Below are 55,539 nucleotides of genomic sequence, written 5' to 3' on the forward strand. Positions count from 1 at the left end.
TCGGCCAGCAGGTCGGCCAGCGCCGGGGTGTGGACGCCGTCCCGGCCGCCGCCTAGCCTGCCTTCGAGGGGCGGGCGGGGGACGTCGCTCACCGTCAGCACCTGGTCGAGCACGGCGTCCACGTCGGCGCGCAGCGCGTCGGCCTCGACGGCGGCGCCCGAACGGGCGAGCGCGCGCTCGACGGGGTGCGCGGTGACCAGCTCGGCCAGCAGCGGCCACAGCTCGCCGAGCGCGGCGTCGAGCCGGCGGCGCGACTCCTCGGTGCCCTGGGCCAGGGTGAGGAACCAGCGGCCGGCCCAGTCGCGGTGGTAGGCGACCTCCTTGACGCCCTTGGCGGCGACGGCGGCCAGCACCGTGTCCGCGCTCGCCGACAGCCGCTCCAGCAGCGCCAGCCGGGCCGTGGAGAACAGCAGCAGGCGCACGACGACGTGCGCGAAGTCGCCGTTCGCGACCTCGGCCAGCCACACGTTCCTGAACTGCCCGGCGTCGCGGAAGAACGCCAGCGCGTCCTCCGGCGGCACCGGCGAGCCCTCGGGCAGCGCGGGCACCACGCCGGGATCGGCCGCCGCCGCCCGCGCCAGCAGCAGGCGGGCCTGCCCGAGCAGGTCGAGGGCCACGTTGGCGAGCGCGATGTCCTCCTCCAGGTCGGGGGCGCGGCTGCACCACTCCGTGAGCCGCTGCGACATGACCAGCGCGTCGTCGCCGAGCATGAGGCAGTACGCGGCCAGCTCGGCGTGGCCGACCCCGTCGGGCACGGTGGTGTCCACGCCCGCCAGCGGGTCCTCGAAGTCCGTGCCGAACGCCCACTGCGCGGAGTCCCCGCCGGTCAGGCCGTCGAAGATGCTCTCGTGGTCATCGCTCACGCTGGACCCCCTCTCACATGTGCGGGACGTCGCCCGGGATGTCGTAGAACGTCGGGTGCCGGTAGACCTTGTCGCCGCTCGGCGCGAACAGCGGGTCCTTCTCGTCCGGGCTGGAGGCCGTGATGGCGTCGGAGCGCACGACCCAGATGCTCACGCCCTCGTTGCGCCGGGTGTAGACGTCGCGGGCGTGCCGCAGGGCCATCGCGTCGTCGGGGGCGTGCAGCGAGCCGACGTGCACGTGGTTGAGCCCGCGCTTGACCCGGACGAACACCTCGTACAGCGGCCACTCCCGCCGGTCGGCGCTCATCGGGCGCCCGCCCCGGCCGCGGTACGGCTCGCGAACGCCGACGCGGCCTCGCGCACCCAGGCGCCGTCCTCGTGGGCGGCGCGGCGGTGGCGCATCCGCTGGGCGTTGCACGGCCCGTCGCCGCGGATGACCGCGGCCAGCTCCGACCAGTCCGGCTGCCCGAAGTCGTGGTGCCCGCGCTCCTCGTTCCAGCGCAGGTCGGGGTCGGGCAGCGTGACGCCGAGCGCCTTGGCCTGCGGGACCGTCATGTCGACGAACTTCTGGCGCAGCTCGTCGTTGGAGTTGCGCTTGATGCCCCAGGCCATCGAGCGCTCGCTGTTGGGGGAGCGGTCGTCGGGCGGGCCGAACATCATGAGGGAGGGCCACCAGAACCGGTTGACCGAGTCCTGGACCATCTCCCGCTGGGCCTGCGTGCCGCGCATCATCGTCATCAGCAGCTCGTAGCCCTGCCGCTGGTGGAAGGACTCCTCCTTGCAGATGCGGATCATGGCGCGGCCGTACGGGCCGTAGGAGGTGCGGCACAGCGGCACCTGGTTGCAGATCGCGGCGCCGTCCACGAGCCAGCCGATGGTGCCGACGTCGGCGTAGGACAGCGTCGGGTAGTTGAAGATCGAGGAGTATTTCTGCTTCCCGGCCAGAAGGAGTTCGGTCAGCTCGGCGCGGGAGACGCCCAACGTCTCGCACGCGGAGTACAAATAGAGGCCGTGCCCGGCTTCGTCCTGCACCTTGGCCAGCAGGATCGCCTTGCGGCGCAGCGACGGGGCACGCCCGATCCACTCGCCCTCCGGCTGCATGCCGATGATCTCGGAGTGCGCGTGCTGGGCGATCTGGCGGACGAGCGTCCTGCGGTACGCCTCCGGCATCCAGTCGCGGGGCTCGATCCGGTCGTGACCCGCGATGGTCGCGTCGAAGGCGGACTGCAGCCGCTCCTCCAGGTCCGGCTCCGCCGGCGTGGTGGTCATCGTCCCTCCGAGACATCGGTCTTATTTACTTATCGCTCGGTCAGTAATACGGTTGCATGAGTCGGGGCTTCCGCGCAAGAGAGGAGACAGCGTGAGCGCGCTGCTGGAGAGCTACGCCGCCGGACGATGGTTCCGCGCGTCGGACGACGGGGAACCCTTGCTCGACGCCGCGACCGGCGAGGAGGTCGCGCGGATCTCCAGCCGGGGGCTGGACGTCGCCGCCATGGTCAGGCACGCCAGGGACACCGGCGGCCCGGCGCTGCGGGCCCTGACCTTCCACGAGCGGGCCGCCCTGCTCAAGGCGCTGGCCAAGCACCTGATCGAACGCAAGGACGCGCTGTACGCCCTGTCCACGCGCACCGGCGCCACCGCCCGCGACACCATGGTCGACGTCGACGGCGGCATCGGCACCCTGTTCAGCTACGCGAGCAAGGGCGTGCGCGAGCTGCCCAACGACACCGTCTTCCTCGACGGCGGCCTGGAGCGCCTGGGCAAGGGCGGCACCTTCGCCGGTCAGCACCTCTACACCTCGCGGCCGGGCGTCGCGGTGCAGATCAACGCCTTCAACTTCCCCGTCTGGGGCATGCTGGAGAAGCTGGCCCCGGCCTTCCTCGCCGGGCTGCCCTCGATCGTCAAGCCCGCCGCCCAGACCGCCTACCTCACCGAGCTGGCCGTCCGGCAGATCATCGAGTCCGGCATCCTGCCGGAGGGGACGCTCCAGCTCCTGGCCGGCAGCCCCGCCGGGCTGCTCGACGAGCTGACCGTCCAGGACTCCGTCGCCTTCACCGGCTCGGCCCACACCGCGGGCATCCTGCGCCGCCACCCGAACGTGCTCGACGGCGGCGTCGTCCTCGGCGTCGAGGCCGACTCGCTCAACTGCTCGATCCTCGGCCCCGACGTGCGCCCGGACGATCCGGAGTTCGACCTGTTCGTCAAGGGCGTCGTCACCGAGATGACGGTCAAGGCGGGCCAGAAGTGCACGGCCATCCGCCGCGTGCTCGTGCCGGCGAACCTGGCGGACCAGGTGACCGAGGCGCTGGCCGCGCGCCTGTCGTCGATCACCGTCGGCGACCCGCGCAACCCCGACGTGCGCATGGGCCCGCTGGCCAGCCTGGGCCAGCGGGACGAGGTGCGCAAGGCGGTCGAGGCGCTGCTGGCCGGCGCGGAGATCGTCCACGGCGACCCGCGCGGCGCGTCCCTGCTGGAGGGCGACCCCGAGCTCGGCGCGTTCATGACCCCGCTGCTGCTGCGCGCCCGCCCCGGCGCCGCCGAGCCGCACGACGTGGAGCCGTTCGGGCCGGTCGCGACCGTGCTCGCCTACGACGGCGTCGAGGAGGCGGTCGCCCTGGCCGCGCGCGGCAAGGGCAGCCTGGTCGCCTCCGTCGCCACCCACGACCCGCAGGTCGCGCGGTCCGTCGTGCTCGGGCTCGCGCCCTGGCACGGCCGGGTCCTGGTCCTCGACCGCGACGACGCCAAGGAGTCCACCGGGCACGGCTCGCCGCTGCCGGTCCTCGTCCACGGCGGCCCCGGGCGGGCCGGCGGCGGCGAGGAGCTGGGCGGCGTGCGCGGCGTCCTGCACCACATGCAGCGCACCGCCGTCCAGGGCTCGCCGGACCAGCTCACCGCGATCACCGGCCGCTGGACGACCGGCTCGGCGCGCGCCGAGTCCGGCGTCCACCCCTTCCGCAAGTCGCTGGCCGAGCTGCGGGTGGGCGACACGATCGCCTCCGCGCCGCGCACGGTCTCGCTCGCCGACATCGAGCACTTCGCCGAGTTCACCGGCGACACCTTCTACGCCCACACCGACCCCGCGGCCGCCGCCCGCAACCCGCTGTTCGGCGGCATCGTCGCGCACGGCTACCTGGTGGTCTCCCTGGCCGCCGGGCTGTTCGTGGACCCGGCGCCCGGCCCGGTGCTGGCCAACTTCGGCGTCGACGGGCTGCGCTTCCTCACCCCGGTCAAGGCCGGCGACGCCATCGCCGTCGCGCTGACCGTCAAGCAGATCACGCCGCGCAGCGGCGCCGACTACGGCGAGGTGCGCTGGGACGCCACCGTGACCAACCAGGACGGCGTCCCGGTCGCCACGTACGACGTGCTGACCCTCGTGGCCAAGACCTGGCCGGAGGGCTGACGTGGACGACACTCCCGTTCTGCTCGAACGCGACGGCGCCGTGGCCGTCGTGACGCTCAACCGTCCCGACCACCGCAACGCGCTGAACGACGGGCTCAAGCAGGCGCTGCGCCGGGCGCTGGAGGAGGCCGCCGCCGACGACTCGGTCAGGGCCGTGCTGCTGACCGGCGCGGGCCGCGCGTTCTGCGTCGGCCAGGACCTCGCCGAGCACGCCGAGGCCCTGCGCGCCGACCCCGGCCACGCCTTCGACACGGTCGAGGCGGACTACGCGCCGGTCGTCCGGCTCCTGGCCACGATGCCCAAGCCGGTCGTGGCCGCCGTCAACGGCGCCTGCGTCGGCGCGGGGCTGGCTTTCGCGCTCGCCTGCGACCTGCGCGTCCTGGCCGAGGACGCCAAGCTGGCCACGGCGTTCACGGGGATCGGGCTCACCTGCGACTCCGGCCTGTCGGCGACCCTGACGCGGGCGGTCGGCGAGGCCAGGGCCAAGGAGCTGGTGCTGCTCGGCGAGCCGTTCGGCGCCGCGCAGGCGGTCGCGTGGGGCGTGTCGGGACGGGTGGTGCCCGGGGCCGAGGTGTGCATGGCCGGACGCGAGCTGGCCGCCCGGCTGGCGGCCGGGCCGACCGCGGCCTACGCCGAGTCCAAGCGGCTCATCGCGCAGGGGTGGGAGCAGGGCCTCGGTGCGGTGCTCGCCGAGGAGGCCCGTGCGCAGGCCCGCCTCGGCCTGACCGCCGACCACGCGGGCGCGGTGGAGGCGTTCCTCGCCAAGCGCAGACCGACCTTCGGAGGGCGCTGAACGAAGACCTGAGGGGGCTCAGCTCTCGTGGGCCCCCCAGTCCGCGCCCCGGCCGCGGGCCTCCTCGAACACCAGCCAGGTCCGGGTGGCCCGCACCCCGGGGATGTCCTGGATGCGTTCCAGCACGACGTGCCGCAGCGCGGCGTTGTCCGGCGTCCTGACCAGCACCAGGACGTCGTAGTCGCCGCCGACCATGGCGAAGTGCTCGACGTACGGCGTCTCGCGCAGCCGTGCCGTGACCTGGCGCCAGGAGTTCTGCTCGATCGTCACCGACACGTACGCGCTGGTGCCCAGGCCCGCCCGGTGCGGCGCCAGCTCGGCGGTGAAGCCGGTGATCACGCCGTCGTCCATCAGCCGGGTGAGCCGGGCGTAGACGTTGGCGCGTGAGACGTGCACGCGTTCGGCCAGGGTGCGCATCGACATGCGGCCGTCGCGCAGCAGCTCGGCGATGATCGCCCGGTCCACTCCGTCCAGGTTTGCGGCCGAACGTCCCGGCCAGCCGCCTTCGACGCCCTCGTTGGCTGACAATTGGCCCTCCATTAGTCCCATATGAAGCCGTTTGTCGCTCATCATGCCTGATGTCTTGAACGGATGGCCCCGGAAGCGGACGCTTTCCCTCACAAACGTCCAGAGAAAGTGAGCGTCCGCCATGTCCGTGAGGAGGAGTCCCCAGACGGTCGACGGCCTGCTGCCCTCACCAGAGCCGGTGCGCTTCGTCGCCGAGGACGGCACCGCCGTCGAGCCGCCCGCCGGGTACGCAGAGCCCGCAGGGGAGCACCTGGTGGAGGCGTACCGGCGGATGGTCCTGGGCCGCCGCTTCGACCGCCAGGCGACCGCGCTGACCAAGCAGGGCCGGCTGGCCGTCTACCCCTCCAGCCGCGGCCAGGAGGCCTGCCAGATCGCCGGCGTGCTCGCGCTGCGCGAGGACGACTGGCTGTTCCCCACCTACCGCGACTCGGTCGCGCTCGTCTCCCGCGGCCTCGACCCGGTCGAGGTGCTCACCCTGCTGCGCGGCGGCTGGCACTGCGGTTACGACCCCGCCGCCACGCGCGTCGCCCCCCAGTGCACGCCGCTGGCCACCCAGACGATCCACGCCGTCGGCATGGCCGAGGCCATGCGCCGCAAGGGCGAGGACGGCGTCGTCATGGCCTTCATCGGCGACGGCGGCACCAGCGAGGGCGACTTCCACGAGGCGCTCAACTACGCCGCGGTGCTGCGCGCACCCGTCGTGTTCCTCGTCCAGAACAACAAGTACGCCATCTCCGTGCCGCTGGCCAAGCAGAGCGCGGCCCCGGCGCTGGCCTACAAGGGCATCGGCTACGGCATCCCCTCCGAGCAGGTGGACGGCAACGACCTCGTCGCCGTCCTGTCGGTCCTGACCGCCGCCGTGACGCACGCCAGGACCGGCGGCGGCCCGTTCCTCGTCGAGGCGCACACCTACCGCATGGACCCCCACACCAACGCCGACGACCCCACCCGCTACCGGGAGAGCCAGGAGGTCGAGCAGTGGGAGTCGGCCGACCCGCTGGCCCGGCTGGAGGCCTACCTGCGCGGGCGCGGCCTGCTCGGCGACGAGGACGCCGCCGCCGCACACCAGGCCGCCGAGGAGTACGCCGCGCGCCTGCGCGAGGCGATGAACGCCGACCCCGAGGCCGACCCCTTCGAGCTGTTCGACCACGTCTTCGCCGAGCCGACGCCCCAGCTGCACGAGCAGCGGGCCCTGCTGGCGTCCGAGCTGACCGCGCGGGAGGACTGACATGACCGCGAAGATGACCATGGCCCAGGCGTTGAACGCGGCGCTGCGGGACGCGCTGCGCGAGGACGAGCGCGTCCTCGTCTTCGGCGAGGACGTCGGCCCGCTCGGCGGCGTCTTCCGCGTCACCGACGGGCTCACCAAGGAGTTCGGCGAGGAGCGCTGCTTCGACACGCCGCTGGCCGAGGCGGGGATCGTGGGCCTGGCCGTGGGCCTGGCCATGGGCGGCTTCCGCCCGGTGATCGAGATGCAGTTCGACGCCTTCGCCTACCCGGCCTTCGAGCAGATCGCCTCACACGTGGCCAAGCTGCGCAACCGCACCCGCGGGCGGCTGTCGCTGCCGATCGTGATCCGGATCCCGTACGCGGGCGGCATCGGCGGCGTCGAGCACCACTGCGACTCCAGCGAGGCGTACTACGCCCACACGCCGGGGCTCAAGGTCGTGACGCCCGCGACGGCCGACGACGCCTACTGGCTGCTGCGCGACGCCGTCGCCGACCCCGACCCGGTGATCTTCATGGAGCCCAAGCGGCTGTACTGGTCGAAGGAGGAGACCTCCGTCGCCGACCGCGGCGCCGCCGGGTTCGGCCGGGCCGCCGTCCGCCGGGAGGGCCGCGACGCCACGCTCGTCGCCTACGGGCCCAGCGTGCCCGTCGCGCTCCAGGCCGCCGAGGCCGCCGCCCGCGACGGGCTCTCGCTGGAGGTGGTCGACCTGCGGACGATCGTCCCGTTCGACGACGAGACCGTGGTGGCGTCGGTGCGCAAAACGGGGCGCTGCGTGGTGATCCAGGAGGCCCAGGGGTTCGCCGGGGTGGGGGCCGAGATCGCCGCCCGCGTGCAGGAGCGGTGCTTCCACTCGCTGGCCGCGCCGGTGCTGCGCGTCACCGGGTTCGACATCCCGTACCCGCCGCCCATACTCGAGCACTCCCACCTCCCGGACGTCGACCGCGTCCTCGACGCCGTGGACCGCCTCCAGTTCGACGACCGGCCCGACGTGCTGCACCTCACCCGGGAGGCGTCATGACGGCGACCGCCGCGCGGCAGGTGTTCCGGCTGCCGGACCTCGGCGAGGGCCTGACCGAGGCCGAGATCGTCGAGTGGAAGGTGGCCGTGGGGGACACGGTGGAGATCGACCAGATCGTGGTGGAGGTGGAGACCGCGAAGGCGGCGGTGGAGGTGCCCGTGCCGTACGCGGGGACCGTGCTGCGGCTGCACGCCGAGGCGGGCGCGGTCGTGGCGGTGGGGGAGCCGCTCATCGAGGTCGGGGGCTCGCAGGAGGACCCGGCGGCGGCGCGGTACCGGGAGGAGGAACGCGCGGGCTCGGGCAACGTCCTGATCGGCTACGGCACCACCGGCGTCCCCCACAAGAGCCGCCGCCGCCCCCGCACCCCCAAGCCCACCGTTTCCCCCGCGACCCCCGCTGCGGGACCGGGACCTGCGCCGGCACCGGGTTCTGTTCCGGCATCTGCTTCGGGACCTGCGCCGGCACCCGGTTCCGTTCCGGCACCTGCTTCGGGGGTGGCAGCGGGACCTGGGCCGGCACCCGCGCGGGGATCGGCGTCGGGGGCCGCGATCGCGCCTGGGCGCGCGTCCGGGTCTGAGCCTGCTCCTTCGTCCCCCGGCGGGCCGGAGCGCGCGCCTCGCGTGATCTCGCCGCTGGTGCGGCGGATGGCGCGCGAGCACGGCGTCGACCTCGCCGCCGTCCTCCCCAGCGGACCGCACGGGGTCATCCTCCGCCGGGACGTCGAACACGCCATCGCCAACGCCGGCGCGAGCCTTGACGCCCCCTCCGCGGACAAGGCCGCGGCCCCGGCGGCCCCCGAGCCTCTGGCGGCCCCCGAGCCTCTGGCGGCCCCGGTGTCTCCGGTGACCCTGGTGGCGGAGCGCATCCCCCTGCGCGGTCTGCGCCGCACGGTGGCCGACAAGCTGACCCGCAGCCGCACCGAGATCCCCGACGCCACCACCTGGGTGGACGTGGACGCCACCGACCTGCTCGCCGTCCGCGACACCCTCCGGCGGACCAGCCCGGACCTGGGCATCGGCCTGCTGGCGCTCCTGGCCCGCGCCTGCGTGGCCGGCCTGCTCCGTTTCCCCGAGCTGAACTCCTCGGTCGACACCGACCGGGCCGAGATCGTCCGCCACGGCCACATCAACCTGGGCTTCGCCGCCCAGACCGAACGCGGCCTCGTCGTGCCGGTGGTCCGCGACGCGCACCTCATGACCACCGCCGGCCTGGCCGCCGAGCTGACCCGCCTGACCGCGCTGGCCCGCTCGGGCAGCCTGCCCCCGTCCGCGCTGACGGGCGGCACGTTCACCCTCAACAACTACGGCGTCTTCGGCGTGGACGGCTCCACCCCCATCATCAACCACCCGGAGGCGGCGCTCCTGGGGGTCGGCCGCGTCATCGACCGTCCTTGGGTGCACGACGGCGCGGTGGTGCCCCGCAAGATCACCCAGCTGTCCTTCAGCTTCGACCATCGCGTCTGCGACGGCGGCGCCGCGGGCGGCTTCCTCCGCTTCGTCGCCGACTGCGTGGAGAACCCCGCCGTGCTGCTCGCCCACGTCTAGCAGCACGCTCCCCACGCCGGCGAACGTCACCCGGTGAGCCCGAGGGCCGCGCCCCTCGGGCTCACCCTCGTTGCCCGCGACGGGCCTGTCGGTCATTGCGCTGGACGGCCTGAGCGCAACACCCTGAATCCATCGAACGCTGCCCGTCCGTGAGGCGGACACCCGGCGTCGACGCCCGACACCGGCATGGAGGAGGACCCCGATGCCCGATCCCACCTCGACAGACGTGTGGTCCACGATCAGCGAGCTGGTGGCGTGGCTGGACCGCAACAACGGCCGGGACCCGCACGAACTCACCCTGCGCGTCATGAAGATCGGCGAGGAGTTCGGCGAGGCGGTCGAGGCCCGCATCGGCGAACTCGGCCAGAACCCCCGCAAGCCCGCCTCCCACACCCGCCAGGACCTCGCCGACGAGTTGTGCGACGTGATCGTGACGGCAATGGTGGCGCTCGCCTCCGTCGCCGACGACCCGCGGGCTGTGTTCGAGGCCAAGCTGAGGAAGATCGCCGACCGCGTCTCAGCGCTGGAGGCCAAGGGCGCCTGACCTTTCCGGGCAATCCGTACGAGCCGCCGCTGCGGCGCTCGCCGCGCACTGCGCAGCGGATCGCTCCTCACCTCCGTACCCGACGGAGCGGAGTCCGGCCGCCTTCGCCGAGATCCCGCGAGCCGAGGCGTCGGGCCTGCGTCCGCGCCTGGTCGTCACGCGCCAGGAGCCCGGTAGGCCACCTCCATCCGCGTGGCTTCGTCGACCTCCTCCGCCGTCAGCAGGGCGACCGTCGTCGTCCGCACCGCCCCGGACGCCGACACCGCCATCCCCAGCGCAGCCGACGCCGCATTGCTCGGCAGGTCGACGACCACGAACGTGTCCGTCTCGCCGAACGCGAAGTACATCTGCTCGACCCGCCCGCCCAGGCTCTCCACCAGGCGATCCACCGCTTGCCGGCGTCCGGTGCCGCCGTCTCGGAGCACCCCGCGGATGCCGTCTGCGGTGTACGTGGACTGAATCAGATACTTGGGCATCGTCGAGTTCCTCTCCTCGTGCCGCCACCCGGATGCGAGGCGGCTGTCGCGGGTCACGAGGTCGGAATTCTCGGCGTCCGATGAAGGTAATCCCACCGGTGGTGCTGGGTTTCCCCTGCGGCTCTCGACGCCCGCCGTCTAGGTCGAGACCGTCAGCACCACGATCGCCACCCCGAGCGTCAGGTCCAGCGCGGCGCAGAACTCGGCCATCGACCGGGCCACCACCTTGTTCCTGAGCCAGAGGACCACGTCCAGAACGGCATGCCCGACCAGGCCCGCGGCGACCAGCCAGCCCCCGGCCGCAGGCGACAGGGACAGCGCGGCCACCGACGCCGCCCCGAAGACCAGCATCGCGGGAACCTGCGCCGCGACGAGCGCCGGCTTCTTAGCCAGCCCGGCCGCCAGGCCGACGACGGCGACGCACACCGCACCCCCGACCAGCCCCGGCCACGGCGCCAGCCCGAGCACCCGCAGCACCGCCACCGCCACCACGGACGCCCCGAACAACGGCCAGACCACCTCCGGCCTGCCGGTCACCGCCGTGGCGAGGTAGATGAGCGCGGCGAGGAACACCACAAGGGCGGCGTCCCGCCCGTCCTCCAGCCCCAGGACATTGAAGACCATGAAAGCCAGGCCCAGCCCCGTGGGCCAGCGACGTGCGACGGCCATGAGCACCCGGCCGGTGGGGGAGCGCCTCTGCGAGCCGCCTTGCGCGGACGACATCTCAACCATGCCCCGACTCTCCCGCGCCACCTCCGCCCACCTTGCGACCGAACACCCCGGACGTCCGAAATCCTGCGATTCCTGTCCAGCTATCACACATTCACCCCGCCGGCCGCCCACGAAGAGGAGCTGTCCGACGTCAAGCCGGGCGGACCGTCTGTGTGGGGGAGGCGGTCCGACGTCAGGCCGGGCCGACCGCCTGTGTGGGGCAGGCTGTCCGACGTCAGGCCGGGCCGACCGACCGCAGCCAGACCGCCGCCGAGTACGGGCTGGTGAAGCGGAGCACCCGCAGGGGAGCGAAACGCGGATCACGGGTGCGCCGCCGGATCTCCGCCCGTCGCGCCGCGTGCTGCGACCAGGCCCACCACGCCGGATGATCACTCTGGAACCACCCGGCGACCGTCTCCCGATTGCCGTTGAAGACGGATTCGCGCAGAACCGTCCTGCGCAGCGAACGCCGCAGCACCCGCGGCATGACGACCCTGCGCGGATAGTCCAGCCAGACGATGGTGTCGGCGCGTTCCCACAGCAGGTCGCGCACCTCCGGGTAGCCGAAGGAGTCGAAGATCCACGCCGGGGTCCCGGCGATCTCGGCGACCCGCTCCTGGAACGACTCGTCCACGGCCCAACCGGGCCCGGCGAAGTACAGGCCGTCCATCTCGTGACAGGGCACGGCGATCCGGCTGCTCAATGCGTGCGCCAGCGTCGACTTGCCCGCCCCGCTGATGCCCGCCACCAGAATCCGCCGCATCCCGGCAGGCTAGCGCAGCCGTACCCACCGAGCCCGCGGTGCTGCCGGCCCATGCGAACGCGTACGACGCCTTCCCCACGCCCCTGCCGAGCGACCAACCCGGAGCCCTCCGAGCAGGACCGGTCTCTTCTGGGGCCGGGCGACGGCCGCGCGCGCACAGCCCCGACTCGCCCCTCACCGAGCGCCCTGACCGAACCAACCCCTCGGCGGAGAGGCGACGAGACAGCCCTCACGAGCCGCGAACGGGCTTCAGATCGTGCAGTGACACGGGCTTCAGATCGTGCAGTGACACGGGCTCCAGCTCGTGCAGTGGCATGGGCTTCAGATCGTGCGGGACACCCGTCAGACCACGGTCTGACAACCCGTGGTAGGACTTCCCCGCTCCAAGACCAGCCCCTGGTCCGACGCGCTCCCGACCCCCGCGCCGCAATCATGACCGCATGCTGAAACCTCTCGCCACGATCCTGGCCGCCCTGCTGGCGATCACGGGCCAACCCGCCATAGCCACCGCCACCGCCACCCCCAGCGCCGAGACCCGACCCGGCAGCGAGAGCACAGTCCGTCCCTCCTCGGTCACTCCGTCCGTCGTGACAGCCGGATCCTCACTGACCTGGCAGCCCTGCCCCAACGACAAGATCGGCATGGAGTGCGCCGACCTCCAGGTCCCGGTCGACTGGCACAAGCCCGACGACCGCAAGATCACACTGAAGCTGGGCAGGCTGAAAGCGACCGGCGCCTCCGAAGGGTCGGTCCTGGTCGCCTACGGTGGCCCAGGAGGCCCCGGCATCGCCACCACCGCAGCCGTCCCCGACTGGTGGGCCCGGCTGCGCGAGCGCATGGACATCGTCACCTGGGACACCCGCGGCTACGGCGAGCAGTTCGGCGGCCTGAGCACCGGCCTCGCGTGCGTCTGGACCCGCATCCCCATCCCGGAAGCCCCGCGTGACGACGCCGGCTTCGGCCGCCTGTCCGACACCAACCGCGGCTTCGCCGAGGCATGCCGCCACCAAGACCCCCAGCTGTTCGCCAACATGAGCTCGGCCGACCAGGCCAAAGACATGGAGGCGATCAGAAAGGCCCTGGGCGGCGCGAAGCTCAACTACTACGGCGCCTCCTACGCGGGCTTCTACGGCCAAGACTATGCCCGCCTCTTTCCCGACCAGATCCGCACGATGGTCCTCGACGGCACCTGGAACCACAGCCCCGCCGACTGGTCGCGCGAACTGGAGGAGATGGCGAAGTCCAACGAGCAGTCCATGCGGCGCTTCTTCACCTGGTGTGCCACCCACGACTGCCAAGACGTACCCGGCCTCTGGCACAAGCTGACCGAACGAGCCCGCCGCAAGCCCATCCCCACCACGACGGCCAACATGGCCTACAACGCCCGCGACCTGCAGTCCCTCGCCCTCTTCATGGCCCGCCAAGGAGCCCCCGCCTGGCCCGCCCTGGCACGCGCGATCCGCAAGGCGGCCGGCCAGGGCGACGCCTCCGACTTCGTCCCGGCGCGTGGAGCCCGCTACCCCGACCAGACCACCCCCGTCACCGAATGCCTCGACTGGCCGCGTCCCACGACCATCAAGGAACTGGCCAGCACCGACGCCCGCCTCCGCAAGATCGCCCCTCTCACCGGCACCGCCAACACGCTGGCCTCGGCGACCCTCACCTGCATCGGCTGGCCCGCCCCGGTCACCAACCCACCCGCTCCCCTCCCGAAGGGCGTGCCTCCCGTCCTGGGAGCAGGCGCCTGGGGCGAGTCGGACGCGGTCGAACGTGCCCTGGCCGCCGTCCCCGGCAGCGTCACCATCCGCCACGACGGCCCCGGTCACACCCTCTACGGCTTCAACCCTTGTGCCCGCGACCTGATGAACCGCTACTTCACCGACCTGACCCTGCCGCCGCCGAACACCCAGTGCTGACCACCCCGACCCGGCCGACGGGCAGCCATCCGGGCGGACGAGAACGTCTTCGTCCCACGCTTCAATCGACCCGATTTCGGCTTCCGAGCACGAAGAGCCCGAGCACGAGAAGCCAGAGCACGAGAAGCCAGAGCACGAGAAGCCAGAGCACGAGAAGTCAGAGCGCGAGAAGTCAGAGCGCGAGAAGCCCGCGGGCGTAAGGAAGGACCGGGCCTTGCTGGGCCAGTACGTCAGCCGCAGTCGGCGATCCTCAACTCGGCCGGATGGGGCTCTGCGGCGCCCGGTGGAACTCGACACTCACGAACCGACCGTCGGCGAAGCCCAGGCGCGCACCGTCGCAGTGCGCGAACGGCGTCCCCCAGGAGTCGTGCGAAGCGTCCGGAAAGCACGCCGCCAACGCCAGCTCGATCGCCCCTCCGTGCCCGACCAGGAGCGCCGAGCAGCCCTCCGCGACGTCGCGGACCGTGTCCACCCAGATCGCTCGGTGGGTTGCGGCCACGGTCGCCGTGTCCTGGCCCTCCCGGATGATCTCCGCGAGCCGCCGGTAGGGCTCGGTCCAGCCCCACTGCGCGTGCCGAGCGATTTCTCCCGGCACATAACCCGACGGCATCTCCACGGTGTAGTCGACGGCGAAACCCATCGCAACAGCGGTCTCGACGGCCCGGGGAGACGAACTGGTGACCACGCGCTCGTAGGGGCCGACCCCGGAGCCGATGAAGCGGGCGAGGGCGATGCCGTCGGCCGACAGGTGTGACCCGCGGCCACGTGCCGCGCCCTTCTTGGTCAGGCTGTGTCGGCGCACGTCGAGCCAGCGCACTTGGCGTCCTCCTGCAACGGTGTTCCGGTGGGCAAGGGCAGAGACGCGTACGGCCACCGGATCACGCTAGCGGTGTGGTGACGATCAACGATCATGTGGCGGCCGCAGGCCACAGCGTAGCCGTGCCCGTCCGAGCAACGACGGCGAAGGGGCGGTGAGGGGGAGCTGTCACGCCGGCCTCGGCACTGCCCTCCACGCGCCGACCAGGGGTGGACCTCGGCTGCCGCGGACGTCGCGCAAGAGGGCGCCGACCACGTGCGGCCACGGTCTTGACTGGGCGGGTCAGATCGACTAGACCACAGGAAGCCCGGCGATCATCACGCAGTGGAGGACACGATGTCCGGCAGAGCGTTGGTACGACTCGCGGCCCGCGCCGCGTTATCCGCAGTCACGACGGGCGCGCTGGTCGCGGCCGCCGCGATGCCGGCCTCCGCGACGGTCCTGGACCGGCCGCCGCGGACGACCAAGGGGCCGTGCGCGTACACCGAGACCCCCGACGACCCGGCCGTGCGCAAGGTGCCGCTGCCGCCGGACCCGCGGCACACCCCCACCCGCCCGGTCTCGGCGGTGCTCAGGACCAACCACGGCGACATCGGGCTCACCCTCGACCCGGCCAAGGCGCCGTGCACCGTGCAGAGCTTCGTGCACCTGATCCGTCATCGTTTCTACGACGTCACCTCCTGCCACCGGCTCACCGCGTACGACCGGCTGAAGGTGCTGCAGTGCGGCGACCCCAGCTTCACCGGCGAGGGCGGCCCCGGCTACCGGTACAAGGACGAACTGCCCACCGACCTGCCGCCGTGGCCCGGCGACCCGACCGGAGTGCGCAAGACGTACGCGCGGGGCGTGCTGGCCATGGCCAACGCCGGGCCCGCCACCAACGGCAGCCAGTTCTTCCTGGTCTACGGCGACTCTGGCCTGGCGCCCAACTACACGGTCTTCGGCACGGTCGACGCCGCCGGGCTCGCCGCGCTCGACCGTATCGCCGCCGGCGGCATCCAGCCGGAGCCCGACGGTCCCACGCCGCCCGTGGACGGCAAGCCCGTCCTGCCGGTCGACATCCGCGACGCCCGGGTCTGCCGGAAGTAGGCGTCACTCCCGCTCCAGCGCCGCCCCCGTCCTCGATGCCGGTGGAAGGGCTCCCGTCCCGCCTGCCGGTGGAACGGGGGCGGAACGGTCTGGAACGCCCTCAGGGCGAGGGCTCCGACCGAGGAGCCGGGAGCAGGGAGAGACGCATGAACCTGAGACGCGCGTTCGGCACGGTGGCGGGGCTGGCGCTGGCCGCCGCGGGGATGGTGGGGCTGAGCGGGCCTGCGTGGGCGGCGCTGCCCTTCGTCACCCCGACCACCTGTACGTTCCAGACGTTCAACACCGGGAACTACCTGACGGCGGTGGGCGGCGGGGGCCGTACGACCGATGTGATCCACAGCGACGCGACCGTGCCCCGCTCGTGGGAACGCTTCACCCTCGTGGACGCCGGCGACGGCGTGCACGTCGGCATCAGGACGCTGACCGGCAACTACCTCACCGCCGTGAACGGCGGCGGCCTGCAGACGGACGTCATCCACTCCAACGCCACGCTCCTGCAGGCGTGGGAGAAGTTCGCGCTGGTCCGCCAGGGCGGCGACGGCTTCGCCATCCAGACGGTCGACGGCCACTTCCTGACCGCCGTGGGCGGCGGCAACCGCACCACCGACGTGGTGCACAGCGACGCGACCCAGGTGCGGTCGTGGGAGCTGTTCCGGGTGCAGTGCAACCTCACCACCGTGCCCAACGTGCAGGGCTTCGACGACGGCAGCGCGCGGAACTCCATCACCGGGGCGGGCCTCACGGTCGGCGGGGTCACGTTCGACAACACCTGCGTCGACGTTCGCGGGACCGTGTTGTTCAGCAGCCCGGGTGCGGGGGCGACCGTGCCGCGCGGTTCGGCGGTGAACCTCACCGAGTCCAGCGGGGTGGACCGCAACGGGCGGCCCTGCATCTTCAGATGACAGCGGCGGTCCGGCCGCCCGGGGCGATCTCGCCTCCTCGGGCGGCCGGACGCCTTTGCAGCGGACGGCCGCTTCGCTCCGGATCGGGCGTTCTTCCGAGGCTGGCGACTTCGAGCGAGGCGGCCGACTTCGTAGGACTTGTCGCGTTCAGGCGGGTCGGGGGTCGGCCGGCTGGGCGGGTCCGGCGGGTCCGGCGGGTCCGGCGGGTCGGGCGGGTCGGGGGGGCGGGCCGGTCGGGCGGGTTCAGCCGGGGGTGTCGGTGCTGCGCCGTGGCTGCCAGGGCAGGCGGTTCTCCAGCTCGACCTCCAGCGAGAAGCTGAGGAAGGTCCGTACGAGCACGATGAGCGCGAGCACGCCGACGCTCACGAACGTCGGCGCCACCGCGACCGTACGGATGATGTCTCCCGCGACCAGGAATTCCAGGCCGAGCAGGATGGCCCGTCCGAGGCCCTGGCGGTAGGCGCGGTAGACGTCGTGCGGGGCCTGTCGCTCGCGTAGCCGCAGCACGAAGGACACGGTGGCCGTCAGGGCGCCCAGCACGATGATCGCCACGCCTGCGAGGTCGACAGCCTGGCCGATCGCCTCCACGATCCGCGCGAAGTCCATGACCACCCTCTTTGTCCCGCCTTCAGCAAGGATCGGCGCCCCGCGCCCCGCAAACCGCCCCGACATGCCGCCCCAGCCCCCCTCTTTGCCAGGCCACCGCATGGGGCCTCGTGTGGGGAGGGGGTGGGGGCTTTGAGTGGGGGGCGGTCCCGCGTCTCGCAGGCCGTCCCGACATGCCGCTCCAGCCCGCCTCTTTGCCGGGCCACCGCATGGGGCCTCGTGTGGGGAGGGGGGCTTTGAGCGGGGGCGGTCCCAGCCCCCGCAGACCGCCCCGACACGTCGCCCCAGCCCGCCTCTTTGCCAGGCCACCACACAGGGACTCGAGCGGGGAGGGGAGCGGGCTTTGCGTTAGAGCCACGCGACCAGACGGGGAGCGGGAGGCCGTGTGTCGTTGGACGGGCGCGTATGTCGGGCGGGAGGCCGTGCGCGATTGGAAGGGTAAGGGGCGGGGCTTCGGAGGAGGGGGTGGGCCTTAGGGCAGGGCTTTGTGCGCGATCGGAGGGCAGAGGTCGGCCGGGGATGGGGGTGTGCGCGACTCGACGCATCGATGGTGCAGCTTCCCGCGCCGGGGCGGGGCTTTGGGAGGAGGTTGGGCCGTCCAGATGGGGGCTGGACGGCGGGGGGCTTCGTGGACGGCGGAGGGTGAGGTCAGGTCGTGGGGGGAGGGGGGTTGGGTGGGAGGGAGTCGAGCCAGTCGGTCAGGCGGGTGCCCTGGCGGGTCATGATCTCGGGGTCGCGCAAGGCGTTGGCCAGCAGCGACATCCCCTGGTACGCGCCGACGAAGGTGAGCGCGAGATCGTCGGCGTCCGGCCGGCCGAGGTCGCGGAACTGGCGTTCCGACCAGTCGAGGAGCAGCCGTATGACCCGGCCCGCCTCGACGTCGAGCCCGCCCTCCGCACGTTTGTCCAGCTCGACGGCGAGCGTGCCGGTGGGGCAGCCGTAGCGGGCGGCGCTGTCCCGCTGGCTCATCCAGGCGTCCACCATGGCCTTGAGGCGGGCGCGCGGGTCGGGGAGCCGGTCGAGTTCGGCGGTGAGCTCGGCCAGGTGTCCGGCGTGCTCGGACAGCGCGGCCAGGACGAGTTCGTCCTTGGTCTTGAAGTAGTAGTACACGTTTCCCACGGGCACGTCGGCGGCCTCGGCGATGTCGGCGATGGTCGTCCGCTCGACGCCCTGCTCGTGCAGGACGCGGGCGGCGGCGGCCATCAGCCTGCGCCGCTTGTCGGCCCCCCGGGCCCGTGTCCTCGTTGAGTCAGTCACCCAACTGACTATACGTCGGAGACAGCGCTTCCACGCACCGATCGCCGCCGCGCGGCGCGGGCGGGTGGTGTGAGGACGCGGCGAAGGCGCACGACCTGAGGCGGCATGCTGGAAGGCGGCCACCCGGATGGTGGCGGGTGAGCCACATCGTGCTTACCCGGGGCGCGGGGAAGAGCAAGCCTGCCGCTGAGGGGTAGGGGCGGGCGATGTCCGATGTCGCCGCCGATGTGCCGGATGTGGACAGGGGTGGCGCTGAGCTCGGGATCCCTTCATGACAGAGTTAGCGATCAACGTCCAGCGTCTGCCGGGCTGCCATGTGGTGCACCTCGACGGCGAGCTCGACCGCCTGACCCGCATGCCGCTGGCCCGTACGCTCGCGGAGCTTCTGGAGGCCGAGCGTCCGAAGATCGTGATCGATGTCACCGACCTGACCTTCTGCGACTCGTGCGGCCTCTGGGCCCTCATCGTCGGCCAGCGGCAGGCCGAGCAGCGCGGCGGCACCGTCCGGCTGGTCGGGGTGCACGGGCCGCTGGCCCGTCTGCTGGACATCACCCGTCTGTCGCGCCTGTTCCCCTCGGACGACGGTCCGGCCGAGGCCGCGAGCTGGGCCAGGCCGCGCGGCTGGCCGTCCTGACCCCGGACGGACGGTGAGGGCGGCGGCGCCGCCCCTCAGGGCCAGGGGGTCAGGTCAGGACGGTGGGGAGGGGGCCGGGTCCGGGCCGTGCGGATGGGACGCGTTGATCACCCGGTACAGCTGATCCTCCGGCCCCAGCCGCCAGCCGAGCAGTTCCAGCAGCTCGCGTACCGTCGGCGAGGCGTTCTGGAGCACCAGCCTGCGGGGCGGCGGCAGGTCGGCGGCCGTGCTGATGATCAGCCGCAGCCCGCCGGCGTCGATGAAGGTAAGCTCGGACAGGTCCAGATGGACGTCGGTCTCGCCGATGCGTAACGCCCACGCCAGCGCTCGGGCCAGCGCGGGCCGTCCATGGTGGTCGATCTCGCCGCGTACGCGCAGGCCGAAGGGGTGCACCATGGGCAGCACATCGGCAGGGTCGCCGGTCTGGTCGGTCATTTGAAATCACACCAATGCGGTCGTCCAGGGCAGAGCCGAGCCGCGCCACGTTCCCTAGCGAGGGAAGGTGCGGGCGCCCCTGACAGATCGCCGAAAACAAGAGGGCCCGGCGCGCCGCGCGTCCATACAGCGTCGGCACATCGGGCAGAGGGAGAGGCAGATGTCGGGCGATCAACCCTTTCCGCCAGGCATTGCCCAGGTCACCACGGCTTCGGCCGCCGGTGAACTGGACAGGTGCGCCCGTGGCGCGCCCGGCTCGGCTCGTTTACTCGGTCGCCTTTCTCCCTGCCCTCGATCGAGCGCTTTACGCCGCCGTAACCCCCGTACCCGGTAGGGGCAAGCCATGCAAGCACCCTTCCACCTGCGGTGCACCATCACCAACAATCTCGCGCTCACCCGCGATCTGGTGCGCGTCTACGCCACCCACGCGGGGCTGTCCGGCGCGCGGCTCGACCACCTGGTGCTCGCCGTCAACGAGGCCGCCGCGAACGTCCTGGAGCACGGTGGCGGTCGCGGCACGGTGACGGCCTACACCGACGCCGCCGTCCTCACGGTCGACGTCTGCGACACGGCCGGACGCCTGCGGGCCGAGCATCTGGCCGACGCCCGGCTCACGCGTCCCTCGCCGTCGGGGCGGCGCCTCGGCCTGTGGCTGATCCACCGTCTGTGCGACGAGGTCGGCATCGACCATCCGCAAGGAGGCAGCAGGCTGCGGCTGCGCATGCGTCTGCCCCTCGCCACCCACCTGCGTCCCTGGCAGGGCGGCGACTCCTCGCCCGCGGCCAGCTAGCCACGGTGCTCCGCCCGCCCGTCTCTGCTCTCAGGAGGTTGGTGAGCCGTCCTGATGAGCGGTGAGCCGCCGGTGAGGGCGCGGTGAGCCGCCCCCGCCACTGTTGACCTGTCTCCGCGACCGCGGAGCAGAGGCCACACACGTGGGGAGCGGACAATGGGCATGCTGACCGGCAAGACGGCGCTGGTGACGGGCGGTTCCCGGGGCATCGGCCGGGCGGTGTCGCTGCGGCTGGCCGCCGAGGGCGCGCTGGTGGCCGTGCACTACGGCGGCGACGACGAGGCGGCCAAGCAGACCGTCACCCTGATCGAGGAGGCCGGCGGCCGGGCGTTCGCCGTGCGGGCCCGCTTCGGCGCGAAGTCCCAGAAAAGCGCTGAGGGCGCTGAGGGCGCGGAGGGCGCCAAGGTGGCGGTGGGCGTCAAGGGGGCGGAGGGAGACGACGGGGGCGTCGAGGGGGCGGTGGAGCGGTTGTTCGAGGGGCTGGCCGACGGGTTGGCCGGGCGTGGCCTGGACATTCTGGTCAACAACGCCGGCATCGCCTCGACCGCCCCGATCGCGCACCTGACCCCGGCGGAGTTCGAGCGGGTGATGACGATCAACGTCACCACCCCGTTCTTCGTGATCCGGCGCGCGCTGCCGCTGCTGAACGACGGCGGTCGCATCATCAACATGGGCTCGACGGCCAGCCGGTTCGCCGTCACCACGCAGATCGGCTACACGATCAGCAAGGCGGCGCTGGCGGCGATGGCCCCGACGCTCGCCAACGAGCTGGGACGGCGCGGCATCACCGTGAACACGGTCGCGCCCGGAGCCGTACGGACCGACATGACCGCGGGTTACACCTCGATCCCCGAGGTGGTGGCCGCGCTGGAGTCGATCACCGCGCTCGGCCGGCTCGGCGAGCCCGAGGACGTCGCCGACGTGGTCGGTTTCCTGGCTGGTCCGGCGGGTCGGTGGGTGACCGGCCAGACCATCGACGTCTCCGGTGGCACGTACCTCGGGCCGCTCGCCTGACGGAGCCTTGGAACACTTTGCCCATCCATTACGGACAGTGCATATTCCCGTACAAGGAGCTTGCATAGCCTGATTTCATGGGTGATATCCCCCACGCGCCACCACCACCTCCCGGCCCGGCCGACGGCGACGACGGCCGGGCCCACGACGGCGGCCCGACGAGCGACGGCGGCCCGACGAGCGACGGCGGCCCGACGAGCGACGGCGGCTCGGCGGGCGACGCGCACGTCGACAGGCTGCTGCTCGGCGCGGCCACCAGCACGCGGGCGCACGTGTGCGTGCTCTTCGTCCTGGCCGAGGACGGGCGCGTGCTGATGATGGACGCCGAGTCAGGGCTTCCCGAGCCCTTCTCGCGCTCATGGGTCCTGATCAGGTCCACCGACCAGTCGCCGGTCGCGGTGGCGGTGCGGCAGCGGCGGCTGGTGTGGGTGCCCGACCGGGAGGCCATGGCCCGCGAGTTCCCGCTCGTGGCGCTCGCCTTCCCGTACGGGTTCGCGCTGGCCGTCGCGCCCCTGGTCGACCGCGACGGCGAGGTGCGCGGGGCCATGATGCTGCTCTGGCCGCCCGCCCCGGCCCGCCGTCCGACCCGGCACCAGCTCGACGTTCTGACCGCCACCTGCGCCGACCTGGCGGAGATCGTGCCGAAGGGGAACCGGCCGGTGCCGCCGGGGCACCAGCCGCGGGTGCTGACCAGGCAGCCGCCCGGCGACGACGACCTCCTGCTGACCTGCCTCAACCGGCTGCCCGAGGGCTACTGCATGCTCGACGTCGAGGGGCGGCTCACCCTGGTCACCGCGCCCGCCGAGGAACTGCTGCACGCCGAGGCGGACGAGCTGACCGGCAAGCGTCCCTGGGACGCCCTGCCCTGGCTGGGCGAGCCCGCCTACGAGGACCGCTACCGCGCCGCGGTCGTCAGCCAGGAGGTCACCTACTTCACCACCCGCAACCCGGGCGGCCAGTGGCTGGCCTTCCACCTCTATCCGGGCCTGGCCGGCGTCACCATGCGGGTCACGCCGAGCACGATGGCCCGCGACCCGCGTCCGGTCATGCCCGACCAGCTCGTCGCCGCCGACCGGCCGCCGCGCCTGGTCGCGTTGCACGAGATGCTGCACCTGGCCACCACCCTGGCGCGGGCCGTCACGGCCCAGGAAGTGATCAACCTGGTCGCCGACCACGTGATGCCCGCCTACCACGTGCAGGCCCTGGCCATCCTCACCTCCAGGGGCGGGCGCATGCAGGTGGCCGCCTCGCGCGGGTACAGCGAGAAGGCGATCGAGGAGTACGACGGCCAGCCCCTGCTGCACCTGCCGCCCGGACACCCCCTGGCCGCCGGAGCGCCGGCGTTCTTCGGCACCTGGGCCGAGCTGCGCGCGACGTACCCGGAGGCGATCAGGTCGGACGACATGTCGGCCTGGGCGTTCCTGCCGCTGACGGCCGGCGGGCGGACGGCGGGCATGTGCATCCTGGCCTACGACCGTCCCCATCGCTTCACCACCGACGAGCGGGCCAGCCTGACGGCCCTCAGCGGGCTCATCGCCCAGGCGTTCGAGCGCGCCCGGCTCTACGACGTCAAGCACCAGTTCGCCCAGTCGCTGCAGTCGAGCCTGCTGCCGCGCACCCTGCCCGGCGTCCCCGGGCTGGAGGTGGTCGCCCGCTACCTGCCCGCCACGCCCGGCATGGACATCGGCGGCGACTTCTACGACCTGATCCGGCTGGAGGAGAAGGTGGCCGCCGCCGTGATCGGCGACGTCCAGGGGCATGACGTCACCGCCGCCGCGCTGATGGGCCAGGTGCGTACGGCCATTCACGCCCACGCGAGCGCGGGCGCCAACCCCGGCGAGGTGCTCGCGCACACCAACCGCCTGCTCAACGAGCTGGCCCCGGACCGGTTCACGAGCTGCCTGTACATCAGCGTCGACCTGGGGCGGAGCACGGCGTGCGTGGCCAGCGCGGGCCACCTGCCGGCGCTGCTGCGCCGGCCCGGCGAGCCCGCCCAGGTGGTGGAGCCCGCCCCCGGCCTGCTGCTCGGCATCGAACCCGGCACCGAGTACGCCACCACCCAGCTCGCCCTGCCGCCCGGCTCGGTGCTGGCCCTCTACACCGACGGGCTCATCGAGGTCCCCGGGCAGGACCTCGGCGAGGCCATCGGCCGCCTGGCCGCCGGGTTCGCCCCGGCGCCGGACCGGCCGCTCGCCGACGTGGCCGAGGACATGATCGCGGCCGCGGCAGCCGTCGAGCACCGCGCCGACGACATCGCCATGCTCCTCCTGCGCACCGGCCCAGCCTGAGCTGCGCCGACCGGGCCTGAGGAGCGCCGACCGGGCTTGAGGAGCGCCGACCGGGCTTGAGGAGCGTCGACCGGGCCCGAGAGCTGCGCCGACCGGGCCTGAGCTGCGCCGGTCGCGGTCAGACATGCCGGTGGCGGTCAGGCGCGCCACTCGGGGGTGCGTTCCTGGCGGGCCTGGGCCAGGGCCTCCCTGACGCCCGCGGCGTCCTTGTCGGTGGTGTAGACGGGGCTGCCGGGCTGCTGCCGCCACGACTCGTCGAGGCCGCCGGCGTCCACGGGGTCGAAGCCGAGCGCGTCCACCAGGCCCATCACGATCTTCTTGCCGCGTTCGTCGTCGGCGGCCACGGGCAGGGCGATGCGCCCGGGGGTGCCGGAGGGGCGGCCGCCGTGGGCGAGGTGGTCGGCGAAGATGTTGTTGAACGCCTTCACCACCGGATGGCCGAGCTGCTGCTCGACCCACCGGCTCTCCGGCATGCCGGCCTCGATCTCGTCGATCCGGCCGTCGCGCTGGGGGTAGTAGTTGCCGGTGTCCACGACGGTCAGGCCGCCGGTGACGTCGTCGAACAGGTCGTCGGGCAGCTCGGGCACCTTGCCCTGGGGGATCGTGACCACGACCAGGTCGGCTCCCTGGGGCGCCTCCTCGACGGTCACCGGGGTCGCGCCGGTCTCGCCGGCCAGGTCGGTGAGCGTCTGGGGGCCCCGGGAGTTGGCCACCGCCACCTCGTGGCCCAGCTCGGTCAGGCGCCGGGTGAGCGTGCCGCCGATGTTCCCCGCGCCGATGATGCCGATCTTCATGCTCCGCCCCCGGTTGTGCGCCTCAGCTACTGCTCGCCAGGATATCGTTACCATGTGTTATCGCTGGTCGGAGGCCAGGTCGGCGCGCCGGAGCAGGGCCGAACCGGATTCCGGGCGGAGGGTTCCGGCGGCGCAGCTGGCATCAAGTGGCCACCGGCACGCAACTTCCTGGCCGTTCTCCGGCGGAATCTCCGCGCGACGAACCCGCACACTGGATGCCATAGGCAGGCAAACGGACGTTGGAGGGCCGAATGGGAAATTCAGCATTACGTTCCGTCTCACGCGACGCTGAGCGGCGTGAATTCGTCAATCACGCGGGCGGGACGCGTCCGCATATCCAGCTGGTGTCCGACGAGCCGGGGATTCGGGGGTTGTTCCGATATCGTCCCGAGGCGGCCGAACCGCTGACCCTGCTCTCCGAAGTGCTGCTGTGCGGGGACAGCCCGCTGACCCGGGGCGAGCGCGAGCTGATCGCCGCGTACGTGTCGTCGCTCAACCGGTGCCGCTTCTGCTTCCACACCCACGCGGCCTTCGCCGCCGTCCGCGTGCCGGACGGCATGACGCTGGTCGACGAGACCTGCGCCGACCCGGCGGCGGCCCCGCTGTCCGGCAAGCTCAAGGCCCTGCTGGCCATCGCCGGGGCGGTGCAGCGCGGCGGACGGGAGGTCACCGACGAGCACGTGCGCGCGGCCAGGGCCGAGGGCGCCACGGACCTGGAGATCCACGACACGGTGCTGATCGCGGCGGCCTTCTGCATGTACAACCGGTACGTGGACGGCCTGGCCACGCTGGCCACCGACGACCCCGCCCACTACGCCGACAGGGCCCGCCTGACCAGCGGTTACGTGAAGGTGTGGAACGACGAGGCGCTGGACGAGGCCGGCTGAGCGGCCCCGTCCGGCGGGGCGTGATCAGCCGAAGAACTCGTCCACCGAATAGGGGTCGAGCGGGAAGCTCCAGCGCTCGCTGATCTTCCCGTCGGTGATCCGGAACAGCTGCATGCCGCGGTCGTCGAGCGAACGGCCGTCGCGCTCACCGCGGATGCGCAGGACGGCGGCGACCTGGTCGCCGCCGACGAGGTAGGACTCCGGCTCCAGGCGCAGCGTGCCGGTGGTGGACTTCAGCAGCTCGGCCAGGTAGCCGAGCACGGCTTCCTTGCCGGAGTAGTCGCGGGCCATCGGTCCGCGACCGGGGACGTGGAAGATCACGTCGTCGGCGAGCAGCCGGCGAAGGTCCTCCAGGTCGCCCTTGGCAATGGCGTCGTAGGTGTTGCCGGCAACGGTGATGTGGGGATGCTCATCCATGACGACCGCCAGTCACAAACGGGGTTTAGGTGGCGTCCGTGACATTACGCGCGTCAGTTGCAGGAGACAAGAAGGAGGCGCATTTAACGAGATCTTGCGCAATTGGCGAGAGTGTGCAGACTAGGAGAAAACCGCATCGATGGGAGCTTGCGTGCCCCATATTGCCCTCGATTCCGATGAACCAGGAATCCGCGGACTTTTCCAGTTCAGCCCTGAGACAGCCGCCCCGATGAACGCGCTGGCCGAGGTTCTCCTGCGTGGCGACAGCACACTGAGCCGCGGCGAGCGGGAGCTGATCGCGGCCTACGTGTCGGGGCTCAACGAGTGCCGGTTCTGCACGGCCTCGCACGCCGCGTTCGCCGCCGCCCAGCTCCCCGAGGGCATGACGCTGGTGGACCAGGTCCGCGCCGACCCCGGCACGGCGCCCGTCACGCCCAAACTCCGCGCCCTGCTCGCCATCGCCGCCGCCGTGCAGCGCAGCGGCAGGGACGTCACCGACAAGCTGGTGGCCGCGGCCAGGGCGGAGGGGGCCACCGACAAGGAGCTGCACCACACCGTGCTGATCGCGGCTGCGTTCTGCATGTTCAACCGGTACGTCGACGGCCTGGGCACCCACGCCCCCGACGACCCCGCCGGGTACGAACTGGCCGCGCAGCGCATCCTGACGCACGGCTACACGACCGTCCCACCGGCGGCGGGACAGCAGGACTGATGGACGCGGAACACCACCGGTTCGTGATCATCGGTGCGGGACCCGGCGGGCTGCAGCTCAGCTACTTCCTGCAGCGCGCCGGGGCCGACTACGTCACCCTGGAACGCGAGGACGCGCCCGGCGGCTTCTTCCGCGCCTACCCGCGCCACCGCCGGCTCATCTCGCTGAACAAGGTGCACACCGGCGAGAAGGAGCGCGAGATCCAGCTCCGCTGGGACTGGAACTCCCTGCTCAACGACGAGCCCGACCTGATGTTCCCGAACTACTCGCGGGAGTACTTCCCGCACGCCGACGACCTGGTCCGCTACCTGGCCGACTTCCAGCGCGTCCACGGGCTGCGGGTGCGGTACTCGACGGCCGTCGAGCGCGTCGAGAAGGACGGCGCGGGCTTCGTCGTCCACGCCGGTGACCGGGTCCTCCGCGCCGACTGCCTGATCGTCGCCACCGGCTGGGGCGGCCCGCACGTCCCCGACATCCCGGGCATCGAGCTGGCCACCGGCTACGAGGACGTCCCCGTCAACGGCGAGGACTTCGCCGACCAGCGCGTCCTGGTCATCGGCAAGGGCAACTCGGCGTTCGAGACCGCGCAGGCGCTGCTCCCGTACGCCGCGGTCATCCACCTGGCCAGCCCCAGCCCCGTCCGCCTGGCCTGGACGAGCAAGCACCCCGGCCACGTCCGCGGCCAGTACGGCGCCTTCCTGGACAGCTACTGGTTCAAGACCCTGCACGGCGTCCTGGAGTGCACCGTCGACCGCCTCTGGCGCGAGGGCGGCGGGATCAAAGCCGCGATCACCTACACGCTCGCCGACGGCGAGCAGGCGCTGCTCGACTACGACGCCGTCCTGCGCTGCACCGGCTTCACCATGGACACCGGCCTGTTCGGCGACTCCTGCCGGCCGGCGCTGACCCCCGGCGGACGGATGCCGGCGATCCGCCCCGACTTCCAGTCGGCCGACGTCGACGGCCTGTACTTCGCCGGCACCCTCATGCAGGCCCGCGACTTCAAACGGGCCTCCTCGGCGTTCATCGACGGCTTCCGCTACAACCTGCGCTCCCTGACCGCCCTGCTGCTCGAACGCTACGAGGGCCGGCCGCTGCCGGTCCGCGAGCTGCCCGCCGACGCCGACGTGCTCACCGGGTCGATGCTCGACCGGGTCAACCACAGCTCGGCGCTGTGGACCCAGTTCGAGTACCTGTCCGACGCGTACGTGCTGGGCCCGGACGGCGTCGTGCGCCACTACGAGGACCTGCCGGAGGACTACGCCCGCGAGCGCTTCGCCGCCGCCGGGCTGTGCCTCACGCTGACCCTGCGGTGGGGGCCGCGCGACCGCGCCGACGTGTTCGCCATCCAGCGCCACCCCACCCCCGAGCGGGCCGACGAGTGCGCCTTCCTGCACCCCGTCGTCCGGGCCTGGCGGCACGGCGAGCCGGTCGCCGAGCAGCACCTCCTGGAGGACCTCCAGGCCCGCTGGCGCGACCCCGTACGCCACGTCGAGCCGCTGCGCGCGTTCCTGGCCGGCCGGCTTCAGCCGTAGGAACCGGCCGGCTTCAGCCGTAGGAGCCGACGGGCTTCAGCCGTAGGAACCGGTCGGCTTCAGCGGTAGGAGCCGACCGGCTTCAGTCGTGGGAGGAGAAGCGGGCCACGAGATCGTCGACCACGTCGGCGAGCGCCCCGCGCCGGGCGTGCGCGGCCCGCTGGCGCTCGGCGCCCCCGCCGTTCTCGCGCAGCAGCCGCCACCCCTCCGCGGCCGCCTCCAGGTCGCCGGCCGCGGCCAGCGCGGGCCCGACGTGCTCCAGCAGCCGCGCCACCAGCTCGGCGACCGGCCGCGCCGCCCCCGTGAACGGATCGACGCCGGACCCGTCCAGCCCGTCCCTGGCGGCCCGCCAGTAGGCCACCCGCAGCAGCTCGGCGGGCACCTCGGGGCCGGGATCGCCGTCCAGCACCCGGTGCAGCGACGTGGTGACCAGCGCCCGGACCACCAGCGCGAGGAACACCGACTCGCGCGTGGAGGCGGGCACGTCGGCCACCCGCACCTCCACCGTGGGCAGCCGGGCCGACGGGCGCACGTCCCAGAACAGCGTCCCCGGGTCGACCAGCGCGCCGCTGCCGGTCAGCGCCGCGACCGTGCGCTCGAAGTGCTCCAGCGACCCGAAGTACGGCGGCGGCCCGGCCACCGGCCACTTGCCCCAGGCCAGCACCCGCCAGCCCGCGTAACCGGTGTCGCGGCCGGCCCAGAACGGCGAGTTGGCCATGAGCGCGAGCAGCACCGGCAGCCAGGGGCGCACGTGGTTGCAGACCAGCACGGCCTGCTCCCGGTCGGGCACGTGGATGTGCACGTGACCGGCGCAGATGGCCTGCTCGTCGTGCAGCGCGCGGTAGTTGTCGATGCCGACGCCGTACCGGGGGTGCTCGGTGATGGGCGGCGGGACGACGTCGCCGATCACCGGCGTGCCGGAGGCGACCACGGCCAGCCCCTCGGCGCGCGCGGCGGCGGCCACGACCTCGCGCATCCGCCGCAGCTCCGCCGCCAGCTCGGCCCGGCTCGCGCAGGGCGTCGTCTTGGCCTCCACCTGGAACTGCGTGATCTCCGTGCAGACCCGGTCGCCCAGCCCGGCCGCGGCGCGCCCGACGACGGCCGCCGCCCCGGGGGCCACGGCGCGGGTGACCGGATCGACCACCAGGTACTCCTCCTCGACGCCCATCAGGCGGGCGGTCACGCCGCCGGAGGACTGCCGTAACGACTCGGCGGTAGCCGTCATGTGCGCTCCACTCCACTGCTCGACTCGACTGCGGGGACACCGCGGGCACACCGCGGGGACACTACGGGGACACCGCGGGGACGCTGCCATCCGATCTTGCCCTGCCGGGGGCCGCCGCAGGGCCGAATGGCGCACTCGCCCCGGGGGAATGGCTCTTCTGGCCGCATCACCCCCGCATACAGAGGAGGGCCCGCCCGTGACCGCGACCATGTCCGTGGAGGAGGCCGGGCACGTGTTCGCCACGCCCGCCGCGTACGCCGACGAGACCCGGCTGCACGAGGCCCTGGCGCTGCTGCGCCGCGAGTCCCCGGTGCACCGCGTGGAGGTGCCCGGCTACAACCCCTTCTGGGCCGTCACCCGGCACGCCGACCTGCTGGAGATCGAGCGGAACAACGCCCTGTGGCTGAGCGCGCCGCGCCCGGTGCTGCGCAGCGCGGAGATCGACGCCCGGCTGGCCGAGCAGCGGGCGCGCGGCACCGGCCTGAAGACGCTCGTCCACATGGACGACCCCGAGCACCGCGTGGTGCGCGCGGTCGCCGCCGACTGGTTCCGGCCCAGGGCCATGCGCGCCCTGGAGGTGCGCGTCCGCGACCTGGCCCGCCGCTACGTCGACCGCATGACCGCCCACGGCGGCTCCTGCGACTTCGCCCGCCAGGTCGCCGTGCACTACCCGCTCTACGTCATCCTGTCGCTGCTGGGCCTGCCCGAGTCGGACTTCCCACGCATGTTGCGGCTCACCCAGGAGCTGTTCGGCCAGGACGACAACGACAACCGGCGCGGCGGCACCGCCCAGGACCACACCGCCGTGCTGGCCGACCTGCTGGGCTACTTCCGCGAGCTGACCGCCGCGCGCCGGGCCAGGCCCACCGGCGACCTCGCCTCGGAGATCGCCAACGCCCGCGTGGACGGCCGCCCGCTGAGCGACCTGGACGCCGCCTCCTACTACGTCATCATCGCCACCGCCGGGCATGACACCACCAGCTCCACCATCGCCGGCGGCCTGGAGGCGCTCATCCGGCACCCCGGCGAGCTGCGGCGGCTGCGCCGGGACCCCGGGCTGCTGCCGCTGGCGGCCGAGGAGATGATCCGGTGGGTGAGCCCGGTGAAGGAGTTCATGCGCACCGCGGCCGCCGACACCGCCGTACGCGGCACGCCGGTCAGGCGGGGGGAGTCGGTGCTGCTGTCGTACCCGTCGGCCAACCGGGACGAGGAGGTGTTCGCCGAGCCGTTCCGCTTCGACGCCGGCCGCGACCCCAACCGGCACCTGGCCTTCGGCTCCGGCGTGCACTTCTGCCTCGGGGCCGCGCTGGCCCGCATGGAGATCCGGGCGCTGTTCGCCGAGCTGCTGCCCCGGCTGGAGAGCGTGGAGTTCGACGGCGAGCCCGCCTGGGTGGCCACCACGTTCGTGGGCGGCATCAAGCACCTGCCGATCCGCTACACGCTGCGCGACCGGCCGGCCGGGGCGTGAGCCCGCCCGCGCGCCCGGCGGCCGGTCAGAACAGCGTGGGGGGCTCGGCCGGCATCGGCTCGGGCAGCGGGCGCAGCTCCGGCACCCGGGCGCGCACCTCGTCGTGGAAGCGGCGGGCGAGCATCGGCGCGTCGGCGTTGTCGGGCGTGTGGACGAACACGGTGGGGGAGCGGCCCTCGCGCAGCCACCCGGCGACCGTGTCCACCCACTCCCGCCAGCCCTCGACCGTGGCCTCGACGGAGTCGCGGCCCAGGTAGCGGACGATCGGATGGCCGGTGAGCGCTCGGGTGCGGCGCGGCACGCGCGGTTTCTTCGTCCACGCGTCGCGTTCGGCGTCGCTGGTCGGCGGGGTGCGGAACAGCGTCACCGTGTCGAAGGGCACCCATTCGGCGCCGGCGGCGGCCAGCACCCGTTCGAGCTGGCCGGCCTGGCGGGCGTCGTCGAAGAAGGCGCGGTGGCGGACCTCCACGGCGTAGCGGTGGGAGCGGGGCAGGCGGCGCAGGAAGGCCGCCAGCGTGCCCAGGTCGGCGGGGCCGAAACCGGGCGGCAACTGCACCCACAGGGCGTGCGCGCGCGGCCCGAGCGGCTCGACGGCGTCGAGGAAGGCGTGCAGCTCCTGCTCGGCGCCGGTCAGGCGGTGGTGGTGGGTGATGGCCTTGGGCAGCTTGACGACGAACCGGAAGTCGGGGTCGAGCTGCCGGGCCCACGACTCCACCGTGGCGCGGGCGGGGGTGGCGTAGAACGTGGTGTTGCCCTCGACCGCGTCGCACCAGGTGGCGTAGGCGCGCAGGCGCTCTCCCGGCGGGAGCGGATGGGGCAGGAAACGTCCGTTCCACGGTGTGTGCGTCCACATCGCGCATCCCACATGAAGCCGCATGCCTCCGACGTTAGCGGAGCCGCCGGACGCCCGGGGCCGCCGCGGATGTCCGGGAACGCCACCGTTTAGGCTGGTCGCATGGGCATGGTCGGGACGGTCGGGCTGGTACTGCATCCCCAGCGCGACTCCAAGAAGGCGATCGACACCATCCTGCGCTGGGCCGCGGACAAGGGGGCGACCGTCCTCGGGCTGCCCGAGGAGGTCGGGCGCATCGACTGCAGCGCGGTGCCGGTCGACGCGGTCGCCCTGGTCGAGCGGGCCGATCTGCTGGTGGGGCTCGGCGGCGACGGCACGATGTTGCGGACCATGCGGCTGCTGGCCGGCCGGCCCACGCCCATCCTGGGGGTGAACCTGGGCAAGCTCGGCTTCCTGGCCGAGATCGACGTGGACGAGCTGGCCGGCACGCTGTCGGCCATCGACCGCCACGAATACACGATCGAGCCGCGGATGGCCATCAGGAGCGTGGTCGCCGGGGTCCCGGTGACGGCGTTCAACGACATCGCGCTGGTCCGCATCCCCGGCGAGGGGCTGGCCGGGGTGTCGGTCACCCCGTCGGGCAGCCCGTTCGTGAGCCTGTCCGCGGACGCGGTGATCGTGGCCACCTCCACCGGCTCCACCGCCTACAGCTTCTCGGCCGGCGGGCCGATCGTCTCGCCCCGCGTGGAGGCCGTCCTGGTGGTGCCCGCGGCCGCCCACTCCTCCTTCAACCGGGCCCTCGTGCTGCCCGCCGACGAGGAGGTGACGCTGGAGGTGCTGCCCGCGAGCGGCAGGCTCGCCGTCGAGGTGGACGGACGGGTGGTCGGCCACCTGTGCCCCGGCGACACCGTCACGGTCACCGCCTGGCCGGGGGCGGCCAAGGTGGTCCGCGTCGGCACCACCTTCTACGAGCGCGCCCGCCGCAAGCTGCGGGTGGACGGCAGCGCCGAGGTCGGCTGACCCCGCTCAGCGGCGGTGCCGCGCGGGCCTGGTGAGCGGCCCGCTGGCCCGCACGGGCCTGGTGGACGGCTCGCCCTCCGGCGCCTGCGCGGGCCGCGCGCCGCGGGCGGCGACCAGCGCCGACAGCGCGGTCGTGATCGGCACGGCGGCGATCAGCCCGAGCGTGCCCACGACGCTGCGGACGATCTCCTGGGTCACGACCGGCGTGGTCAGCACGTCGCCGAGCGGCTGCGCGCCGATGCTGAACAGCAGCAGCAGCGGCAGCGACGCCCCCGCGTACGCCAGGATGATCGTGTTGATCACGGAGGCGATGTGGGCCCGCCCGACCCGCCCCGCGGCCCGGTACAGGCGGGCGAAGCCGTAGGAGGGGTTGGCCGCGGCCAGCTCGCCCACTGTCACCGCCTGGGTGACGGTGACGTCGTCGAGCACGCCGAGCGCCCCGATGATGATGCTGGCCAGCAGCAGCCCCTCGGTGTCGATGGACAGGCTCATGCCCAGGGTCAGGGCGGTGTCGTCGGTGACGCCGTTGAGCCGGGCCAGGCCGATCGCCCCGTACGACAGCAGCCCGGTGAGCGCGAGGCTGGCCAGCGTGCCCAGCACGGCCATCGAGGTGGTCAGGGAGAAGCCGTGGGTGAGGTAGAGCACCGTCAGCATGATCGCGGCCGAGCCGACGACGGCAACCAGCATCGGCGGCTCGCCCGCCAGGACGGCCGGGATGACGAACGTCAGCAACAACCCGAACGTCACCGCCAGCCCCACCAGCGCCGTCACCCCGCGCCACCGCCCGAACGCGATGACCGCCAGCGCGAACGCGCCGCCCAGCAGCCACAACGTCGTCGACCGGTCGTGGTCGGAGAGCTGGTAGGCCCCGTCGGCGGCCCGCAGCAGCAGCACGTCGTCGCCCGCCGTGAACCGCTGCGCCCCCGGCCCGCCCGGCAGCCGCAGCGTGACGTCGCGGCCGGTGTCGGGCCCCGAGCCGACCCGTACGGTGGCGTTGCCGCAGGTGGCCGGGTCGGGCGCCGGCATGCCCTCCTGGACGGCCGGGCAGCGCCTGAGCGTGATCGAGGTGACCGTGCCCTCGACCCGTTCGACCGCGGGCCCCTCCCGCCCGTCCTGGCCGTCCGGCGCCGGCTGCGCCGCGGGCCAGAGCCACACCAGGCAGGCCAGCGTCGCCAGGGCCAGCGGCACCAGCACGGCCAGGCTCGCCACGACCGCGCCGCGCGACGGCGGCGCGGCGGGCCCGCCGTGGGAATGGCCGTGACCGTGACCGTGGCCGTGACCATGACCGTGACCGTGACCGTGGGAGTGGCCGGGGGAGGGGCCGGCGGCATGGCCGTGGAACTGATCGGCGCCCATCGCGTGAAAGATCCTCCTCGGCTTCCTGGACTGCGACAGTAACGCACCCGGCGCGGGGTAGGAGCCGGGTGTGGCGACGCTGGTGGGCACCTCCGGATGGCAGTACAAGGACTGGCGCGGCGTGCTGTACCCCGAGGGGGTCCCGCAGCGGTTGTGGCTGGAGACGTACGCGGCCGAGTTCCCCACGGTCGAGAGCAACAACGCCTTCTACCGCCTGCCGTCGCCGGAGACGTTCGCCGCCTGGCGGGAGCGCACCCCCGACGGGTTCGTGATGGCGGTCAAGGCCAGCCGCTACCTCACCCACATCAAGCGGCTGACCGGGCCCGAGGAGCCGGTCGCCCGGCTGATGGCGGCCGCCGGGGCGCTCAAGGAGAAGCTGGGCCCGATCCTGCTGCAACTGCCGCCCACGCTGCGCGCCGACCCCGCCCTGCTCGACCGCTGCCTGGGCTGCTTCCCCGGCGGCGTGCGGGTGGCGGTGGAGCCGCGGCACGACTCCTGGTGGACCGCCGAGGTGCGCGAGGTGCTGCTCGCGCGGGGTGCCGCGCTGTGCTGGGCCGACCGCCTCGGCCGGCCGCTGACGCCGCTGTGGCGCACCGCCGACTGGGGGTACGTGCGCCTGCACGAGGGCCTGGCCGCCCCCCGGCCCTCCTACGGCGCGGCGGCGCTGAAGAGCTGGGCGCGGAGGGTGGAGCAGGCCGGGTGGCGGGACGTCCACGTCTACTTCAACAACGATCCGGGGGGAGCGGCCGTGCGCGATGCCCGGCGATTTGCCAGACTCGCCTGATGCGCACGCGTCTGTACAGGAACGGCGTCCTCGAGAAGGAGGGCTTCCCCGTCGAGGAGGTCTCCGACCACGTCGGCGACCCCGAGGCCGTCGTCTGGTTCGATCTGTGCTCGCCCACCCCCGAGCAGCTCAACCAGGTCGGCGAGGAGCTCGGCCTGCACGAACTGGCCGTCGAGGACGTCCTCAGCGACCACCAGCGCCCCAAGGTGGACGTCTACGACAACCACCTGTTCATCACCGTGTACGGCATCCACCTCGACGAGGGCCGCCTCGTCCCGGTCGAGGTGAACGCCTTCGTCACCCGCAACGCCCTGGTGACCGTGCGGGAGAACGCCTGCTTCGACATCGACGAGGTGGTCAGGCGCTGGGACGCGACCTCCCGCCTGGCCGCGCACGGCGTCGCCTTCCTGCTGCACGGCCTGCTCGACTACGTCGTGGACAGCCAGTTCGACCTGGTCCAGGACCTCGACGCGCGGGCCGAGGCCATGGAGGAGTCGCTGTTCGACGACGCGCCCCGCGACGGCAGGCAGCTCCAGCGCGCCATGTACGTGCTGCGCAAGGACACCGCCAGGCTCCGCAAGATCTCGATGCCGATGCGGGAGGTGCTCGGCACGCTGCTCCGCCGCGACCAGGAGATCGTCGCCGACCCGGTGATGGCCCCCTACTACGAGGACGTCTACGACCACGTCCAGCGCGTCGCCGAGTGGGTGGAGGCGATCCGCGACATGCTCGCCAACGTCCGCGAGACCCGCCTGGCCCAGCAGGGCTTCCGCCTCAACGAGATCATGAAGCGGGTGACGAGCTGGGCCGCCATCATCGCGGTGCCCACCGCCATCACCGGCTTCTACGGCCAGAACGTGCCCTATCCCGGCTCCGGGCAGATCTCGGGCTTCTGGGTGTCGTCGGTGCTGGTGGCGGTGGCGTCCGTGGTGCTGTACGCGGTCTTCAAGAAGAAGGACTGGCTCTGAACCCTGGCGACAGGCCGTCAGAAGCGCGGCCGGCAGTCCTCGGCCAGCCGCTCGACCGGCACCGGGCCCGCCTGGCGGCCGTCCCGCAGCCGGACGGCCGGCACGCCGTCCGAGACCTCGCGCGGCCCCACCACGAGCTGGTACGGCACCAGCCGGTGCGCCCGGATCCTGGCCCCGAGGCTGCCCCGGTCCGCGGGCGCCAGCTCGGCCCGCAGCCCGGCGGCCACTGCCCGCCGCAGCACGTCCTCCGCCGCCGGGAGCTCGGCGTCCGACAGCGGCAGCACGACCGCCTGCACGGGCGCCAGCCACGCGGGGAACGCGCCGCCGTGCACCTCGATCAGGTGCGCGACCAGGCGCTCGATCCCGCCGACCACGCTGCGGTGCACCATGACGGGACGCCGGCCGCCCGCGTACGACAGGTCGAAGCGCTCGGGCTGGTACAGGTCCACCTGGACGGTCGACAGGGTGCTCTCGCGGCCCGCCGGGTCGGCGATCTGGATGTCGATCTTCGGGCCGTAGAAGGCGCCCTCGCCGCGTTCCTCGTCGTAGGCGCGGCCGCGTTCCTGAAGCACCTCACGCAGCACGGCCTCCGAGCGCGCCCACATCGCGGGGTCGTCCACGAACTTGCCGCCCTCGCCGCGCAGCGAGAGCCGGTAGCGGGCGGCCCGGATGCCGAGCTGGGCGTGCGCGGCCTCGATCAGGTCGAGCGCGGCCGACACCTCGGCCGCCGCCCGCTCCGGCGCGCAGAACACGTGCCCGTCGTTGAGCTGGATGGCCCGCACCCTGGTCAGGCCGCCGAGCACGCCCGACAGCTCCGAGCGGTACATGCCGCCGAGCTCGGCCACGCGCAGCGGCAGCTCCCGGTGGCTGCGCCCGCGCGAGCGGTAGATCAGCGCGTGGTGCGGGCACAGGCTGGGCCGCAGCACGAACTCCTCGCCGCCCACGTTCATGGGCGGGAACATGTCCTCGGCGTAGTGCGCCCAGTGGCCCGAGCGTTCGTACAGCTCGCGTTTGCCGAGCACGGGGGAGTTGACGTGCACGTAGCCGTGGCGGCGTTCGAGCTCGTGGACGTAGTCCTCCACGGCCTTGCGCACGGCGGCCCCGGCGGGCAGCCAGTAGGGCAGCCCGGAGCCGATCAGCGGGTCGGTGCCGAAGATCTCCAGTTCGCGGCCGAGCCTGCGGTGGTCGTTCATGATCGTCCTTTGCGGTGAAAGGGCGAACGACCAGCTCCCGGGCGCCCGCCCGGGATGCATGGAATCAGCGCGCCGGGACCGTGTCCGGCGTCGTGGTGACGAGAGCGCGCTGCATGCCGCCACCGTAGCACCGCGGCGGCCGTGAAGAAAATCTTCAACAACCGGTCAAGGAATGGCAAATGATATAAAAGAGCCGTGGCTGAGATCACCTTGAGCGTCCGCCAGTTGCAGGCGTTCGCCGAGGTCGGCTACCAGGTCGCGGGCGGTGGCGGCGCGCACGCGGCGATGGCGGCGCTGCGCCAGGTGGTCCCGCTCGACGCCTACGAGTTCGTCGCCTTCGACCCCGCCACCGGCCGGCACCACAGCGTCGTCTCCGACGGCCACCGCCGCATCGACCGCGACGCCGCCGAGGAGTACGCCGCGCTCGACGCCTGCCGCGAGGCCATCGCCGGGCGGCGGCCGGTGCCCATGCCGCAGCCGGGCACCGAACGGTACTTCCGCCGCCACCTGGCCCCCTACGGATGGCGGGCCGGCCTGACCGCGCCGCTGTTCCTCGCCGACGGCGGCCGCTACACCGGCCTGCTGCACCTGGCCGCCAAGGACGCCTTCCCGCTGCTGGCCGGCGCCCTGATCGCCGCCGTGAGCCCGATGCTCGCGCACGTCACCGACCTGACCCGGTGCGTGATCGACCCCGCCGGGCTGCCGCCCGACTTCCGCGCGGTCGCCTTCGACCGGCTCGGCGAGCGCCGCGCGGTGCCCGGCCACGAGGTCTCCCGCGAGTTGTGGGACGACCCCGCCATGGCGGCCTTCGCGCGCGCGTTCATCGACTCGCGCGAGCTGAGCCGGCGCGGCCTGTGGCTCGACGGCGGCGGCCGCTGGCACGAGGTGCGGCTGCTGCGGGCCGGCGTCGGCTACCAGGGCTCGCTGCAGGGCGCGGTCGCCGCCGAACGGCCCTGCCCGCTGCCCTACGACCTGACCGGCCGCGAGGTCGACGTGCTCACCCGGGTCGCGGCCGGCGACTCCAACCCGCAGATCGCGGCCTGCCTGGTGCTGAGCGTCCGGACGGTGACCACCCATCTGGAGCACATCTTCGCCAAGCTGGGCTGCGACAGCCGGACCAGGCTCACCACGAAGGCGCTGGCCGAAGGGTTGTGCCGGCTCGACCTGTGACGCACGGCTCCTGCCCGCCGGGCACGCGGGCCTGCGTCAGCTCGAACCAGACGGTCGTCGAGCCCCCTTCGCGGACGAACCCCCAGCGGTGGCTGAGCGCCTCGATCAGCGGCAGCCCCCGGCCGCTGGTGGCCTGCGGAGCGGTCCGGCACACGCACGGCGGGCCGTCCGCGCCGCCGTCGGCCACGCACACCCGGACCGTGGTGTCCGAGCTGAGCACCGACACCGTGAACGAGCCGCCGTCCCCGGACCTGGTGTGCAGGATCGCGTTCGTGGCCAGCTCGCTGGTGAGCAGCACCACGTCGTCATGGAACGGATGATCGCGGCCGAGCGCGGCCGTCACGAGCCCCCTGGCCCGCGAGACCTGGGACGGAACCCCGGGAAGCCGCACCGCGAGGTCGCGGAACCCGGGCGTCTCACCCCCGTCGGCATGGTCTGAGTCCCTCGGCGCCACGGCGACCTCCCCCGAATCAGGTGACGTCATGAGACGCGCGGGCAGGGGGCGAGAGATTATCGCGAAAAGGTAGGAATGCTCTTTCCAAGGTCGCCTGCACGACCTGCCGCGGCGACCGAGTACGCTGCGATCGACGAGTCGTCTAGGCCCGTGGGGGAGCAAAGCGTGCACAGCAGCCTACTCGCCCGGCCGTCGGAGGAGGTCGCGTGAGCAGCCTGGAGGCCGTCTGGGTGGAGCCGTACGACCGGCCCGGGGCGGCCGTCGTGACCGGCGTCTTCGACATCCTGCACGTCGGCCACGTGCGCTACCTGGGCGCCGTGGCCGCCCGCGGGCTGCCCCTGGTGGTCGGCGTGGAGGACGACCCGCGCGTGCGGGCGTGGAAGGGGCCCAGCCGGCCGTTCAACCCGGCGGCGGAGCGGGCCGAGGTGCTGGCCGCGCTGCGCTGCGTGTCCGGCGTCTTCGTGGTCGCCGGCCCGCCCGAGGCCCACGGCCCCGAGGACTACATCGACCTGCTCGCGCCGATGCGGCCCGGTGCGCTGGCCCACACCGCCGGCGACCCGCACGCGGGCGCGCGCGCCACGGCGGCGGCCATCCTGGGCGCGGAGTGCTGGGAGATGGCGGCCATCCCCGACCGCTCCACGACCCGCATCGTGAACGCCGCCGGCAAGGGCTGACGAGCCGGCGCCCCGGAGCGGCCGGGGCGTCGCTGAAACGGGCAGCGGCCATGATCGCGTAATCTTTCATGCCATGATGGCCGACCTGGTGGCGAAGCGGGTGACGAACCTGCTGGCACCGCAAGTGCTGGTGATCGTCATGCCGCCCGCCGTGGGCCTGCTCGCCCAGGGATGGACCGGCGCGGCCTGGGGGCTGGTGGCCTCGGCGTTCTGCGGCGGCGTGCCGGCGGCGGTGATCGCGCTCGGCGTGCGCTCGGGGCGGCTCGACTCCCACCACATCGTCGACCGGGCCCGCCGCACCGGTCCGCTGCTGGCCGCCGTGGCCGCCGTGCTGGCCGCGCTCGCGCTGCTGGTCCTGCTGGGCGCGCCGCGGCTGCTGGTGGCCACGGTGACCGCGATGCTGGTCGCCCTGGCGGTGACCGTGCCGATCACCACCCGCTGGAAGATCTCCTTCCACGCCGCCGTCTCGGCGGGCACGGTGGTGGTGCTGGCGCACGTGCTGCCCGCCGTGCCGGTGGCGATCGCCGGCGCGGCCGTGGTGGCGCTGGTGTGCTGGGCCAGGGTCCGTCTCGCCCATCACACGTGGGCGCAGGTCGCGGCGGGTGCGCTCACCGGCACGGTCACCACGTGGGTGACACTGGCGCTGTTCGGGGTCTGAGTGCCGGAATAGCACCGCCGCCACGCGGGTTGGCGGGGACATGGATGCCACGAACCGGGGCCGGGTCCGCGTCGAGCGGTCGGCCAAGCGCGTGCGGACCTACCTGGGCGGCCGGCCGATCGCCGACACGACCCGGGCCCTGCTGGTGTGGGAAGGCCCCTTCTACCCCACCTACTACTTCCCCCTCCAGGACGTCGAGCAGGCGGCGCTCAAGCCGACCGGCGCGTCCAGGCACTCCCCGAGCAGGGGCGACGCCGCCGTCCACACGGTCACCTCGGGCGCCGCGCAGGCCCCGGAGGCGGCGCTGGTCTACGACGACTCGCCGCTGGAGGAGATCCGCGGGCACGTGCGCTTCGACTGGGACGCCATGGACGCCTGGTTCGAGGAGGACGAGGAGGTCTACGTGCACGCCCGCGACCCGTACACGCGGGTGGACATCCTGCCGAGCTCGCGGCACATCCGGGTGGAGGTCGACGGGGTCACCGTGGCCGACTCGCGCAACGCCCGCATCCTGTTCGAGACCGGCCTGCCGGCCCGCTACTACCTGCCGAAGACCGACGTACGGCTCGACCTGCTGGAGCACACCGACACCGCCACGCACTGCCCCTACAAGGGCACCGCGGAGTACTGGTCGGTCAACGGGAAGAAAGACCTGGCCTGGTCCTACCGCACGCCGCTGCCCGAGAGCGAGCGCGTGGCGGGGCTGATCGCCTTCTACAACGAGAAGCTGGACATCTTCGTCGACGGCGAGCGCGAGGAGCGTCCGCAGACCAAGTTCTCCTGAGCCGGGCCCTGCGCCCCGCCGCTCGGGCGGGGCGCACGCGGGCCTCAGGCGGCCGGCGCCCAGTGCGGGTCGCGGCCGAGGTAGCGCAGCAGGGCGGCGACCTCGTCGCCGGAGGGGTCGTCCGGGAGCGCCTCGGCGTAGGCGCCCCACGGGCGCAGCGGGTCGGCGATCTGCTGGGCGACCTCCAGCAGCGGCCCGGCCATCTCCGGCGTCAGCGGCGAGGGCTGACCGGTGGCCACGGCGATGTCCCAGGCGTGCACGGCCGCGTCGAGCGCGCACGCCGTCGAGCCCGCCCACGGCGACATCTTGTTCGGCGGCACCGGGGTGGGCACCTCGGCGGCGTCGCGGTCGACCGCGGCCCACGCCCTGGCCGAGCGGGTCAGCGCGTCGTCGAGCTCGGCCGCCGGGTCGGCGCCCGGCTCGGCGGGCGGGTCGAACGGGTTGAACGCCGGCCCGGGCTCACCCGTGAGCGTGGCGGCGAAGCCGATCTGGTCGCCCACCGCGTGCTTGAAGACCTTGGTGACGCTCCACTCGGAGCAGGGGGTCGGCAGGTCCCAGCCGCCCGCCGGGATGCCGCTGACGGCCTTGCGCAGCGCCTCGTGCGAGGCGTCCAGAACGTCCCAGCCGCTGATGATGTCGCCCATGTGGAGCTCCTTTCGAGATGACTCCATAATAGCAGAACGGAATGCTTTGTTCCACTAGTTCGCGGGAGCGGCCTGGAGGAGGCGCTGACCGCCTGGTTCGGCCCGGCGGCAGGAGGGCGTCGCCGGGCCGGGACGCTCAGGTGAGCAGGCGGGTCAGCACGCGGGTGCCGAACTCCAGGCCCTCCACCGGCACCCGCTCGTCCTTGCCGTGGAACATGCCGAAGTAGTCCAGGTCGGGCCGGAGCATGAGCGGGGCGAAGCCGTACCCCTGGATGCCGAGGGTGGCGAAGGACTTGGCGTCGGTGCCGCCGCTCATCACGTACGGGACCGGCCGCGCCTGCGGGTCCTCGGCCACCAGCGCCCCCGCCAGCTCGTCGAAGAACGCCGACGGGTACGGCGCGGCCGGCGCCTCCTCCAGGTTCACGAACTCGCGGGTGATCTTCGGCCCGAGCAGCTCGTCGATCGTCGCGAGGAACTCCTCCTGCAGGCCCGGCAGGTACCGGCCGTCCACGTGCGCCGAGGCCGTCGAGGGCACCACGTTCACCTTGTACCCGGCGTCCAGCATCGTCGGGTTCGCCGAGTTGCGGATCTGGCCGTGGAACAGCTCGCCGAGCGGGCCCAGCCGGTCGGCCTCGGCGTCCAGCCGGTCCAGGTCGATCGGCCGGCCGGTGATCTCCGACAGGCTCTCCAGGAGCGCGGCGACCGACGGCGTCAGGCGTACCGGCCACTGGTGGGCGGCGACCCGCGACAGGGCGTGGGCCAGCGTGGCGACGGGGTTGTCCACGGCGGGCCGCGAGCCGTGGCCCGCCACGCCGTGGGCGGTCACCTTCATCCAGGCCGTGCCGCGCTCGCCGACGGCGATCGGGTAGACCCGCCGCCCGCCGGACTCGACGCTGAAGCCGCCCGACTCGCTGATGGCCTCGGTGACGCCGTCGAACAGGTGCCGGTGCTCGGTCACCGCGTACCGGGAGCCGTGGTCGCCGGTCGCCTCCTCGTCGGCCAGGAAGGCCAGCACCAGGTCCCGCTTCGGCCGCACCCCGCGCGCCGTCATGTCCAGCACGGCCGCGAGCGTCATCGCGCACGAGCCCTTCATGTCCACCGCGCCCCGGCCGTACACGCAGCCGTCGGTGATCTCGCCGGAGAACGGGTGCATCCGCCACTCGGCGGGGTCGGCCGGCACCACGTCCAGGTGGCCGTGGACGAGCAGCGCGTCGGAGGAGTCGCCGTCGATCCTGGCCACGACGGTCGTGCGCCGGGGTTCCGACTCGAACACCACCGGCTCCAGCCCCGCGTCGGCCAGCAGCGTGGCCACGTACTCGGCCGCCGGGCGCTCGCCCGAGCCCGGGTTGGTGGTGTCGAACCTGATCAGGTCCGAGCAGATCTCGGCGACGCTCTTCACGCTCTCCCCTTCAGCGTCAGCGGCGGGACGCCGGGCGTCTCCAGGCCGAAGATCAGCCCGTAGAAGGCCAGCTCGGCCTCCAGCACCGCCACGATGGTCTCTTCCCTGCGCCAGCCGTGCTGCTCGCCGGCGAAGGTGAGCAGAGCCCACTGTTTGCCGTGCTTGTCCAGTTCGGCGGTGAATCGCTCGGCCTGGCTCACGTCCACGATCGCGTCCTCCAGACCGTGCAACATGAGGCATGGGCCCGATGCCCGGGCCGCGTTCAGGAGCGGCGAGCGGTCGGTGTACCGCTGCCGCGTCTCGGGCAACGGGCCCACCAGGCCGTCGAGGTAGCGCGACTCGAAGTCGTGCGTCTCGGCCGCCCAGCTCTCCGGGTCGGTGATCGCGTAGTGCGCGACGCCGCCCGCGAACACGTCGCTGTGCACCAGCGCGGCCACCGTGGTCCAGCCGCCGGCGCTGCCGCCCCGGATCGCGATCCTGGCCGCGTCCGCCAGGCCGAGCTGCACCAGCCCGCGCGCCACCTTCGCGCAGTCCTGGACGTCCACCACGCCCCACTGGTGCCGCAGCCGCTCGCGGTAGGCCCGGCCGTAGCCGGTCGAGCCGCCGTAGTTCACCACGGCCACGCCGATCCCACGGCTGGTGAAGTAGGCGACCTCCAGGTCCAGCACGACCGGCGTGTTGCCGGTCGGGCCGCCGTGCACGAAGATCACGTACGGCGCCGGCCCGGCGACCCCGGCCGGCGGGTGGAGATGGGCGTGCACGCCCTCGATCGTCACCGCCTCCGGCGTGGGCAGCAGCGCCCGGTCGGGCAGCGGCTTGGGGGCCGAGACGACCTCGTGCCCGCCGGTGGCGAGATCGACCAGCGTCACCTCCAGCGGCGTGTACGGCGTCGCCCCCACCGCCGCCGCCATGCCCCCGGCCGCCGACACCGTCGAGGCCCAGTACGTGTGCTCCGCCCCGCCGATCTCCCGCAGGTCGCCCGTCGCCGGGTCGAGCACGCCCAGGCGGCGGTGGTCGGCGGTGCCGTACACGACGACCAGCCGCTCGCCCGCCGGGGCCAGGCAGGCCAGGCCCGGCTTCCAGGCCGCCGCGCCGAACTCCAGTTCCACGGGGGTGAGGTTGCGCGAGGGGGAGCCGTCGAGATGCACGAGGTGCACGTTCCACCAGCCGGTCGGGTCGGTGACGGCGTACAGGGACTCCTCGTCGCGCCACTCGGCCTGCGTCACCGACTCCTCGCGGCCGCCGGCCACGACCCGGTGGGGGCCCGCGACGCCGTCCGGGGACAGGGGGGCCACGCACAGCTCGGTGCCGTCCCAGGGCATGTCGGGGTGGTTCCAGCCGATCCAGGCGATCCGGGTGCCGCCGGGGGACAGGCGGGGGTTCATCAGGAAATGGTGGGCGCGGGCGACGACCCTGAGCGGGCCGCCGTCCAGGGGCACCGCGACCAGGTCACGCGCGTCGTCGATCTCGCGGACCGCCCACACCTCGTCGCGGCCGGGCGGCAGGTAGAGGTCGCCGTACCGGGCCGGGCCCTCGGGGGTCAGGGCGACCGGCCCGGCGGCCGTCCCCGAAGCGCCGTCCAGGCGGTAGAGCCGCTGGTCGGCCCAATGGGTGAAGACCAGGCCGCCGCCCGGCAGCGGGCGCCAGGAGCGGCCGCCGTACTCGACCAGGCGGTTGCGGGCGTTCCAGCCCGGAGGCAGCGCGTCGGCGCGCGAGCCGTCGGGCAGTCGGCGCACCACGCAGCGCCTGCCGCCCTCGTGCGGGCGCGGCTCGTCCCACCACACCTCCACGCCCTCGGGCGTGGCGACGGCCTCCACCCACTGGGGGCCGCCGTCGGTACGCGCCACATCGATCGGTCGAATACTCATGAAAGATCACCAATTGCCGTTGGTACAGGGAGGCAGCGGGTGCCCGGGCGGGTGGAGGACGTACACGATGCCGCCGCTGCCCGAGCTCCTCAGCCACACGTTCTCGAACGCTGCCCGCGGGTAGATCCGCCGAACCTCGCCGTCCGCGGGCGCGGCGGGGTCGTTGACGACGACGTCGCCCCCGGCGGTGAAGCCGGTGACGACAAGGATGTGCCCGTTCGTGGAGTAGCCGGCGCCGGGCAGCTCGTGGGCCCGGAACGACAGCGAGGCGATCACCGGGATCCCCGCCAGCACGAACGCCTCCAGCTCGGCCGCCGACAGCAGCCTGGTCACGAAGCCGGTCAGCCCGTAACGCCCGGCGTAGGCCACGTTGAACGGCCAGTTCCCGGTGCCCTGGTAGCCGTCGTCGTAGGTGCCCATGGCCGCGTGGTCCACCGCCGGGGCGGGGTCGTCCGCGCCCACCCAGGCCAGCTCGCCGGGCCCGGGGCCGCGGCCCCAGAAGGCCAGCACCATCGCCACCGAGGCGGGGCTGCACCAGTTCGCGCCGCCGCCGTCCCAGTGCGGGTGGTGCCCGGCGTGCGCGTACTGGGAGTGGCCGGGCACGTCCAGCTCGACGTGCCCGGCCACCCCTGGCGTGCTCACCGTGACCGGACGCTGCGGCAGGGCCGAGGCCAGCACGCCGAGAGAGGTCATCCGCGCGCCCTCGCCGCGCGCGGTGACCCTCAGCTGGAACGCCACGACCGGCCGCCTGGCCACGAACGTGTCCACGGCCACGTCGCCGTCCTCGTCGCCCTGGCCGGGCACCGAGGTGCGCGGCCCGTGCTCGGACCACCGGCCCATGACGTACCACTTGGTCAGCGTGCCCGCCCCGGTCCTGGCCCGCAGCTCCACCTCGACCCCGCCGCCGGGCGGGGTGCGCGCGGTCCACGAGGGCACGAGCTGGGTGGCCGCGAAGCCGACCCGGTGTTCCTCGCTGGTCCACGTGCCTCCGGGCACGGTGAGACGGGTGAAGGCGACGCGCGCCAGATCGACGGTGAGCACCAGCCATATTGTGGTTTCACACCCGGTGTCGCACATCGGTTGGTTTACGTACCAGCCCGGACGTGCCCCCTCAGCGCGCGGGACGCCGGGGACGCGCGCGGCGCCCCCGGCGGGGCCGGATCAGAGGTAGAGGCCGGTGGACTCGTCGGTGCCCGCCGGGGCGATCGCGCGCCCGGCGCGCAGGGCGTACAGCTCGGCGAGGGTCGCCCCCGAGGCGCCCACGCCCTGCGACGACCCCAGCCAGGCGACGGCCTCGTCCCTGGTCAGCGGGCCCACCTCGATCTGCGCCAGGCACCGTCCCGGACGGATCACGGCCGGGTGCAGACGGGTCAGGTCTTCGTTCGTGGTGATGGCCACCAGCACGTCGCGGCCCTGGCCGAGCAGGCCGTCGGTGAGGTTGAGCAGCCGCGACAGCCCCTGCCCCGCCTGGGCCTTGGCGCCCGAGCTGATCAGCTCGTCGCAGTCCTCCAGCACCAGCAGCCGCCACCGCTGCGTGTCGTCGTCGGTGTCGTAGCCGACCGCCACCTCCATCAGGTAGCCCGGGTCGTTGAACAGCCGCTCGGGGTCGAGCACGCAGTCGACCTGGCACCAGTCGTGCCACTGCTTGGCCAGCGTGCGCAGCAGCGTGGTCTTGCCGGTGCCCGGCTGGCCGTGCAGCAGGATGAGCCGGCCGTTGACGTCGGCGGGCGTGGTCGCCATCAGGCGGCCGAGCGCCGGGCGCACCTGCGCCGAGTAGTTCGTGCCGATCTCGTCCCACGGCTGGGCGGTGATCGGCTTCTCCGACCGGTTGCCGCCGTGGGAGCCGCGCCACCAGAAGCCCATCTCGACGTGGTCGGCGTCGGGCATCGGCTCCTCGGCGCCGTCGATGCTCTCCTTCAGCACCGAGGCGGCCAGCTCCTCGCTGGCCGCCGTCACGCTCACCGTGGCGGTGCGGTTGCGGTGCCGCACGACCCGCAGCGTCCAGCCCTCGCCGCAGATGAGCCGCGACTCCGAACCGTCCTCCACCTGCGCGGTGCGCAGCACCCGGCCCTCGGCCGGCTGCAACCGGGCGTCCGGACGTACGCGCTCCAGATTGGCCAGCTTGGACCAGGGCTGGACGCCGGTCGCGAACGGCGACAACGCCAGCGCGTCGATGACGTCGATCGCTGAGTCGGCGTCGTCGATCCAGATGTTCATCGGCAGTTCGGACGAGGAGTCCGCACTGGGGAACGGCACCTCCCTGATCACAGACATAGGTAAAGGATCTCCTTCGTGGGCTCGGATGTCGAAGGGTTATGCGGGTGGTTCGGTCACTTCTTGGTGAGATTGCCGGTCTGGGTGACCATGCCCAGGCCGGGCACGTCCCGCCAGGTGTAGGTGAGAGTGTCGCCTTCCAGCTCCAGCCAGACAGTACCCGGGATGCAGCCGCCCGTGGACGTCCCGAGGGAGAAAGTCAGCCGGTCCGGGCGCACCTCGGTCAGGGTGATCGTGGCGGCGCAGTCGACCTGGGAGTCCTTCTCCTTCCAGGCCGCCCGTGACTGGCCGGCCTTCAGTTCGACCGTGTTCTCGGCGCCGTCGGGGTCGAGCGGATTGGTGGTGTCGGTGTGGCCCGACCAGGTGCCGGCGAAGGCCGCCGGGATCTTCAGATCGCCGGTGCCGCCGGTGGCCGGCGCCGTAGCGGCCGGGGAGGTGGCGGCGGGCGTGGCCGGGCCGGTGGCCGTGGACGGCGGCACGGACGGAGGTGCGGACGGCGGGCTGGACAGGGCGGCGGCCGTGGACGGCGGCGGGGTGGACCGGGTGGCGGTCGAGCCGGGGGTGCGGGTGGTCAGCAGCACCACGCCGCCCGCCACGGCCAGGGCCAGCAGGGCCGCTCCGACGCCGACGAGGGCGCGGCGTCCCCGATTTCGGGCCGCGCGGCTCTCGCGCGTGTCGGCCGCCCCCGGATCGAGCCTCGGAGACCCCGTTCGCCGCACTGCTCCCGGCCCCATCTCCGGCCCCGGCCCCGTTCCCGGCCCCGTTCCCGGTCCAGCTCCCGTTCCCGGTCCCGGTCCTGGCCCGGCTCCCGGCGCCGATCCAGGTACCGCGCCCGGCCCCGTGGCCGGGCTGGGGGAGACCAGGGTCATCAGGAGGGCGGCGGCCGTCGGGCGGTGGGCGGGGTCCTTGGCCAGGGCGCCGGCGACCGGCCCGCGCAGCCGGGGCGGCAGCGCCGACAGGTCGGGCTCGGCGTGCAGCACCCGGTGCAGCACCGCCGGCACGGTGTCCGCCCCGAACGGGCTGACCCCCGTGGCCGCGTAGACCATGGTCGCCCCCCACGCGAACACGTCGGAGGCCCCCGACGCGGGCGAGCCCGCGATCTGCTCCGGCGACAGGTACGCGGGCGTGCCGACCAGCCCCGAGGTGTGCGTCGCCGCCCCCTCGGCCCTGGCGATGCCGAAGTCCACCACCCGCGGCCCGTCCGGCCCGAGCAGCACGTTGGACGGCTTGAAGTCACGGTGGACGACCCCGGCCGCGTGGATGGCCGCCAGCGCGGTGGCCGTGCCGACCGCCAGGCGTTCCAGCTCACCGCCGCGCAGCGGGCCGCGCCCGGCGGTGCTCCCGGCGGTGCTCCCGGCGGTGCTCCCGGTCGTGCCCCCGGCGGTGCCGGCGGCCGACCGCCCGGCCACCCGGTCGGCCAGCGAGGGCCCGTCCACGAACTCGCTCACCACGTACGGCCGCGAGCCCCGCGTCGAGACGTCGAGCACGCGGGCCGTGCAGAAGGAGGCGATCGACTCCAGCGCGTCGAGCTCGCGCGCCAGCCTGGCCCGGGTCTCCTGGTCACCGGCGTTGAGCAGCTTGACCGCGACCGGCTCCCCGGAGGCGGAGTGGGCCAGGTAGACCACGCCCTGCCCGCCCTCGCCCAGACGCCCGGCCAGCCGGAAATCGCCCAGGAACGCCGGATCGTCCGGTGTGAGGGGGATCACCATGGCGGCTACGTTACCGCTCGCCATGCGGAAGCCAAGATCGCCCGGTACCTTGTGACGTCGGTTAAATCACTCCTTACACGGAGGTATCGGGGAAGTGTCGAGGATCACGGTCCGCGAACGGGCGCGGTACTGGTTCGACAACACCATGTCCAGGGGGACGGCCTCGCTCATCGGCTGGCTCGCGGTGGTGTCGGTCGCGCTCATCCTCGTGGTGGCCGCGCTCACGCTCTGGCTCGCGCCCGACGAGCCCGACGGCGTCAGCGGCCCCGGGCAGGTGTTGTGGATCGCCCTCATGCACGCCCTCACCCCCAGCAAGGTCGCCAGCGACAAGGGCTCGTTCGGCTACATGACCGTCATGTTCGCCGGGTCGCTGGGCGGCATCTTCATCGTCAGCATGCTCGTCGGCCTGCTGTCCAACGGCCTCAAGCAGAAGGTGGACCGCCTGCGCAGGGGCCGCTCGCGCATCGTCGAGTCCGGCCACACCGTGGTGCTCGGCTGGTCCGACCAGGTGTTCACGATCGTCACCGAGCTCGTCAAGGCGCACGCCAGCCAGAAGAACTCGGTCATCGCCGTCCTGGCCGACCGCGACAAGCTCGCCATGGAGGAGGACATCCGCGAGCACGTCGGCGACCTCGGCAGGACCCGCCTGGTCTGCCGCACCGGACGTCCCACCGAGCCGCGCGACCTCGGCCTGATGAACCTCACCGCCGCCAGGTCCGTCGTCGTGCTCTCACCCGAGGGCGAGGACCCCGACGCGCACGTCATCAAGATCCTGCTCGCCCTGGCCAAGCGGCACGGCTCCCACCCGCCCGTGGTCGCCGCCCTGGCCTCCGCCCGCAACCTGGCCGCCGCCCGGCTGGCCGGCGGCGCGGACGTGCACCTCGTGGACTCCGACGACACCGCCTCCCGGCTGATCGTGCAGTCCTCCCGCCAGTCCGGCATGTCCGTCGTCTGCATGGACCTGCTCAACTTCGACGGCGGCGAGATCTACCTGCGCGCCGACGAGGAACTGGTCGGCGCCACCTACAGCCAGGCCCTGCACGCCTACGAGACCGCCGCCGTCATCGGCTTACGCGGCCCGGCCGGCGTCGTGCTCAACCCGCCCATGGACACCGTCATCACGGCCAAGGACCAGATCGTCGTCATCGCCCACGACGACTCCCACATCCGGCTCGCCACCGGCGAGCCCCCGATCGACGAACAGGCCGTCATCACCGCCGCCGCCCCGAAGCCCGAGCCCGAACGCACCCTCCTGCTCAACTGGAACGGCCGCGCCGAGCAGATCGTGCGCTACCTGGACGGCTACGTCTCCACGGGCTCGGTCCTGGACATCGCCGCCGACCACCCCAAGGCCGGCGCCGGCCTGACCGGGCTGCGCACCCTCACCGTCAACGTCAAGGACTGCGACACCACCGACCGGTACGCGCTGGAATCCCTCGGCGTCGGCCTCTACCAGCACGTCATCGTCCTGTCCGACGACCGCTTCGACCCCCACCACGCCGACACCCGCACGCTCATGACCCTGCTCCAGCTCCGCGACATGCAGAGCACGCTCGGCGAGCACTACTCGATCGTCAGCGAGATGCACGACGAGGGCAACCGGGCGCTGGCCGAGGTCACCGAGGCCGACGACATCGTCATCAGCGACACCGTCATCGGCCTGCTGCTGGCCCAGCTCGCCGAGAACCGGCACCTCGCCGACGTGTTCGGCTACCTGTTCGACTCGCACGGCTCGGAGATCTACCCCCGGCCCGCCGCCTCCTACGTCGAGACCGGCACCGAGGTCACCTTCGCCACCATCGTCGAGGCGGCCCGGCGCAGGGGCGAGACCGCGATCGGCTACCGCGACAACGTCTCCAGGAACGTCCCGCCGCACTACGGCATCGTGCTCAACCCCGCCAAGAGCGACACCGTCGTCCTCGGCCGGCAGGACTCGGTGATCGTCCTGGCCGAACGCTGACCCCGCGGCCCGGCCCGGGAGCCGTGGGCTACCGTGTGCGGCGTGAGGACCATCGACTGGGCCGGCGACGCCGTCGAGCTCGTGGACCAGACCCTGCTGCCCGGCCGGTGCGTGCGGCTGCGCGTGGAGACCGTGGCCGAGCTCGTCGCGGCGATCAGGCGGCTGGCCGTGCGCGGCGCCCCCGCGCTCGGCGTGGCGGGCGCGCTCGGCGTCGTGCTCGCCGACGGCGACCTCGGCCAGATCGCCGAGCTGCGCGCGGCCCGCCCGACCGCCGCCAACCTGGCCTGGGGCGTCGACCAGGCCGCCGCCCACCTGGACGAGGGCAGGCAGGCGGTACTGGCGGCGGCGCTGCGGATCCGCGACGACGACATCGCCGCCTGCCTGGCCATGGGCGAGCGCGGCGCCGCCCTGCTGGAGGGCGACCGGCTGCGGATCATGACCGTGTGCAACACCGGCGGCCTGGCCGCCGTCGAACGCGGCACCGCGCTCGGCGTCGTCCAGACCCTGCACGAACGCGGCCGCCTGGCCGAGGTGCTCGCCCTGGAGACCCGCCCGCTGCTCCAGGGCGCCCGGCTCACCACCTGGGAACTGGCCAGGATGGGCGCGCCGCACCGGCTGGTCGCCGACTCGGCGGGGCCGTACCTGCTGGCCAAGGGCGAGGTGGACGCGGTGCTCATCGGCGCCGACCGCATCGCCGCCAACGGCGACACCGCCAACAAGATCGGCTCGTACGCGCTCGCGCTCGGCGCCGAACGGGCCGGCGTGCCGTTCATCGTGGTCGCGCCCGAGTCCACCATCGACCCCGCCACCCCGACCGGCGACCACATCGTGATCGAGGACCGCGACCCCGAGGAGATCCTCACCGTCGGAGGTGTACGCCTGGCGCCCGAGGGCACACAGGCGCTGAACCCCGCGTTCGACGTGACGCCGCACGATCTGATCACCGCGATCGTGACCGAACGGCGGGTGATCAGACCGTGAAATAACGCGATCCCCGGACCTGCTCACCTCGCTGGCGTTACGCTCGGTCGTCCCGATATCTACTCTCGGAGAGCACTCGTGGACATCGATCTGGTGTTACGCCGCGACTGGCAGGCACGCGCGCCCCGCGGCGCCTACACCCAGCTTGACTCGACCAAGGGCGTCAAGGTCCACTACACCGGCGGCCGGGTCGAACCCGCCATCCTGTCCGACCACGCCGGCTGCGTCGAGCTGGTGAGATCCATCCAGGGCTATCACATGGACGGCAACGGCTGGATCGACATCGGCTACTGCGTCGACGAGGAGACGGAGATCCTGACGCGGCAGGGCTGGAAACGGTATCGCGAGCTGGAGCCGGGGGAGAGCGTGCTCACCCTCAACCACGAGACGGGCGCGTCCGAATGGCAGGGGTTGCTCGACGTGTACGTCTTTCCGGCCGGCGCCAGGGAGATGGTGCGCATGGAAGGCGCGTCACACTCCTCCCTGACCACGCCGCAACACCGCTGGCCCGTCGAGCGCCGTAGACGGCGTACCGGAACCGACCGGCGTAAGGGCCGTGACGGTGGGCCGCCCGCCGGCCGAATGCCCCGGGCGGTTACCGAGCACGAGCGGCTGTGGGTGACCACGGAGACGATGGGGTACTGGGACAGAGTGCCGTTGGCGGCGCCCTGTGCCGATCTTCCCACCGAGGCGAAATGGTCGGACGCCCTCGTGGAGCTCGTTGCCTGGTTCTGGACGGAAGGGCATGTCAAGCCGCTTCGGGGCCGCCCGACCACGAGTGTCGCCATCTACCAGTCGCAGAAGAACCCGGTGTACGTGGCCAGGATCCGCGAGGCACTCATGTCGGTCTTCGGCCCTCCCGTCCCGGGCTCCCCGCGCACCGGCCGGAGCACCGACGGGGTGCCTCGATGGCGGGAGACCGTCAACCGGCAGCTCACCGAGTTCCACCTGTCCTCCGACGCCGGGCGGCGGCTGCTGGAGATGGCGCCGGACAGGGTGCCGACCTTCGAGTTCCTGCTCTCCCTCACCCGGGCACAGCTGTCCCTGTTCATCGAGACCTCGCTCGCCGCCGACAACAACGGAAAGGACAAACTGGCGCAGAAGAATCGCGCGGGGGCGGAGGCGTTCATGTTCGCCGTGCTTCTGACGGGCAGTGCCGCGTCCTTGCGCCGCAGGCCGCCGACCTCGACGTGTGCGAGCGACATGTGGGCGGTCACCATTCGGCGGCAGCAGTACTTCGCGCCGCGGGCGGCTCGCAAGAGCGCCAGCTTCAGGATCAGCCGGGAGATCTACCACGGTGAGATCTGGTGTCCCAGGACCGCGAACCAGACCTGGCTGGCCAGGCGCGACGGCACCGTCTACTTCACGGGGAACTCCTTCGTCGCCTGCCCGCACCGGAAGGTCTTCGAGGGGCGGGGGCTGCACCATCTGCCGGCGGCCAACGGTCCCGGGCTCAACAGCGGTCACTACGCCGTGCTCGGGCTGGTCGGCAACGCCGGGCTCGTCCAGCCGCCCGACGCGATGCTCGACGCCGTCCTCGACGCCGTCCAGTACGTCCGCGACCGGGGCGGCGCGGGCAAGGAGATCAAGGGCCACCGCGACGGCTACTCCACCGACTGCCCCGGCGACCCCCTGTACGCCTGGATCAGGCGCGGCGCGCCCCGCCCCGGCGGCGGCACCACCCCGCCCCCGCCCAAGGGCGCGCCGCCCTTCCCCGGCCGGCTGCTCAAGTACCCGCCGGTCATGGAGGGCGAGGACGTGCGCACCTGGCAGCGGCAGATGCACAAGCGCGGCTACGACCTGACCGTCGACGGCGCGTACGGCGCCCGCTCACGCGACGTGTGCCGCACGTTCCAGCGCGAGCAGGGCGTCGAGGACGACGGGATCGTGGGCCCGCTCACGTGGAGGCTGGCGTGGGAGGCGCCGCTCGCCGACGGGTAACCCCCGGATTACTGCGGCGGCCGGGCAGCGCCTACTATCCGTTGCATGGAACTGGCAGCGGGCTTTCCTCCCACCACTCGCGACGACTGGCGGAGGCTGGCGGTCGAGGTCCTGCGCAAGTCGGGGGTCGAGGCGGGCTCGCCCGAGGAGGCGCTGTCCAGCCCGACCTACGACGGCGTGCCGGTCGCGCCGCTCTACGACGCGGACGACCTGCCGGGCGATCCCGGGCTGCCGGGCGCGCCGCCGTTCACGCGGGGGGCGCGGGCGCGGCCCGGCTGGGACGTCCGGCAGCGGCACGCCGTGGCCGACCCCGAGGCGGTGCTGGCCGACCTGGAGAACGGCGTCACCTCGCTCTGGCTGGTCGTCGGCGACGGCGCGATCCCGGTGGGCGCGCTGCCCGCCGTGCTGAAGGACGTCTACCTCGATCTGGCCCCGATCGTGCTGGAGGCGGGGGAGCACACGCGGGAGGCCGCCGAGGCGCTGTTCGGCCTGGCCGCCGCGCAGGGCGTCACGCCCAGCGGCAACCTGGGCGCGAGCGGCGTCGAGGGGGCGGAGCTGGCCGGGCGGTGCGTCGCGGTCCCGGGGCTGCGCGCGGTCATGGTCGACGCCACGCCGTACCACGACGCGGGCGCCGCCGACGCCGAGGAACTGGGCTGCTCGATCGCGCGGGGCGTGGCCGAGCTGCGCACGCTCACCGGCGCCGGCCTCACTGTTGAGCAAGCGCTAGGCCAGATCGACTTCCGGTACGCCGCCACGGCCGACCAGTTCGCCACCATCGCCAAGCTGCGCGCGGCGCGCCGGTTGTGGGCCAGGGTGGCCGAGGTGTGCGGCGCCGCCGAGCGCGGCGGCCAGCGCCAGCACGCCGTCACCAGCGCGGCCATGATGACCGCCCGCGACCCCTGGGTGAACATGCTGCGCACCACGCTGGCCTGCTTCGCGGCGGGCGTCGGCGGGGCGGAGGCGGTCACCGTGCAGCCCTTCGACGCCGCGCTCGGCCTGCCCGACGCCTTCTCCCGGCGCATCGCCCGCAACACGCAGTCGCTGCTGCTGGAGGAGTCGGGGATCGGGCGGGTGGCCGACCCCGCCGGCGGCTCCTGGTACGTCGAGCGGCGCACCGCCGACCTGGCCGAGAGCGCCTGGGCGTGGTTCCAGGAGATCGAGGCCGCCGGGGGCGTGGCGGCCGCCGGCGAGCTGATCGAGCGGCGCGTCGCCGCCACCCGGGCCCGCCGTGCCGACGACATCGCCCATCGCCGCTTCCCGATCACCGGCGTCAGCGAGTTCCCCGATCCCGGCGAGAAGCCGCTGCGTCGGCCACCCGCCCCCGCCGGGCGGCCCGTGGCCCGCTACGCCCAGGAGTTCGAGGCGCTGCGCGACGTGGCCGACGCCCTGCCCGAGCGTCCCAAGGTGTTCCTGGCCACCATCGGGCCGGTCGCCGCGCACACCGCGCGGGCCACCTTCGCCGCCAACCTGTTCCACGCCGGCGGCCTGGCCACCGAGACCGCCGGGCCGGGCGCCGACCCCGAGCAGATCGCCACCGCCTTCGCCGTGAGCGGCGCCGCCGTCGCCTGCCTGTGCTCCACCGACAAGCTCTACGCCCAGCACGCCCGCGCCGTGGCCGCCGCCCTGCGGCACGCGGGGGCGAGACGCGTCTGGCTGGCGGGGAAGGGAGACTACGAGGGCGTGGACGCCTGCCTCTACGCGGGGTGCGACGCGCTCGCCGTGCTCCGTCAGACGTTCGAGGACCTGGAGGTGCTGCGATGATCCCCGACTTCTCGGGCGTCCCGCTCGGGCCGGGGGCCGGCTCCGGCGCGGCGGCCGTCCCCGGGGGCGAGGTGTGGGAGACGCCGGAGGGCATCGGGGTCAAGCCGCTCTACACGGCCGCCGACCTCGACGGGCTCGACTTCCTGCACACCTATCCCGGCGCGGCCCCGTACCTGCGCGGGCCCTACCCCACCATGTACGTCAACCAGCCCTGGACGATCCGCCAGTACGCGGGCTTCTCCACGGCGGAGGACTCCAACGCCTTCTACCGGCGGAACCTGGCGGCCGGGCAGAAGGGCCTGTCGGTCGCCTTCGACCTGGCCACGCACCGGGGTTACGACTCCGACCACCCGCGCGTGGCCGGCGACGTAGGCATGGCCGGGGTGGCGATCGACTCCATCTACGACATGCGGCAGCTCTTCGACGGCATCCCGCTCGACCGCATGTCGGTGTCGATGACCATGAACGGCGCGGTGCTGCCCGTGCTCGCG

53 protein-coding genes (2 of these 53 cut by a window edge) are annotated in these 55,539 nt (G+C 73.0%); 29 read left to right on the top strand and 24 right to left on the bottom strand.

The genetic code is table 11. The features are described 5' to 3' along the window. The 3 genes in view from paaC to paaA are tightly spaced (at most 13 nt apart) and all read right to left on the bottom strand, a layout consistent with a single transcriptional unit that may run on beyond the window. A protein-coding gene (gene paaC / locus ACFYYW_RS03840) for a 1,2-phenylacetyl-CoA epoxidase subunit PaaC (protein WP_387644741.1) crosses the window boundary here: on the bottom strand, positions 1-863 show its 5' portion. Its footprint begins 43 nt before the window's first position; 863 of the gene's 906 nt are visible here — the first part of the coding sequence; the start codon lies at positions 861-863; its stop codon lies off the left edge, out of view. Positions 864-876: 13 nt separating this feature from the next. Continuing rightward, on the bottom strand, positions 877-1,170 hold the full coding sequence (paaB, locus tag ACFYYW_RS03845; RefSeq protein WP_352324188.1) for a 1,2-phenylacetyl-CoA epoxidase subunit PaaB: 294 nt from the start codon (positions 1,168-1,170) through the stop codon (positions 877-879). After that, positions 1,167-2,132, bottom strand: coding sequence for a 1,2-phenylacetyl-CoA epoxidase subunit PaaA (gene paaA, locus ACFYYW_RS03850; protein ID WP_352324189.1), 966 nt, complete (start codon positions 2,130-2,132; stop codon positions 1,167-1,169). The genes paaB and paaA overlap by 4 nt, the downstream gene beginning before the upstream one ends. 91 nt (positions 2,133-2,223) lie before the next feature. Here paaA and paaZ point away from each other — a divergent pair, with 91 nt between their 5' ends. Further along, on the top strand, positions 2,224-4,263 hold the full coding sequence (paaZ, locus tag ACFYYW_RS03855) for a phenylacetic acid degradation bifunctional protein PaaZ (protein WP_387644745.1): 2,040 nt from the start codon (positions 2,224-2,226) through the stop codon (positions 4,261-4,263). A gap of 1 nt (position 4,264) precedes the next feature. Then, the gene (locus ACFYYW_RS03860) at positions 4,265-5,056 is read left to right on the top strand and encodes an enoyl-CoA hydratase/isomerase family protein (RefSeq protein WP_387644747.1); all 792 of its coding nucleotides are present in this window, start codon (positions 4,265-4,267) and stop codon (positions 5,054-5,056) included. Positions 5,057-5,074: 18 nt separating this feature from the next. On the opposite strand, the gene ACFYYW_RS03865 is transcribed toward ACFYYW_RS03860, so the two are convergent. Then, positions 5,075-5,584: an Lrp/AsnC family transcriptional regulator gene (locus ACFYYW_RS03865; RefSeq protein WP_352324192.1), complete on the bottom strand. Its 510-nt coding sequence runs from the start codon at positions 5,582-5,584 to the stop codon at positions 5,075-5,077. Between the two features lie 121 nt (positions 5,585-5,705). Here ACFYYW_RS03865 and pdhA point away from each other — a divergent pair, with 121 nt between their 5' ends. The 4 genes from pdhA (at position 5,706) to ACFYYW_RS03885 (ending at position 9,921) form a co-directional block, all read left to right on the top strand. Next, positions 5,706-6,812 carry a pyruvate dehydrogenase (acetyl-transferring) E1 component subunit alpha gene (gene pdhA / locus ACFYYW_RS03870; protein WP_387644749.1) on the top strand — a complete coding sequence of 369 codons (1,107 nt, stop codon included), beginning with the start codon at positions 5,706-5,708 and terminating at the stop codon, positions 6,810-6,812. A 1-nt stretch (position 6,813) separates the two neighbouring features. Next, on the top strand, positions 6,814-7,833 hold the full coding sequence (locus tag ACFYYW_RS03875) for an alpha-ketoacid dehydrogenase subunit beta (protein WP_364413454.1): 1,020 nt from the start codon (positions 6,814-6,816) through the stop codon (positions 7,831-7,833). Beyond that, on the top strand, positions 7,830-9,377 hold the full coding sequence (locus ACFYYW_RS03880) for a dihydrolipoamide acetyltransferase family protein (protein ID WP_387644752.1): 1,548 nt from the start codon (positions 7,830-7,832) through the stop codon (positions 9,375-9,377). The genes ACFYYW_RS03875 and ACFYYW_RS03880 overlap by 4 nt, the downstream gene beginning before the upstream one ends. A 202-nt stretch (positions 9,378-9,579) precedes the next feature. Continuing rightward, positions 9,580-9,921 carry a MazG-like family protein gene (locus ACFYYW_RS03885; protein WP_387644755.1) on the top strand — a complete coding sequence of 114 codons (342 nt, stop codon included), beginning with the start codon at positions 9,580-9,582 and terminating at the stop codon, positions 9,919-9,921. 155 nt (positions 9,922-10,076) lie between these two features. Here the strand turns inward: ACFYYW_RS03885 and ACFYYW_RS03890 are convergent, their stop codons facing one another. The 3 genes from ACFYYW_RS03890 to ACFYYW_RS03900 form a co-directional block, all read right to left on the bottom strand. After that, on the bottom strand, positions 10,077-10,397 hold the full coding sequence (locus ACFYYW_RS03890) for a GYD domain-containing protein (protein WP_364413252.1): 321 nt from the start codon (positions 10,395-10,397) through the stop codon (positions 10,077-10,079). A gap of 138 nt (positions 10,398-10,535) precedes the next feature. Then, on the bottom strand, positions 10,536-11,129 hold the full coding sequence (locus tag ACFYYW_RS03895) for a hypothetical protein (RefSeq protein WP_387644759.1): 594 nt from the start codon (positions 11,127-11,129) through the stop codon (positions 10,536-10,538). A gap of 214 nt (positions 11,130-11,343) precedes the next feature. After that, the gene (locus tag ACFYYW_RS03900; protein WP_387644762.1) at positions 11,344-11,871 is read right to left on the bottom strand and encodes a hypothetical protein; all 528 of its coding nucleotides are present in this window, start codon (positions 11,869-11,871) and stop codon (positions 11,344-11,346) included. A 440-nt stretch (positions 11,872-12,311) separates the two neighbouring features. On the opposite strand from ACFYYW_RS03900, the gene ACFYYW_RS03905 reads away from it, so the two are divergent. Then, positions 12,312-13,787, top strand: coding sequence for an alpha/beta fold hydrolase (locus ACFYYW_RS03905; RefSeq protein WP_387644765.1), 1,476 nt, complete (start codon positions 12,312-12,314; stop codon positions 13,785-13,787). Positions 13,788-14,037: 250 nt separating this feature from the next. Here the strand turns inward: ACFYYW_RS03905 and ACFYYW_RS03910 are convergent, their stop codons facing one another. Then, on the bottom strand, positions 14,038-14,604 hold the full coding sequence (locus ACFYYW_RS03910; RefSeq protein WP_387644767.1) for a histidine phosphatase family protein: 567 nt from the start codon (positions 14,602-14,604) through the stop codon (positions 14,038-14,040). 336 nt (positions 14,605-14,940) lie between these two features. Between ACFYYW_RS03910 and ACFYYW_RS03915 the strand changes: the two genes are divergently transcribed. Continuing rightward, positions 14,941-15,693, top strand: a complete 753-nt coding sequence (locus tag ACFYYW_RS03915; RefSeq protein WP_352324202.1) for a peptidylprolyl isomerase — start codon at positions 14,941-14,943, stop codon at positions 15,691-15,693. Positions 15,694-15,839: 146 nt separating this feature from the next. Further along, positions 15,840-16,595, top strand: a complete 756-nt coding sequence (locus ACFYYW_RS03920) for a PASTA domain-containing protein (RefSeq protein ID WP_387644770.1) — start codon at positions 15,840-15,842, stop codon at positions 16,593-16,595. A gap of 243 nt (positions 16,596-16,838) precedes the next feature. Here ACFYYW_RS03920 and ACFYYW_RS03925 read toward each other — a convergent pair whose 3' ends face one another. Both ACFYYW_RS03925 and ACFYYW_RS03930 read right to left on the bottom strand, forming a co-directional pair. Continuing rightward, the gene (locus ACFYYW_RS03925; RefSeq protein ID WP_352324204.1) at positions 16,839-17,201 is read right to left on the bottom strand and encodes a DUF1622 domain-containing protein; all 363 of its coding nucleotides are present in this window, start codon (positions 17,199-17,201) and stop codon (positions 16,839-16,841) included. A gap of 648 nt (positions 17,202-17,849) precedes the next feature. Next, entirely contained in the window at positions 17,850-18,458 is a 609-nt protein-coding gene (locus ACFYYW_RS03930) for a TetR/AcrR family transcriptional regulator (RefSeq protein ID WP_387644773.1), read from the bottom strand. 271 nt (positions 18,459-18,729) lie between these two features. On the opposite strand from ACFYYW_RS03930, the gene ACFYYW_RS03935 reads away from it, so the two are divergent. Then, positions 18,730-19,092 (top strand): STAS domain-containing protein, encoded by a 363-nt coding sequence (locus ACFYYW_RS03935; RefSeq protein WP_387644775.1) that lies wholly within the window; start codon positions 18,730-18,732, stop codon positions 19,090-19,092. 54 nt (positions 19,093-19,146) lie between these two features. Here ACFYYW_RS03935 and ACFYYW_RS03940 read toward each other — a convergent pair whose 3' ends face one another. After that, positions 19,147-19,527 carry an STAS domain-containing protein gene (locus ACFYYW_RS03940; protein WP_387644777.1) on the bottom strand — a complete coding sequence of 127 codons (381 nt, stop codon included), beginning with the start codon at positions 19,525-19,527 and terminating at the stop codon, positions 19,147-19,149. Positions 19,528-19,870: 343 nt separating this feature from the next. Here ACFYYW_RS03940 and ACFYYW_RS03945 point away from each other — a divergent pair, with 343 nt between their 5' ends. From ACFYYW_RS03945 to ACFYYW_RS03955, 3 genes are all read left to right on the top strand, one after another. Then, a complete protein-coding gene (locus ACFYYW_RS03945) occupies positions 19,871-20,317 on the top strand; it encodes an ATP-binding protein (protein ID WP_352324209.1) in 447 nt (148 codons plus the stop codon). Positions 20,318-20,473: 156 nt separating this feature from the next. Next, positions 20,474-21,331, top strand: a complete 858-nt coding sequence (locus ACFYYW_RS03950; RefSeq protein ID WP_387644780.1) for an SDR family NAD(P)-dependent oxidoreductase — start codon at positions 20,474-20,476, stop codon at positions 21,329-21,331. 77 nt (positions 21,332-21,408) lie between these two features. Then, on the top strand, positions 21,409-23,619 hold the full coding sequence (locus ACFYYW_RS03955; protein WP_387644782.1) for a SpoIIE family protein phosphatase: 2,211 nt from the start codon (positions 21,409-21,411) through the stop codon (positions 23,617-23,619). Between the two features lie 137 nt (positions 23,620-23,756). Here ACFYYW_RS03955 and ACFYYW_RS03960 read toward each other — a convergent pair whose 3' ends face one another. After that, positions 23,757-24,467 (bottom strand): NAD(P)-binding domain-containing protein, encoded by a 711-nt coding sequence (locus ACFYYW_RS03960; RefSeq protein ID WP_352330333.1) that lies wholly within the window; start codon positions 24,465-24,467, stop codon positions 23,757-23,759. A 317-nt stretch (positions 24,468-24,784) separates the two neighbouring features. On the opposite strand from ACFYYW_RS03960, the gene ACFYYW_RS03965 reads away from it, so the two are divergent. Further along, complete coding sequence (locus ACFYYW_RS03965) at positions 24,785-25,300, top strand: carboxymuconolactone decarboxylase family protein (RefSeq protein WP_352354059.1); 516 nt, start codon at positions 24,785-24,787, stop codon at positions 25,298-25,300. Between the two features lie 24 nt (positions 25,301-25,324). Here the strand turns inward: ACFYYW_RS03965 and ACFYYW_RS03970 are convergent, their stop codons facing one another. Next, a complete protein-coding gene (locus ACFYYW_RS03970; RefSeq protein ID WP_352330337.1) occupies positions 25,325-25,717 on the bottom strand; it encodes a nuclear transport factor 2 family protein in 393 nt (130 codons plus the stop codon). 139 nt (positions 25,718-25,856) lie between these two features. Between ACFYYW_RS03970 and ACFYYW_RS03975 the strand changes: the two genes are divergently transcribed. After that, positions 25,857-26,429: a carboxymuconolactone decarboxylase family protein gene (locus ACFYYW_RS03975; protein WP_387644786.1), complete on the top strand. Its 573-nt coding sequence runs from the start codon at positions 25,857-25,859 to the stop codon at positions 26,427-26,429. Further along, complete coding sequence (locus ACFYYW_RS03980) at positions 26,429-27,964, top strand: NAD(P)-binding domain-containing protein (RefSeq protein WP_387644788.1); 1,536 nt, start codon at positions 26,429-26,431, stop codon at positions 27,962-27,964. Before ACFYYW_RS03975 ends, ACFYYW_RS03980 begins: the two co-directional genes overlap by 1 nt. Positions 27,965-28,046: 82 nt before the next feature. Here the strand turns inward: ACFYYW_RS03980 and ACFYYW_RS03985 are convergent, their stop codons facing one another. Further along, positions 28,047-29,189, bottom strand: coding sequence for a glutamate--cysteine ligase (locus ACFYYW_RS03985; RefSeq protein WP_387644790.1), 1,143 nt, complete (start codon positions 29,187-29,189; stop codon positions 28,047-28,049). 196 nt (positions 29,190-29,385) lie between these two features. Between ACFYYW_RS03985 and ACFYYW_RS03990 the strand changes: the two genes are divergently transcribed. Next, positions 29,386-30,657 (top strand): cytochrome P450, encoded by a 1,272-nt coding sequence (locus ACFYYW_RS03990; protein ID WP_352330495.1) that lies wholly within the window; start codon positions 29,386-29,388, stop codon positions 30,655-30,657. 25 nt (positions 30,658-30,682) lie between these two features. Here ACFYYW_RS03990 and ACFYYW_RS03995 read toward each other — a convergent pair whose 3' ends face one another. Then, a complete protein-coding gene (locus tag ACFYYW_RS03995) occupies positions 30,683-31,534 on the bottom strand; it encodes a DUF72 domain-containing protein (RefSeq protein WP_387644794.1) in 852 nt (283 codons plus the stop codon). A 78-nt stretch (positions 31,535-31,612) separates the two neighbouring features. Between ACFYYW_RS03995 and ACFYYW_RS04000 the strand changes: the two genes are divergently transcribed. Next, positions 31,613-32,470, top strand: a complete 858-nt coding sequence (locus tag ACFYYW_RS04000) for an NAD(+)/NADH kinase (RefSeq protein ID WP_364389647.1) — start codon at positions 31,613-31,615, stop codon at positions 32,468-32,470. Positions 32,471-32,476: 6 nt separating this feature from the next. On the opposite strand, the gene ACFYYW_RS04005 is transcribed toward ACFYYW_RS04000, so the two are convergent. Beyond that, entirely contained in the window at positions 32,477-33,826 is a 1,350-nt protein-coding gene (locus tag ACFYYW_RS04005) for a YibE/F family protein (RefSeq protein ID WP_387644797.1), read from the bottom strand. A gap of 70 nt (positions 33,827-33,896) precedes the next feature. Between ACFYYW_RS04005 and ACFYYW_RS04010 the strand changes: the two genes are divergently transcribed. Together ACFYYW_RS04010 and ACFYYW_RS04015 are read left to right on the top strand one after the other, a co-directional pair. Further along, a complete protein-coding gene (locus ACFYYW_RS04010; RefSeq protein WP_387644800.1) occupies positions 33,897-34,610 on the top strand; it encodes a DUF72 domain-containing protein in 714 nt (237 codons plus the stop codon). After that, entirely contained in the window at positions 34,610-35,578 is a 969-nt protein-coding gene (locus ACFYYW_RS04015) for a magnesium transporter CorA family protein (RefSeq protein ID WP_352328873.1), read from the top strand. Before ACFYYW_RS04010 ends, ACFYYW_RS04015 begins: the two co-directional genes overlap by 1 nt. Positions 35,579-35,595: 17 nt before the next feature. On the opposite strand, the gene thrS is transcribed toward ACFYYW_RS04015, so the two are convergent. Then, complete coding sequence (gene thrS, locus ACFYYW_RS04020) at positions 35,596-36,771, bottom strand: threonine--tRNA ligase (protein WP_387644803.1); 1,176 nt, start codon at positions 36,769-36,771, stop codon at positions 35,596-35,598. Positions 36,772-36,966: 195 nt separating this feature from the next. Here thrS and ACFYYW_RS04025 point away from each other — a divergent pair, with 195 nt between their 5' ends. Then, entirely contained in the window at positions 36,967-37,941 is a 975-nt protein-coding gene (locus ACFYYW_RS04025) for a response regulator transcription factor (RefSeq protein ID WP_387644806.1), read from the top strand. Here the strand turns inward: ACFYYW_RS04025 and ACFYYW_RS04030 are convergent. After that, positions 37,895-38,395, bottom strand: a complete 501-nt coding sequence (locus ACFYYW_RS04030; protein ID WP_387644809.1) for an ATP-binding protein — start codon at positions 38,393-38,395, stop codon at positions 37,895-37,897. The two genes, ACFYYW_RS04025 and ACFYYW_RS04030, sit on opposite strands and share 47 nt — an antisense overlap. 206 nt (positions 38,396-38,601) lie before the next feature. Here ACFYYW_RS04030 and ACFYYW_RS04035 point away from each other — a divergent pair, with 206 nt between their 5' ends. The 3 genes from ACFYYW_RS04035 (at position 38,602) to ACFYYW_RS04045 (ending at position 40,511) form a co-directional block, all read left to right on the top strand. After that, the gene (locus tag ACFYYW_RS04035; RefSeq protein ID WP_352328879.1) at positions 38,602-39,069 is read left to right on the top strand and encodes an adenylyltransferase/cytidyltransferase family protein; all 468 of its coding nucleotides are present in this window, start codon (positions 38,602-38,604) and stop codon (positions 39,067-39,069) included. 73 nt (positions 39,070-39,142) lie between these two features. After that, positions 39,143-39,727, top strand: a complete 585-nt coding sequence (locus ACFYYW_RS04040) for a hypothetical protein (RefSeq protein ID WP_352328881.1) — start codon at positions 39,143-39,145, stop codon at positions 39,725-39,727. Between the two features lie 40 nt (positions 39,728-39,767). After that, a complete protein-coding gene (locus tag ACFYYW_RS04045) occupies positions 39,768-40,511 on the top strand; it encodes a DUF427 domain-containing protein (RefSeq protein WP_364389652.1) in 744 nt (247 codons plus the stop codon). Positions 40,512-40,555: 44 nt separating this feature from the next. Here the strand turns inward: ACFYYW_RS04045 and ACFYYW_RS04050 are convergent, their stop codons facing one another. The 6 genes from ACFYYW_RS04050 to ACFYYW_RS04075 form a co-directional block, all read right to left on the bottom strand. After that, entirely contained in the window at positions 40,556-41,155 is a 600-nt protein-coding gene (locus tag ACFYYW_RS04050) for a TIGR03086 family metal-binding protein (RefSeq protein ID WP_387644812.1), read from the bottom strand. A 136-nt stretch (positions 41,156-41,291) separates the two neighbouring features. Beyond that, positions 41,292-42,554, bottom strand: coding sequence for a M20/M25/M40 family metallo-hydrolase (locus tag ACFYYW_RS04055; protein WP_387644815.1), 1,263 nt, complete (start codon positions 42,552-42,554; stop codon positions 41,292-41,294). Continuing rightward, positions 42,551-44,422, bottom strand: coding sequence for a prolyl oligopeptidase family serine peptidase (locus ACFYYW_RS04060; RefSeq protein ID WP_387644818.1), 1,872 nt, complete (start codon positions 44,420-44,422; stop codon positions 42,551-42,553). Before ACFYYW_RS04060 ends, ACFYYW_RS04055 begins: the two co-directional genes overlap by 4 nt. Positions 44,423-44,428: 6 nt before the next feature. Next, positions 44,429-45,463, bottom strand: a complete 1,035-nt coding sequence (locus ACFYYW_RS04065) for a C39 family peptidase (protein WP_364389656.1) — start codon at positions 45,461-45,463, stop codon at positions 44,429-44,431. A gap of 120 nt (positions 45,464-45,583) precedes the next feature. Then, positions 45,584-46,696 (bottom strand): DUF5925 domain-containing protein, encoded by a 1,113-nt coding sequence (locus tag ACFYYW_RS04070; protein WP_364389658.1) that lies wholly within the window; start codon positions 46,694-46,696, stop codon positions 45,584-45,586. 56 nt (positions 46,697-46,752) lie between these two features. After that, complete coding sequence (locus tag ACFYYW_RS04075; protein WP_387644822.1) at positions 46,753-48,405, bottom strand: serine/threonine-protein kinase; 1,653 nt, start codon at positions 48,403-48,405, stop codon at positions 46,753-46,755. A 94-nt stretch (positions 48,406-48,499) separates the two neighbouring features. Here ACFYYW_RS04075 and ACFYYW_RS04080 point away from each other — a divergent pair, with 94 nt between their 5' ends. From ACFYYW_RS04080 to scpA, 5 genes are all read left to right on the top strand, one after another. Then, the gene (locus ACFYYW_RS04080; protein WP_387644825.1) at positions 48,500-50,365 is read left to right on the top strand and encodes a potassium transporter TrkA; all 1,866 of its coding nucleotides are present in this window, start codon (positions 48,500-48,502) and stop codon (positions 50,363-50,365) included. Between the two features lie 42 nt (positions 50,366-50,407). Next, positions 50,408-51,346: an S-methyl-5-thioribose-1-phosphate isomerase gene (gene mtnA / locus ACFYYW_RS04085; protein ID WP_387644828.1), complete on the top strand. Its 939-nt coding sequence runs from the start codon at positions 50,408-50,410 to the stop codon at positions 51,344-51,346. A gap of 78 nt (positions 51,347-51,424) precedes the next feature. Continuing rightward, positions 51,425-53,287 carry a peptidoglycan-binding protein gene (locus ACFYYW_RS04090; RefSeq protein ID WP_387644831.1) on the top strand — a complete coding sequence of 621 codons (1,863 nt, stop codon included), beginning with the start codon at positions 51,425-51,427 and terminating at the stop codon, positions 53,285-53,287. A 45-nt stretch (positions 53,288-53,332) separates the two neighbouring features. Continuing rightward, positions 53,333-55,048, top strand: a complete 1,716-nt coding sequence (locus ACFYYW_RS04095; RefSeq protein ID WP_387644834.1) for a methylmalonyl-CoA mutase family protein — start codon at positions 53,333-53,335, stop codon at positions 55,046-55,048. Continuing rightward, on the top strand, positions 55,045-55,539 hold the beginning of the coding sequence (gene scpA / locus ACFYYW_RS04100; RefSeq protein ID WP_364389661.1) for a methylmalonyl-CoA mutase. It continues 1,650 nt past the right edge of the window; 495 of the gene's 2,145 nt are visible here — the first part of the coding sequence; it begins with the start codon at positions 55,045-55,047; its stop codon lies off the right edge, out of view. Before ACFYYW_RS04095 ends, scpA begins: the two co-directional genes overlap by 4 nt.

The organism is Nonomuraea sp. NPDC001831 (assembly GCF_042892035.1).
Taxonomy (GTDB): Bacteria; Actinomycetota; Actinomycetes; order Streptosporangiales; family Streptosporangiaceae; genus Nonomuraea.

Bases quoted from the DNA above. Each gene is read 5' to 3' on its own strand.
- paaA (WP_352324189.1), bottom strand. From the start codon at position 2,132: ATGACCACCACGCCGGCGGAGCCGGACCTGGAGGAGCGGCTGCAGTCC.
- ACFYYW_RS04060 (WP_387644818.1), bottom strand. From the start codon at position 44,422: ATGAGTATTCGACCGATCGATGTGGCGCGTACCGACGGCGGCCCCCAG.
- ACFYYW_RS03985 (WP_387644790.1), bottom strand. From the start codon at position 29,189: ATGACGGCTACCGCCGAGTCGTTACGGCAGTCCTCCGGCGGCGTGACC.
- ACFYYW_RS03900 (WP_387644762.1), bottom strand. From the start codon at position 11,871: ATGCGGCGGATTCTGGTGGCGGGCATCAGCGGGGCGGGCAAGTCGACG.
- ACFYYW_RS03935 (WP_387644775.1), top strand. From the start codon at position 18,730: ATGACAGAGTTAGCGATCAACGTCCAGCGTCTGCCGGGCTGCCATGTG.
- ACFYYW_RS04005 (WP_387644797.1), bottom strand. From the start codon at position 33,826: ATGGGCGCCGATCAGTTCCACGGCCATGCCGCCGGCCCCTCCCCCGGC.
- ACFYYW_RS03920 (WP_387644770.1), top strand. From the start codon at position 15,840: ATGAACCTGAGACGCGCGTTCGGCACGGTGGCGGGGCTGGCGCTGGCC.
- thrS (WP_387644803.1), bottom strand. From the start codon at position 36,771: ATGAACGACCACCGCAGGCTCGGCCGCGAACTGGAGATCTTCGGCACC.
- ACFYYW_RS03915 (WP_352324202.1), top strand. From the start codon at position 14,941: ATGTCCGGCAGAGCGTTGGTACGACTCGCGGCCCGCGCCGCGTTATCC.
- ACFYYW_RS03945 (WP_352324209.1), top strand. From the start codon at position 19,871: ATGCAAGCACCCTTCCACCTGCGGTGCACCATCACCAACAATCTCGCG.
- ACFYYW_RS04040 (WP_352328881.1), top strand. From the start codon at position 39,143: ATGATGGCCGACCTGGTGGCGAAGCGGGTGACGAACCTGCTGGCACCG.
- ACFYYW_RS03940 (WP_387644777.1), bottom strand. From the start codon at position 19,527: ATGACCGACCAGACCGGCGACCCTGCCGATGTGCTGCCCATGGTGCAC.
- ACFYYW_RS03950 (WP_387644780.1), top strand. From the start codon at position 20,474: ATGGGCATGCTGACCGGCAAGACGGCGCTGGTGACGGGCGGTTCCCGG.
- ACFYYW_RS04045 (WP_364389652.1), top strand. From the start codon at position 39,768: ATGGATGCCACGAACCGGGGCCGGGTCCGCGTCGAGCGGTCGGCCAAG.
- ACFYYW_RS04050 (WP_387644812.1), bottom strand. From the start codon at position 41,155: ATGGGCGACATCATCAGCGGCTGGGACGTTCTGGACGCCTCGCACGAG.
- ACFYYW_RS03890 (WP_364413252.1), bottom strand. From the start codon at position 10,397: ATGCCCAAGTATCTGATTCAGTCCACGTACACCGCAGACGGCATCCGC.
- ACFYYW_RS03895 (WP_387644759.1), bottom strand. From the start codon at position 11,129: ATGGTTGAGATGTCGTCCGCGCAAGGCGGCTCGCAGAGGCGCTCCCCC.
- ACFYYW_RS03880 (WP_387644752.1), top strand. From the start codon at position 7,830: ATGACGGCGACCGCCGCGCGGCAGGTGTTCCGGCTGCCGGACCTCGGC.
- ACFYYW_RS04000 (WP_364389647.1), top strand. From the start codon at position 31,613: ATGGGCATGGTCGGGACGGTCGGGCTGGTACTGCATCCCCAGCGCGAC.
- ACFYYW_RS04070 (WP_364389658.1), bottom strand. From the start codon at position 46,696: ATGTCTGTGATCAGGGAGGTGCCGTTCCCCAGTGCGGACTCCTCGTCC.
- paaB (WP_352324188.1), bottom strand. From the start codon at position 1,170: ATGAGCGCCGACCGGCGGGAGTGGCCGCTGTACGAGGTGTTCGTCCGG.
- ACFYYW_RS04015 (WP_352328873.1), top strand. From the start codon at position 34,610: ATGCGCACGCGTCTGTACAGGAACGGCGTCCTCGAGAAGGAGGGCTTC.
- ACFYYW_RS03905 (WP_387644765.1), top strand. From the start codon at position 12,312: ATGCTGAAACCTCTCGCCACGATCCTGGCCGCCCTGCTGGCGATCACG.
- ACFYYW_RS03960 (WP_352330333.1), bottom strand. From the start codon at position 24,467: ATGGTAACGATATCCTGGCGAGCAGTAGCTGAGGCGCACAACCGGGGG.
- ACFYYW_RS03885 (WP_387644755.1), top strand. From the start codon at position 9,580: ATGCCCGATCCCACCTCGACAGACGTGTGGTCCACGATCAGCGAGCTG.
- ACFYYW_RS03955 (WP_387644782.1), top strand. From the start codon at position 21,409: ATGGGTGATATCCCCCACGCGCCACCACCACCTCCCGGCCCGGCCGAC.
- pdhA (WP_387644749.1), top strand. From the start codon at position 5,706: ATGTCCGTGAGGAGGAGTCCCCAGACGGTCGACGGCCTGCTGCCCTCA.
- ACFYYW_RS03975 (WP_387644786.1), top strand. From the start codon at position 25,857: ATGGGAGCTTGCGTGCCCCATATTGCCCTCGATTCCGATGAACCAGGA.
- ACFYYW_RS04095 (WP_387644834.1), top strand. From the start codon at position 53,333: ATGGAACTGGCAGCGGGCTTTCCTCCCACCACTCGCGACGACTGGCGG.
- ACFYYW_RS03995 (WP_387644794.1), bottom strand. From the start codon at position 31,534: ATGCGGCTTCATGTGGGATGCGCGATGTGGACGCACACACCGTGGAAC.
- ACFYYW_RS03925 (WP_352324204.1), bottom strand. From the start codon at position 17,201: ATGGACTTCGCGCGGATCGTGGAGGCGATCGGCCAGGCTGTCGACCTC.
- ACFYYW_RS04075 (WP_387644822.1), bottom strand. From the start codon at position 48,405: ATGGTGATCCCCCTCACACCGGACGATCCGGCGTTCCTGGGCGATTTC.
- ACFYYW_RS03980 (WP_387644788.1), top strand. From the start codon at position 26,429: ATGGACGCGGAACACCACCGGTTCGTGATCATCGGTGCGGGACCCGGC.
- ACFYYW_RS03970 (WP_352330337.1), bottom strand. From the start codon at position 25,717: ATGGATGAGCATCCCCACATCACCGTTGCCGGCAACACCTACGACGCC.
- ACFYYW_RS03875 (WP_364413454.1), top strand. From the start codon at position 6,814: ATGACCGCGAAGATGACCATGGCCCAGGCGTTGAACGCGGCGCTGCGG.